The sequence below is a fragment of the Saccharicrinis aurantiacus genome, from assembly GCF_001660705.2.
In the GTDB taxonomy this organism is placed as follows: domain Bacteria; phylum Bacteroidota; class Bacteroidia; order Bacteroidales; family Marinilabiliaceae; genus Saccharicrinis; species Saccharicrinis aurantiacus.
The window spans coordinates 288,358-341,999 of the sequence record NZ_LYBV02000026.1; the positions used below are offsets into that span (position 1 = coordinate 288,358).

Consider the following 53,642-nt stretch of genomic DNA (forward strand, 5'->3'; position numbering starts at 1 on the left):
ATCAGAAATGACTTTTCGGGGATATTTAATGTTGAAAATCGTTATCACTACACCCATCTTGATGAGTGTGAAATGACTGCACAGTGGGTTACTTTTAACGGGCCCCATGGATCAAGCAAAGTAAACGTATTGAGTGATAGTAAAGTGCAATTGCCAAAACTTGAGCCAGGAGCAAAAGGTGTTTTTAATGTTGAGAAACCTAGTAATTGGAAAAATGCTGACGCTTTGTATTTAAAGGCAACAGATATACATGGAAAGGAGATTTTCACATGGTCTTATCCTGTTAAAACAGCCCAACAAATCAATAGCGATAAAATCACTTATGGTAAGGATGGAAAAATTAATGCAACTACATCAAATGAGTTGATTATTGTAAATGCTGGCGATGTTGAATTTAAGTTTTCAGAGAAAACCGGACTGCTTAAATCAGTCACTAAAAATGGTGTTTTAATACCTTTAAAAGATGGCCCTATTCTGTTGGGAAATAAAACAGACCTAAAGGATGTAAAAGTAAATACCTTAAATGATAAAGTGGAAATCACTGGATTTTTTAAGGAAAGAAAAAAATACTGGGATTGGAAAGAGAATAACGAAATGACTCAGGATTTCTTTAAGTGGACAGTATATCCAAATGGGATAGTAGATTTAAATGTTGAGCTTAGAAATAACAAAATAGTAGAAGGTTTTATGGGTATAACTTTCTCTTTTCCTGAGGAAGAAGTTAAAGGTATGAAATGGTTGGGCGATGGGCCTTACCGTGTGTGGCGAAATCGTATGAAAGGTACACAGTTTAATATTTGGGAGAATGATTATAACAATACCATAACTGGAGAATCGGGTTTTGTATATCCTGAGTTTAAAGGTTTTTTCTCAAGCTTAAATTGGGCCAAAGTAAATGGAAACAACAACAATGGTTTTACGGTTTATTGCCATTCAGATCTTACCTTTTTAAGAATGCTCACACCCGATCAACCTGAAGATCCTGGCAAGGGAGCAACTGTAACTGAATTTCCTAAGGGAGACATTTCTTTTGTGAAAAATATTCCAGGAATTGGAACCAAGTTTATGAAATCAGAAGACTCAGGGCCTCAAGGAAGCGATAAAAACTATTTCGGAAATGTAGACGAGCCTATATTAATTGATTTAACATTTGAATTTTAATCCTGATTAAAGGATAGGTGACTAAAAAAATAATCATGAAAAGAGTTATTCAAATATTTCTGTTTTTGTCAATCTCATTGTGCGTTTCTGCCAAAGAATATCATGTCGATTGCAATTCATCCTTAAAAGGAGATGGTTCATTGTCTAAGCCTTTTAAAACAATAAGCGACGCTTCAGAGGTTTTGCAAAAGGGCGATATCTGTTATATACACGCAGGAACATATCGCGAAACCATAAATCCTAAAATTTCAGGTACAGCATCCAACCCAATCGTTTTTACAAGATACAAAGAGGATGTGGTAATTATTTCGGCTGTAGAACCTGTTCAGGCATGGCAGAAACATTCAGGAAATATATATAAAGCAAAAGTAAACATGCCTTTGGGCGATGCAAATAACGTGTATTTCAATCATAATAAAATGCAAATTGCCCGATGGCCAAATAAATCAGATGACGATCAATATGCCTTAGATGCTAAATATATTGATATGACCAAGGGTAGTTATTCTATGTCGTTTATTAGCAATAAAGAAATACCAAATATTGATTGGACAGGAGGCATTATTCATTATTTAGGAGCGCATAGTGGTTGTAGCTGGGAACGTTCTATTACAGGTTACGACGATGAGTTAAAGCGTATCATTTTTGACACATTGCCTGATAAATGGCCTTTCGGAAAAACACATAGTCCTATGCGTTATGAAAATGGACATCGAGGAATTTTCTTTCTTATGAACAAGCTAGAAGCTCTTGATGTGCCAAATGAATGGTATTACGATGAGCATAAAAAGACACTATATTTTTATGCACCTAATGGAGAAAATCCTAGCCACGCACAAGTAGAAGTAGCCATCCGAAAAATTACAGCACAACTCAATAAGGATCATATTCATATCAAAGGGCTTAATTTCTTTGGAGGTATGATTTCGATAAAAGGGAATTATAATCAGGTAACTAATTGCATGGTAAAGCATGGTGCAGAGCGCCTTGTTAATAATTTAAAAGGTGCAGCTGTAAGCGATGCGTCAATTCAATTGCTTAGGGGAAAATACAACCTAATCAGAAATTGCGTTTTGGAGCATGGTTCTGTTAATGGTATACTTTTAGCTAAAGATGCCACGCATAACACAGTTGAAAATTGTATTGTGCAATATTTTAACACAGTAGGTATACATGCTTATTTAATTGGCAGTAGAGGATCTGATAATAAATTTATTAAGAATTCTTTATATGGATCAGCAAGAGATGGTGTAAGTATATCAGGCAATAATAGCGAGTTTGCTTATAATCATGTTCAAAAATGTTTAATTACAGGTGCCGATGGTGGTTTGTTTTATGTTACAGGCAATAGCATACCTCGTAACATCGAAGTACATCATAATTGGTTTCATGATGCCTACGCAGCCAAACATGCAGGTAAAAAAGCCACTGGCGTCTACTTAGATAATAATGCTGCGGGATACACCGTGCATCACAATGTTGTTTGGGATGTTGAATGGGGTGGTTTACATTTTAATTGGGATGCGCTTGAAAACAACATTTACAATAATACCTTTTGGAATACTGGTCCTATGGATCAGGCTCTCATAGATTGTTGGGTACCTGAGAGAAATGGCGTTCAAACCAATGTAAGAAATAATACATTGTATAACAATTTGTCTGATGTACGCCCTTGGTGGAACTCAGGCAATGGGACAAAATATAGAGTAGATGATAAGGAATATTTAGGCCCTGAGGCTGATAATATTTTTAAAAATAACCACCAGTTTAAGAATGTGCCTTTTTCTACCGAAGTAGGTAACGAGTTTATGCTTAATGAAAATTCACCAGCCATAGGTGAAGGAAGAAAAATAAAGGGAATTACAGATAACTACAAAGGAGATGCACCTGATTTGGGAGCTTATGAATTTGGGGGAGAATATTGGAAACCAGGTGCTGATTGGAAGCCTGAAGGTTTTGCTTGGACACCAGGAACAGATTATTTAAATGTCAGCGCCTCTTTTAATAAAACTACAAACTAAAATAAACTAAAAAATGAAACAACTAACGTATTACATTCTACTTAGTATTGTATTTATATCGTGCCAACAGCAGAGTGCCGATGTAAAGACTAAAGAAGATACAAATGAGGAATTCCCATTTTTTATACCCGATGAGAAACCTAATCGTCCATTAAGTGCTGCCGTTGAGCGTAATTATGAGGCTTACGAGCACATTCGTCCAGAGGCTTCTGAACTATATACTCAATTTAAGTATACCAAGCTTGAAGGATTTGATTATAATGGGGGTGATGGAACAATAACGCGTCGGGATCCATCAAAAGTAATTTTTGAGAACGGTAAATACTATGTGTACTACACAGGTCGTAAGTCTCCTGTTAAACCAGTTGGGATGTCACGCGCTAAAGAAGCTACAGATGTTATTCCTTCTGCCGATTGGGATTTATCAGATATCTGGTATGCAACTTCCGAAGATGGTTTTACATGGGAAGAACAAGGTATTGCAGTGCCTCGTCCGCCAAAACCACAACCAGGCTGGCGTTCAGTAACCACCACCGATATCTTAAAATTCAATGGAAAATTTTATTTGTATTTTCAGGCATTTATGGAAGCTAGTGGTTTACGTGGCGATTTCTGCCCGGTTTCAGTAGCTTGGGCCGATTCGCCTGACGGACCATGGCATCACACAGGAAAAATTGTTATTCCTAATGGGCCAGAAGGTTCATGGGATCAATATTCTATTCACGATCCTTATCCATTGGTGCACGATGGCAAAATTTACTTGTATTATAAAGGAGATTTCGATAAGCGAGAAGAGTTTAAGCCTTCAAAAATTCGTATGCAAGGTTTAGCCATTGCTGAAGATCCATTGGGCCCTTTTGTAAAGCACCCATTAAATCCGGTTATTAATTCAGGGCACGAAACTACCTTATTTCCATTTAAAGAGGGTGTTGCAGCAATTATACAGCGCGATGGACAAGAGCACAATACCATTCAGTATGCCAAAGATTGGGTGAATTTTGAAATTGCCTCTATCACCGAAATGTTACCAGTGGCTGCAGGTCCATTTGTGCCAGATGCATTTACTGATACAAAAGACGGTAGAGGTATCACTTGGGGAATATCCCATGTTATTAATGCTGGCGGAAATTGGAGACATACCATATTAGTACGTTTCGATTGTGATTTAAGTCAAGATGTAGATGATCAGGATATGAAAGATCACTATTACAATTATACTCCAGAATACCTTTATAAGCACCGTTTAAACGGAAAGCAAAAAAAACGTATTCAACAGCAAACCAGGGAGCTTAAAAATCAGAAATAATGAAATATAAAATAAAGTCTTATATAAGTTATATAATGAGCTTACTGGCAGTGTTATTGATTTTCCAGCCTACTTTAGCTCAAAAGGATAAAGATATAGCCAACGATTATTTTAGGCAAGATGAGCAGTCAGATTATGGTACACAGAACGATAATCCATTGACTTATGACCTTAGTGGTCACCTTTGGAAAATTCAAGGTGCTTTACCGGGTAGAGGTCTCGAAGAAAAATTCCCTGAAATTAGTTACGATCATATGGGTGATGCCTTAAATTGGGCACCTGCTCATGTGCCAGGAGATGTATTTACCGACCTATGGCGAATAGGACGCATTGATGATCCTCATTTCGGAAGAAATAGTACAAGAGCCAAATGGGTAAACGAATACGAATGGTGGTACCTGCGAACTTTTAATGTACCCAAAGAAATGAAGGGTAAAAAAGTTGAGATTACTATAGAAGGTGTTGACTATGCATACGATGTATTCCTCAACGGTGAACTTTTAGGATCGCATGAGGGAATGTTTACTTCTGCGTCTTTCGATATTACGCACTTAATTAGCTTTGAGCATAAGCGTAGAGGTAGAAATGTACTGACCATTCGTTTACATCCTGCTCCGCGCAGATATAGTCAGGTGGCCGGAAGAAAACCTGCATGGCATGGTGATTATTGGGTTGATTTAGTTCCCACAGGTATTTGGAAGCCGGTTAAATTAGAAGCTTACGAAGATGCAAAAGTAAAAGACATTTACGTTCAAACTAAGTTAGGAAAAAAGAGTTCTGCTGATTTAGATATTCAACTTGAAGTTGAAAATCCTGGTAAAACAGAAAAAATAGTTGATATAGAAATTGATATCCAAGGGGAGAATTTCAAGTCGAAATCATACACAGCTACAATTAAGCAAAAACTCGCTCCTGGTATAAATGAAATTAAAACAAGTATACGTGTGCCTGATGCGAAGCTTTGGTATCCATGGGATTTGGGAGATCAAAATTTATACTTAGCTAAGGTTTCTTTAAAAGGAAGTAAAGACAAAATTTTGCATGCCGATTCAAAATTATTTGGTATTCGTGAAATTGAAATGACTATGAATCCTGGTTATACTAAGGATGAAGTTGAAAATCCTTGGACAGTGATGATTAATGGTAAACGTCACTTTATGCGTTCTGGTACATGGGGTGGACCTCCGGATATATTTTTCGGACGTGCATCAAACGAGAAGTACGAAGAGTTTGTTCGCTTAGCTAAAGCAGGTAACATGAATAACCTCCGAATTTTCGGATGGCATCCTACTGAAATTCCTTATTTCTATGAGTTGTGTAATCGCGAGGGTATTACCGTTTGGCAAGATATTCTGCCTATTGCAAGTTTATCTTTACCAAAATCAGAAGAGTTTAAAGAGGCTATTTTCTCTGAGGCTATCTCTGTAGTAAAAGACCTGCGTAACAACCCTTGTATGGTGATTTTAGAAGGAGGCGAAGAAATTTTAATGACAGCTTCAGATCCAGTACATAACCTTAATTTAATGAAAGAGTTGGGCGAAGTAGTTAGGCCATACTCAAATTTACATTATGTGCCAGTTTCACCCTTAAGTGATCATATTGGTAAAAAATTAGGTTTCAAATCTAAAGAGAGTATTCATGCCAACGGTTTGTTTTATAGCGAAGGTAGAAGAAATACAGAGCAATTTTTTAATGGACAAGATTATGCGGCCGTGGCTGAATTAGCCATTTCATCATGCCCAAATGTTGAGAGTATTAAGAAGTTTATTCCTGAAGATGAGCTATGGCCTCCCGGACCAAGTTGGGGACATCACTGGACGGATTTCGATACATTCCGTACTCTTAATTTCGAAATAGTAGGTTCACAAGCAACGGGCAGTATGCAAGAGTTTGTGGATGCCACTCAAATAGCGCAAGGAGTTATTTTTCAGTACGGTATTGAGTATTACCGAAGAAGAAAGCCAAAGTCGAGTGCCATTTGTATTTGTCACTACATCACTTTTGCACCAGATATGAAATGGGGTATTGTTGATTACTATCAACAACCTAAAATTTCGTACAACTATGTAAAGAATGCTTTCCAACCTTTATTGGTTTCGCTTCAGCACGATAGAAGAAGATGGTTGCCAGGAGAGCAATTCGAAGGTAAAATTTGGGTTGTGAATGATTTCTACAAAGAAGTTAAAGGATGTACCGTTGATGTGGTGTTCTTAGATGATAAGAAGAAAGAAGTAAGTAGAGAAAGCATTAAGCTTGGAAATATTGGCCCAGATAGCTCTAAAGATTATGCTACGGTTAACTGCAAAGTTCCAGGGAATTTAGGAGACCAATTTCATGTAGAGTTAGAGATGCGTGATAAATCAGGAGAGGTAGTTTCTGTAAACGACTACTTGTTGTTAGTTGGCGATGAGAAAGTTGATTTACCTCGATTAAGAGAGATAGGACAAGAGGCGATTGATAAGAAAGAGAAATATGGCCCGCACAATTATTTCAGATACTTTGAAGGTTTAAACGGAAGCAGGGGTGTAAAGCAGGCAGAAGAGTTAATGCCAAGAGTGAAAGAGTTTGTAAAATAAAACAAAAGCTCCGGAGTGATTGCGCAAATCACTTTGGGGCAATAAAGTATATTATGAAACGATCAAATTATTTAATATTCGCACTTTTTATCATTGTCGCTTCAGCTTGTACGCAAGCCGATAAGGTAGGTGAAAAAAAGGTAAAGCACTTTGAACCAACTTGGGAATCTCTGCAACAGTACGAGTGTCCAACATGGTTTCAAGATGCTAAATTCGGTATTTATACCCATTGGGGTGTTTATTCTGTGCCTAAGGCTGAGGGTCATAGCGATTGGTATGGTCGTAACATGTACAACAGCTGGCATAAAAATTATAAGTTCCATAAAAAAAACTATGGTTCTGCTGAAGAGTTTGGATACGAGGATTTTGTTCCGATGTTCAAAGCAGAAAAGTTTAATGCTGATGAATGGGCCGATTTATTTGTAGAGGCTGGTGCGCAGTTTGCTGGCCCTGCAGGTGAGCATGCCGATGGATTTTCAATGTGGGATTCTAAAGTTAATCCTTGGAATTCTGTTGATATGGGTCCAAAGCGTGATGTGGTGGCTGAGATGGCAAAAGCAATCCGTAAGCGAGGAATGAAATATGTAGTGAGTATGCACCACTCTTGGTTATGGGGCTGGTTCCCAACTTGGATGGAAGGAACAGATTGTTATAATGCAGAAGAAGGCTCTCTTTACGGAGAAAAACTACCCGAATCGGCATGGAGAGTTAAAGGTGTCAAAGGTTATTATACTGTAGATCCAAGACCTAGTGATAATTTTGAACGTGTTTGGCTCCAAAAAGTAAAAGAGGTAGTGGATGGCTACTCGCCAGATTTATTATGGTTCGATAACCGTATTCAAATACTTTCAGAAGGAGTGCGCCAAGAGATGATGGCTTATGCTTATAATCATGCTGCAAAAAACGATCAGGAATTTGTATTAACCTATAAGCGCCCCGATTTTCCTTTGGGTACAGGAACTGTTGATTTGGAACGTTCACGTATGCCAGATATTTATCCAGAGCCTTGGCTTACTGATAATTCAATATCAAGAGATTCGTGGAGTTTTACTTCTGACTTAGAGTGTTACACAACCGATCGATTAATTCATGATTTAGTAGATATTGTAAGTAAAAATGGTTGTTTGCTTCTTAATGTGGCACCGCATCCTGATGGTTTCATTCCAGAAGAACAGCAACAACGTTTACGCGAAATGGGTAAATGGCTTAAACTAAATGGTGAAGCTATTTACGAAAGTAGGCCTTGGACCATATATGGCGAGGGACCTACCGAGACTAAAACGGGTCATTTAGCCGATCAAAAATTTGATGGGTTTTCTGATCAAGATATTCGCTTTACTACTCGCGATGGACAATTATATGCTATTGCATTAGGCTGGCCAGAGTCAGGTATTTTACCTATTAAAGCCCTAGGTGCAGCTTCTTTTAGTGATGAAATAAAGAAGATTGAGTTAATCGGTCATAAAGGCGAAATCAAGTTTGAACGCAAGCAACTCTCTTTAGAGATTCACTTACCAGATACGAAGCCATGCGAAAATGCTTATGTGTTTAGAATAAATTAAATAGTTAATTAACCTTCAATAATACACACGCTGAAATTAGCTTGCTTTCAGTTTAATAGATTCTAATTTTTTGGATATGAAAAAAACAACAGATATAAAAATTGTCTTTTTATTTGTAGTATTTCTTTTAATTATTGAAGGTATATCTGCACAAGAAAAACCAAATATTGTTTGGATAACCACCGAAGATAATTCAGCTCGATGGTTACGTTTGTACGATGCTGAAAATGGCGTGCCGATGCCCAATGTTGAGAAGTTGGCTGATCATGGATTGGTTTTTAACAATGCCTTTTCAAACGGAGCTGTTTGTTCGGTGGCGCGTAGTACTTTGTTAACGGGTTGCTATGGGCCAAGGGTTGGCAGCCAGTTTCACCGCCATGCCTTTGCAGTTCCTATGCCTAATGGATTAAGAACTTATCCTGAGTATTTTAAAGAGGCCGGTTACTACACCGCTAACTGTGCCAAAACCGATTACAATTTTGATGTTGATGTGCATGGCATTTGGGATGCCTGTTCAAAACAAGCATCGTTTAGAAATAGAAAACCAGGACAGCCATTTTTGCAGGTGTGGAGCTTACAGGATACGCACGAAAGTAGAATGCACAAACTCCTAGATAATAGGGATGAATCTACACTTATTACACGCCCTAACTCTGTAAAAATATATCCTTACCACCCAAATACGCCAGCATTCCGTAAATCGTATGCACATTATTACGATAAGCATCGTGATGATGACAAGCGTATTGGAGCTTTAATTCAGCAGTTAGAAGAAGATGACTTAATGGATAATACCATCATATTTTATTATGGAGATCATGGTGGTACTTTGCCGCGTTCAAAGGGATATATCTACGAAAGTGGTTTGCAAGTTCCTTTTGTGGTTTATATCCCCGAAAAATGGAAACATCTTTTTCCTGCTCAAGCAGGAGAGAGAATTGATGGTTTTGTGAGTTTTGTTGATTTTGCGCCAACAATTTTAAATTTAGCGGGTATAGAGGTACCAAAACAGATGGATGGAATTCCATTTTTAGGCGAAGGAGTGAAGCTAAGTAAACTCAATAAAAGAGAAGAAACTTACGGTCATGCCGATAGGTTTGATGAAAAGTACGATTTGGTGCGTAGCTATCGCAAAGGAAAGTATAAGTATATGCGCAGTTATCAGCCATTTAATATTGATGGTTTGTATAACGATTATAGATACCAACAAGTGGGTTATAAAGAATGGAGATCGTTATATGATGCCAATAAACTAAATGCCATCCAATCGGCATTTTTCGAGAAGCGTGCTCCTGAAGCTTTGTACGATATAGAAGCTGATCCGCACGAAACTGTAAACTTAGCAGCAGACCCAGCTTATGCTAAAACCTTAGCAAAAATGAGAAAGGGTTTAAGCCAGCAGTTTTTATCCATAAATGATTTGAGTTTTTATCCTGAGGCTTATTTAGAGAAAGCAGCTTTGGAAAATCCAGTTCAATTCGGACTAGATCATCATAAAGAAATTGCGGAATTAATGGCTATTGCCGATTTAGAGTTGAAGCCTTTTAATGAGGTAAAATCAGATATAAAAAAGGCCTTGGTTTCAACTAATCCGTGGAAACGTTATTGGGCTTTAATTGTATGTAGCTCTTTTGGCGATGAAGCAAAAGAATTTATACCTGAAGCAATACAAATCGTGAAAAACGATTCTGAAGTTTTAGTAAAACTAAGGGCTGCCGAATACCTTGCTTTAATAGGAGAGAAAAACCCTGTTAAAATTTTCGAGACTCTTTTAAGTAATAATCAAAATCCACTTGAAATTTTATTGATACTCAATTCAGCTACTTTATTAAAAACATTGGATTCAGACTTAGAATTTGTGTTAAATGCTGAGGCCTTGCTGAAAACAGGAGGTGGCGATAAGAATAAAGAAAAGTGGATACAGAGACGAATCGAATTTCTTAGTATGTAAGTGTAGTCTATATCTTAAGAATTTATAAAGCATCACGATTAAGTTTTAAATACACAAGGCAATGATTAACTAAGGTTTGTAAATCAGTCTTGTGTCTTGAATCTTGAAACTAATATTGAAAATATGAAAATTAAAACAATAATTTCATCTGCTGCGGTACTGTTTCTATCATATGCATGTACAACTAGCAATACAAATTCAGCATCGGATGAGGTAAAAGAGTATCAGCCAACATTTGAGTCTTTGAGCCAGCATGAGGCAGCTCCTGAATGGTTTCAGGATGCTAAATTAGGAATGTATTTTCATTGGGGACCGTATAGCGTTCCTGCATACGGATCGGCATGGTACCCTGCCAATATGTACTTAAAAGGAAGTAAGGTAAATCAATTTCACGAGAAGAATTTTGGGCCAATAGAAGAGTTTGGTTACGAAGATTTTATCCCAATGTTTAAGGGCGAGCATTTTGATGCTGAAGAGTGGGCTAATTTATTTAAAATGACAGGTGCTAAATTTGCAGGACCTATTGCACAACACCACGATGGTTTTGCTATGTGGGATAGTGATGTTAACCCATGGAACTGTGTAGATATGGGACCAAAACGAGATATTACTGGCGAGTTATTTGCTGCTCTTCGAAAACGTGAAATAAAAACAATCGCCACCTTGCATCATGCCCGTAACGGACAGCGTAATGCAAATACGCCAGAATATTGGCTAAAAAATGGTTTTAATAGTCATTACCCTTATCATCCTGATTTACCAACAGCAACAACCGATCCCAAGCTTCGTAAGCTGTTCGGAAATTGGGAAAATATAGAAGATTTTAACCAATATTGGTTAGATCAGGTTGTGGAAGTGGTTGATAAATACCAACCAGATATTCTTTGGTACGACTCGTGGTTGAACATGATTCCTGAAGAAAAAATTAACGAAATGGTAGCTTATCATTTCAATAGTGGATTAAAAAATAAGCAAGAAGTTGTGGTTTGTAGCAAGCATCAAGATATTCCGTGGGAGTATGGTGTTGACGATATGGAGCAAGGTGGACGTAGAGATATTTATCCATTGCCATGGATGACTGACGTAACGCTTTCGAACAAGCGATGGATGTATGTAGAAGGAGAGCCTTATAAAGAAGCTGCCCTTGTGGTGCGTAACATGATTGATGTGTGGAGTAAAAACGGAACAGTATTGTTAAACATTTCGCCTCGTGCCGATGGTGTAATAAATCAGGAGCAACGCGATATTTTAAAAGATATTGGTGACTGGATGAATGTGCATGGTGAGGCAGTCTATGGCACGCGTCCGTTTCATATCTTTGGTTACGGTACAGCCAATGCTTCAGATGCCTCTCACGACGGTCAGTCGGCTAAAATTAAGTATACAGCAAACGATGTTCGTTATACCGTTGCCAAAGATAAAAAGTCGATGTATGTATTTTTTCTTGGTGTGCCCGAAGGTGGAAAACGTATTAATATGAGAGCAATAGGAGGATTTCACCGTAACCAGCCTCCTTCACCAATTAAGGATATTAAGCTGATTGGATCAAATGTTCAAGTAAAATGGAAATTAACACCACAAACCCTACAAATTAATATGCCCGATGTGGAATACAACCCAATTGCCACAGTATTAAAATTAGAGTTAGAATAGAGTTCAGACGATAGATAATTAGATAATAGATAATTGACCTGAAGTTTGGCTTCATGTAAATTAAGTCTTTTATCACTTGTCTAATAGTCTAATATCGAAAAAAAGGAATTATGAAAAATATAAACAAATCAGAAATAGCAAAACCCAATTATCCTGTTAAAGTATTGCAGTTTGGCGAGGGGAATTTTTTACGAGCCTTTGTTGATTGGATGATAAACAAAGCCAATCACTCAAATAATCTAAATATGGGTGTGGTACTTGTTCAGCCATTGGCAAACGGAATGGTTCCGATGCTAAAAGCACAAGATAATTTGTACCACGTGGTACTTGAGGGAATCAAAGAGGGTAAGCCGGTTCGCGAAATTGATTGTGTAGATTGTATTGTAGATGCAGTTAATCCTTACAACGAATACGAACATTATAAAAACTACTTTTTAAGCGAGGATTTAGAGTTTGTAATTTCCAATACCACCGAAGCCGGTATCAGTAGAGTTCAGAACGAGGATATTTATGCTACGCCTCCACAATCGTTCCCGGGTAAAGTATGTGCTTTATTGCTTGAGCGTTTTAAAAAGTACAATGGCGACACAGCCAAAGGACTAACTTTTATTTGTTGCGAGTTGATTGAAAACAATGCTACTACACTTAAGGAGATAGTGTTGGAGTTGGCAGTGCAAAATAATTTAGATGCAGCGTTTGTATCATGGATTAATAATGCCTGTCATTTCTGCAATTCTTTAGTCGATCGTATTGTAACCGGTTTCCCTAAAGATACCATTAAGGAGCTACAGGCCGAGATTGGTTTTGAAGATAATATGTTGGTAACTGCCGAGTATTATCACCTTTGGGCTATTGATGCCAATCCAACGGTAATGGAGAAATTTCCATTACATAAAGCAGGCTTGCATGTGGAGTGGGTCAGCGATATGAAAACCTTTAGAGACAAAAAAGTACGTGTGCTTAATGGCGCACATACTGCATTGGTTCCTGTGGGTTTATTAGCAGGGCACGAAACCGTAAAAGAGGCTTTCGCCGATGCGGATGTTGAGTCTTTTATACGTGGTATGGTTGACGCTGAAGTTTTACCAAACATTGAAGGTGATACAGAGGAGCTAAAAGCTTTTGCCGCTGAAATATTAGATCGCTTTTTCAACCCCTATATCAAACATTATTTAAAGGATATTTCGCTGAATTCTTTATCAAAATGGGTAACACGTGATTTACCTTCGTTAAAGGATTATCAGTCTAAAACTACGGAGTTACCTGAGCGCCTATCCTTATCACTAGCAGCTTTATTAGCTTTGTATCATCCCGAAAATAAAATCGGTTTTAAAGCAAACGATACGCCTGAATTGCTTACGCAGATAAATCAAGTTTGGACTTCGGATACATCAATAGCAGAGCAGGTAAAAAGCATTTTGTCCAATACTGAAATTTGGGGCGAGGACTTAAACCAAATAGGCGGATTATCGGATAAAGTGGCAACATTTTTTACGCTAATTACAGAAAAAGGAATGCAGCACGTATTGCAAAGTTTGTAGTTATTCAGTCGTCTGTTTGTGCCACGGTGAACGGCCTAAAAACCAAATTAATTATTAACAATTAATGTAACTATTTAGTATGAAGTATTATGAATACAAGGGCTTTAACGGTTGATTAATATTAGTATAACTAATAAGCGAATAATACCTAAGCGCCTCGTCATGGCGAGGTACGTGGCCATCTCAAGGGAGATGCAAAAGGTAAATGCCCTAAGATTGCTTCGTTCCTAGTAATGACGCCATGCCGTAAAAATCATCCTGAATAGTTACTCATTAAAAATTAATCAAGTGTCAGAGATATTAAAAATACAGTCAAAAGATAATGTTGTAGTGGCACTAAAGGCCATGAACAGTGGCGATGTAATTGAAGTAAATAACACTAAAATTACCATTGCCGAAACCATTCCTTTCGGACATAAAATAGCAACGGAAGCTATTGCCAAAGGTGGTTTAGTAAGCAAGTATGGCGCTCCAATCGGAGGGGCATCAAAAGCAATAAAACAAGGCGAGCATGTGCATTCGCATAACCTAAGTACGCTTTTATCGGATAACCTGACTTACGTATATGAGCCCCTTGAATTTAAAGCAGAAGCTAAAAAAGCAAACGCTACGTTTATGGGATATCAACGTAAGTTAGGTAAGGTTGGAATTCGTAACGAGTTTTGGATTGTTCCTACCGTAGGTTGTGTTAATGGTCAGGCTAAGCAAATTATTGAGATGCTAAAGGCCGATATGGATACTTCGTTTATGGATGATTTACTGGTGCTAAACCACCAGTATGGTTGTTCGCAGCTAGGGGGCGATCATGAAAATACGCGTAAAGCTTTGGCGGCTGCCATCAAACATCCCAACGCCGGAGGAGTGTTAGTGATGGGCTTGGGTTGCGAAAATAATCAGATTAGTGCCTTAAAAGAAGCCATGGGTGAGTTTGACGAAGACCGTGTGAAGTTTTTAGTGGCTCAGGAAGTTGAAGATGAAGTTGAGGCGGGTTTTGAATTAGCCAAGGAGCTTTGTTTGAACATGAGAAACGATAGTAGAGTAGAGGTGCCCATGTCGCAACTTAGCATTGGTTTAAAATGTGGTGGTAGCGATGCCTTTTCGGGTATTACAGCTAATCCGTTATTGGGTGCTTTTTCAGATTGGTTGGTACAGCAAGGCGGTAGCACGGTTTTAACCGAAGTGCCCGAAATGTTTGGTGCCGAAACCACACTGATGAATAGAGCCAAAAATAGTTCGGTTTTTGAGAAAACAGTTGGTTTAATAAACGGTTTTAAAGATTATTTCAGAAGCAACAATCAGGTGATTTACGAAAATCCATCTCCCGGAAATAAAGATGGTGGTATTACTACTCTTGAAGAAAAATCTTTGGGAAATGTACAAAAGGGTGGTTCATCTTTAGTGGTGGATGTGTTAGATTATGGCGAGCAAATAAAAGAACATGGTTTAAACTTGTTATGGTCGCCAGGCAACGACTTGGTATCGAGTTCTGCTTTAGGTATGGCTTCGTGCCAGATGGTATTGTTTACCACAGGGCGAGGCACACCGTTTGGTAGTTTTGTGCCTACCATGAAAATTGCCAGTAACTCTGCCTTGTATAATAGAAAAACCAACTGGATGGATTTTGATGCCGGTCAGTTAATTGATAGCACTTCAAAGGATGCTTTGTTAAGCGAGTTTATTGATTTTATTACAGAAATAGCCAATGGCAAAAAGCTAAAACATGAATTGACTCACTCAAAGGAGTTGGCTATTTTTAAAAGTGGTGTTACCCTTTAATCTTACAGCATATAAGAGTTTTAAATAACTTCAAAAAAAAATCAAGGCTTTCCCCGAAAGACTTGACTATATGAATCCCCACAGCAGGTATGCCCCCTGCGTGGGGATTTTTTTATCCGATTAATAATACCTTAGATTCAGTTGTTTATATAAAAAACAATACTTAAGTAGTTGGGTGCTATTTCTGTCGTTGTATGTTAATCCACCATTATGGCCGGCTCCATGGGTACGGTACATTACGTATTGTGATTTAGGCGAACCCTTTTCTTGAAGAGTAGCTAAAAATTTGTAGGAGTGTAATGGAGGAACCCTATCATCAGAGTCGCCCGTAATAAGCAACACATTTGGGTAAACAGTATCTTCTTTAATTTGATGCAATGGTGAGTAGTTTGACAGAGCTTTATACTCTAATGAATCAGTTACATTTCCAAATTCAATTAAATTAGTACTCGCCTGTCCTACGGTAAATTTAGAACAGCGCAACATATCATAAGGGCCAGCCTCTGCTACCACAGCTTTAAATAAATCGGGGCGTTGTGTAAATGCAGCTGCAACCAGCAAGCCTCCATGTGATTTACCATTAATTGCTATTTTGCTAGCATTAGTATATCCCTCAGAACTTAAATACTCAGCAGAAGCAATAAAGTCGTCTATTGTATTTTGTTTGTTTACCCCACGTCCTTGCAGTGCCCAATCAGAACCTAATGCACCACCACCTCTAATGTTTGGTACAGCAAGAATACCTCCATTTATAATCCAAGCAGTTTTCCAGGCATCATACCTAGGAGAAATAGTGGTACCGTATCCGCCATAACCATATATCAGAGTTGGATTCTTACCATTTAATTTTGTTTTTTTTAAACAGGTAATATACATTGGTATCTCAGTACCATCTTTTGACTTATAAAGTACATATCGCGTTTCAATTCGGTTAACGTTATACGGTAAAAACAGTGTTTCTTCTGCCTCTGTTTTAAGCATTTCTAACGATATCTTAAATGTAAGAGGAGGATGATAAAATGAACTTACTATGTATTTAGCATATTTAGGATTTTCTTCATCTTCATTAGATATAAAGTTTACTGTTCTACCCACAGGAAAATCCATCTTTTTCAGGAGTTGACCACTTAAATCAAATATCATTACAAATGACTCTGCATTTTTTATATAGGTGCAAGCTAGCCTATTACTTTTTAGATAATTTACATTCTTTAGGGTAACATCGTATTCAGGTATAATTTCTTTAACATCGTTGAGTGTATTAATATTGGCTTTCATAATGCGCCAGTTAGGAGCTTCAATATTTGTTTTAAGTAAAACAGTATCACCAATTACTTCTTCTATACTTACCAGTGTATTATTTTTATTTGGAAATATAATGAAATCCTTTATCGAAAAGTTCTCAATGCTGTCATTGGCAAAGGCATAGCTTTGAAAAATTTTATTGTTTACATATTGGTATCGTTTAATAAATAGTCTATCACCAATACCTGAGAAAGAAAAATTATTTTGGTCATTTTTATCAGGATTAATAAATAGTACTGGGTCACTAGATTGCGAAGTACCCATTGTGTGGTGAAATAGCTTTTGCCCAGTTGCTAAGTCAAGATGCTCTTGTCCTTCTTTTGGCTTATTAAAGGCATCATAATATAATCCTGAGTTGCCCCAATATAGGGTAGATCCCGACCTCAAGTGGTGTAGTTCGTCAGCTAAGCGTTTACCCGTTTTTAAGTCGAAAAAGTATACCGTTACCCAGTCATCGCCATTTATACTAGTGGTTATGGCAACAATTGTATTGGCTTTATTAACTAGCATATCACGGTACAATATATTGTCATCTTTGTTGCTAACATAGTCTTTGCCGCGCATTAGGGTTTTGTAGGTTCCCATATCGCCTTTTTTGTACCTCAGATTCGGAGATTTATTTAATTGTATAGTTTCAAGTGTAAATTGATAAGTGGTATCCTTTTTACTTTTTTTATTCTTCTCAATAGTTTGACCATCAAATAGAATAGATTGTATTTGTCTATCGAGGTACCTTGCGTTAGTTTGTTGACTTTGGACTTTTTTTGCTAGTTTATCTTGCTCTTCAAGCCAAGCATTAATATGTAAATCATTGGGGTTTTCCATCCATTGATACGGATCTGCCACTTCATCACCAAAATAGGTATTTACTGCCGAGCTATCCTTAAAAGCTTTAGGATATTGATAGGTTTTTTGGGCATTGATATTAGCGCATAGGCTTAATGTAATTAGGCAATTGGTAAGTAATTTCATGTAAAATAGGATCTTAGATTAATCAAGAACTAAGATAGTAAAAATACAAAACTAGAAAAAATTTATGTTAGAGTAAAGTGTTATTTAAATGTTAAATAGCAGCCAATTTAAACTGTGTTCGTATTTGAATTTCGTTGTTGTTTGCATTCCTATTTACTAAATGGTCTAAAATGAATTTGAAACAATTCGCCCATGAGCAATCTGGCATAACATCACCCTAACAACTCCATCTCAAAGCAAGTTGTAAATTACATTAACAATTTATAATTAACCATTAATAATTATCCCTCCCTTCTCTTGTTCAGTAAAAAACTAGACAATACCAATATCACTGTTACATTGCTTTCAATTACACACCCTTTTTAATAAATCAGTGCCCCTAGGCATACATTCACTTCGTATATATTAGCATAATCAAAACGGTTATTAATTTATAAATCAACTATAATTTAAATACAGTTACTATGCAAATATTACTTCATCAAATTAACTTTAGCAAACGCATATTAATTATGCTATCGTTTATTATAACATGCGGTTTCATTCAAGGTCAGGAGCCGCAGAAACCCAATGTTGTATTTGTTTTGCTCGACGATTTAGGCTTTTCACAAACAGGCTATATGAGTCAGGGCATCACCGAGGCAGATTTAGATCCGCTTTTTGTTGAGTATACCGCCGAACGCTATAAAACAAAAAACAGCTATACACCACAGCAAGCCATTGAGTTTGCGCGTAGGGCCACACCAACCATCGATAAAATGGCTAGCGAGGGCGTTATTTTCAGCAATGCCTATGCAGCATCTAACCTATGTGCGCCATCGCGTATTGCCATTGCAACCGGAACTATGCCCAATAAACTAGGCATTTATACCAATACCGATTGCGAAGCACGTGGCCCCAATAAAGGCGCCTTACTTGTACAAAACCTAAAAGATAGTGGTTATGCCACAGCCCATATTGGTAAATGGCATGTAGGCCGTCAAGATCCAAACTACCGCAAACAATATCGCGGATCTACCCATAAAAACGATCATCCCTATCAACACGGTTTCGATTACTATTATGGATATAACATGTACGATAGTCCCTTTTATAACGCTGATAATGTTTGGGAAGGATACCAAAAGTTAGAGAAAAACCCCAAGTATAACACCGACCTGTTTACCGATAAGGCACTCGAATTTATGCAGCAAAGCATAGAGGGCGATAAACCATTTTATGTGCAACTGCACCTACACGCCGTGCATGCTCCCCTAAACCCCAAGGCACCCGATAATTATTTTAAGCAGTTCAACTCCGATTCCTACCTACTCAATAACTTTTATGCCCACATCTATGGTGTCGATCAGAATATAAAGCGCGTAAAAACCTTTCTTCAACAGCATAATATCGATGAAAATACCATCATTATTTTCACATCCGATAATGGTGGTTCAGTAGGTTGGGATTCTCCACTGCCAGGCAATGCGCCCTACCGCGGTCACAAAGGAATGTATCTATTGGGCGGTATCCGCGTGCCTATGTTTATCTCGTGGCCCAAGGGCATCCCCAAGGCTCACGAAGAGAAAAATTTGGTATCCACCATTGATATCATACCCACTGTATTGTCAGCCGCTGGAGTCGATATTCCAGAAGGTATCGACGGAAAGGATTTGACCCCTTATTTATCAGGAACCTCAAAAAAACCAGTCCGCAATCATTACGTATGCTCCGGTATCCATTCTTGGGCCTGGGGTTTTATGTGCAGTCATAGCTTCCACCAATTTAACGAAACCCGCAAGCGCGCTACCTTTGCCTCTGTGGTAATTAAGGAAGGGTATTTGTGGCGTTACGTAGGCGAAACTGTTGATCATCTCTATAAAGAATACCCCGATGGACGACCTGCTTATTACGAAATGTACAATATTAAAAACGACCCCCAGGAGCGCGATAACAAAATTGAATCAGAGAAAAAGAAAGCCAAGCAATTAAAAAGTATCTGGAAACAAGAGTCGTCTACCTTTCCGCCACCACAACACGGCAAAAAAGACCTATGGAACGATATCATCAATAACTAATACCAAATGCATTATCAATTATTTGATGATGTTTTTGATATAACCAACTTAAACGCAACAAGGTTTGGTTTAGGAGAATTTAAGTAGCCATAATTTGGGCGCCTTAACCTGCTATCCATTCTAGCCTTTATTGTTTTACTTAAGTAGGACTATTGGCTTCGTGTGCTTCCTGCGGTCGCATCCGTGCCATAAGTCCCACTAAAGCAAACCAACAAAGGGCTGCCATTACTATCAGGGGCGCATTGGCATAAACAACGAGGTTTATCTCCCCCCAAATAGTGAGTAAAAAAAAATCCGGATTCAGCATTGCCAAATCCGGATGATTATTAGTTGTATTTGCTATACACGCATTAAATCGTATGCCTCACCGGTACACTATCCAATTCGCTTGCACTTTTATCACTTAGTACATAATTAATTCTATCAATCGAAGCCTGTTTGTCCTTCGGTAACTGCGAATCAAAACTAACCGTATTAATAACATGAATCCCCATGTAATAAGTATCTACCTCAACCAATTCAATTAATTTTTTTTGCTCCTCAAGCACCTCGCGTTCAGTAGCCATTTCAAAGCTACCCTTATTCACATCAGCCTCAAGCTGCGTTCCCTCATTAACATTTAACGAAGTAGGCACAATACCAATAGGCTTATACTTATTAATTAATCGGGCATTTGCTTCAGCATTTTCAATACCTCTACCTTTACCGGCAGCACCAAACATAAAGCCATAAAAGAAACTAATCCCAGCCTTATTCAACCGGCCCAATTGCGCTTCGGTATCAGCCAATGAAGCGCCTTTATTTAAATAATCCAACGCATCACCTAAGCCCGTTTCTGCGCCAATCCATAAATCGCCAATCCCAAGTTCCTTAAGCTCGGCCAATTCCTCGTCCGATTTTCCCATTATATTATTAATGGAAGCATACATGGTAATAATTTTAACCTCTGGCAGATACTTGTGTATCATCTCAGCAATGTTTTTTAAGCGTCTTCCCGATAAAACAAAGGCATCACCATTCACTAAAAACACACGCTGCACATTAGGATATAGCTTTTGAGCTTCCTGCAAATCTTGCTCTATTTGCTCGGTTTTAGCCACAGAAAACCTAACATCGCGATACATGGTGCAGAATGTACATTCGTTATGTGCACAACCCACTGTTACTTCTAATAATAAGGTGTTAGCCTCGTAGGGTGGTCTGTAAACTGGTCCTGTGTAGTTCATTTCTTTATGTTTTAAATTTAAATATTCAAAAACCTATTGTAATCATCATCTTCATGATTTAATTACAATACAAAGATACAGTACAAGTCATTTATGGGTGTTGTAGTCTTATTGGTAAGTATTGTATAAATAGTGGTTAAATGTAGTGTAGTTATCGGTATTTGAGGCTTCGTAAAGGTTTTGTGGTGTTTTTGGACTGTTTTATGGTATTTAAAACCTTTATTTTTACAATTATATGGAGTGCTAATAATTTGTTAATATTTTTGGTATTACATTTTTAACCACTGGCTACTAACTACTGGCTTTTATTTAACAAACTATTGATTTATGAAAAAAAACATGATGCGATTACAATAAAAGCATTTCAAATTGATTAGGTTTACCTTCGTTTTATTAAGCCTAAAATAAACCTATATGATTACTAAAAACTTCGCCCTTGTAAGAATTGTCATTCTTTTATTAATTGCTACTTCTTCCTCAAGTTGTCTTTATATTGTTACTAAGAGTCGGGCGTTACTAAAACAGCAGAATAATGCACAGTTAGATTATGTAGCTAGATATGCATTTAATTTAAGGGATAAAGGAAAGGTTGCAGATTGGCCTTTAGTAATAATAGATGGCAGAGGCTACGCCCTACATTATTATATAAATAAGCATGTTGCCTTGTCAAAACCTGAAGTTAAACATATTGATTTTCTACCGAAAAATAGTGAGACTGCATTAAAAATCTATGGAGAATCAGGAAGGGGAGGAGTAATACTTGTTACTACAAGCTATGCAAAAACAAGGGCGCCTCTTAAAATAAAAAAGGCTGAGTCTGTAAATGGGAGTAAAGTAATTTATGTAGTAGACGGTAAGGTGGATGAAAAAGAAAACGTTCAGAATATCAGTAAGATGAAATAGCAACAATGGATATTCTGAAACAGAAGGAGGCCATTAAAGTATATACACAGGAGGATTGTGAAGGTGTGATACTAATTACCTTAAAAAAGTGAATTGAGCTATCAAGCATCCTCGCATGACTGTACGAGGATACTTGGATGATGTTCTGGGTATTAATTACCAATATATTTTACATAGGAGTAATAGGCTCCAAAAGTATTATCTCCTTCAATAAAATCATTTTTTAATATTGTATGTCCTTTTTTAAGGTGCACTTTAAAAATAATGGCTTCTTCGTTGCCCTTAATTGCTTTAGTAAACTCTCGATTTTGTATTTTAATACGCGCCTCAGTTGGTTTAATAACCGTATAATCGTAATGGTTTTTATTTACTGCAGGCACACTCCAAATAGCACCAGGGCATTCTTTGGGCCAACGGCATAAGCTGATTTCATATAAGCCGTCTTTTTCAATTCCAATGGTGTGCTTGTTGTTTTTATTTGTGAGTCCTTCAGCAACTTGCTCACACTTCCAAATGCCTCTGTCGTCGCCAATGGCATGTTGTACCGTTAGTTTTATCTCCTCTTGCGCCGCATTGCCCACAATGTTAACCGGTAGTTCTTGATATTCAATTCTAAGTTTTGCCTTTTCAATAAACTTTTTATTTTGCTGCAATAGCGACGTAATTAATTCAGGATGTTGAGCTGCCACGTTGTTTCTTTGGCTCGGATCTTTTTCAATATCATACAGCTCTTTACCATTAATCAGTCGCCAGCTATCTTTCATAATGCAAGTTTGATTTACAGCTTCAGGAGCGCGCCAATCTTGTCGGTGGTGTACAAATACACTCCTATTATTGGGCTTGTTCTTTTTACCTCTTAGTAAATCAGAAACATCAATACCATCTAAATCCATATTTTGTGCTAGCTCAATATTACAAAGAGCAGCAAGTGTAGGCAGTATATCAACATGGGCACTTAGCTGCGAAATATCTTTTCCACCAACAATGTTACCCTCAGGCCAGCGAATGTAAAAAGGTACGCGATGTCCGCCCTCTAACTTAGAGCCTTTAATTCCTCTAAAGTTTTTATTGTAGCCTAGTTTGCCATCATTACTATATCCATAACGACTTCCGTTATCACTCATGAAAATTACAATGGTATTATCGGCTAAATTGTTGTCAATTAAAAACTGGTTGAGTTGGCCCATGTTTTCATCAATATTGGCAATCATGCCCATTTGCTTGGCACTTACCACTTCTTTTCCTTCAAGGTGTTGGTATGGTTTTTCATATTTCTCAGCCACAATAAGTGGGTCGTGCGGCGCATTGGTTGGTAGGTATATGAAAAATGGTTTGTCCTTTTTTTGTTCAATGTATTTTTGCGTTTCGCTAAACCAAACATCGGTACAATATCCAGTAAACTGTTGGGCTTCGTTATTTACGTAATACACATCATCAAAATATGTATTTCCCCAATGGTCTGATAATTCACCAACACCGCCAGCCAAATGCTGAATTACAGTTTCAAAGCCAGAATCTGTTGGTCGGCTAGGGTAATTATCGCCCAAATGCCATTTGCCAAACATAGCAGTATGGTAGCCATTGTCTTTAAATATATCCGCCATGGTAATTGCCTTTTCATTTAAAGCATCACGCCCTTTAAAAGTAGCCCAAACTCCATTGTTAACCGGATATTGCCCTGTCATGATGGCACCGCGCGTAGGGGCACAAAGCGGACTTACATGAAAATCACTTAGGCGTACAGATTCGTTATAAAAGGCATCAATATTTGGGGTTTTAATCCACGGGTTTCCCTCGCAAGCTAAGTCACCAATGCCTAAATCATCGGTTAAAATAAGTATTACATTGGGTTTTTGCTGAGTTTTTGCATTCATGTTAATGCCTGCAAATAAAAGGCAGATTAGATGGATGAGCGTTAAGCTATTTTTCATGTGATTGTTTAATCTATTGTTTCCCGAAAAATAATTCAATTTGACAAAAGCTAGCGGTTACCTTTAGTAAAATAATAGGGGAGGTATTCTCCTTCTTAAAAAAGAATGCTCTATTTATGGTAAAACGAGTGTTATTATTCTTTTATAAATCTTCCATATAACATGTCACTATCGGTTTTTATCACCACCAAGTGTAAACCTTGATTTAAAGAAGATATATCAATAGCTTCATTGGCATCATTAACTTTTTTATTGATTACCACTTCACCTAATGTATTGTAAACGTTCAAGTGTGCTTCAGTAGCAAGTCTTTCGTTACTAGATACAAATATGTGATTGCTACTAGGGTTGGGATAAATGTTTAAACTTTGTGTTTTAAGTTGATTTACCGAAGCACTTTCGTCATCAACCTTAAGAACAATGCTATGGCTGATGTTGGTATTAACCAAAGTGGCTGTTATTGTGGTAGTACCTTTTTTTAGAGCAGCTACTCTGCCTAAGGCGTCTATGCTTGCTATTGTAGGATCATCAATTTGCCAATTTACAGTTTGAAACGATGCATTTGAAGGACTCACAATAACTTGTAACTGTTGTTCTTCATCCTCTTTTAAGATTAAAGTTTGCGGATTTATAAGAATACCGGTGGCTTCAACTATGGGGTTTGAGTTTGGGTCGGTTGCAGTGTACCATCCACTACCAAAAGTAGAAGCGTAAAATTTACCCGGTGTATAATTATCAATGGCAATATCATTAACTCTATCTGACTGGCCGTTGCCGGTATTGATCTTTTCCCATGTAACACTTGCATCTTTAGAAAGGTAGACTCCTGCATTGCGCCCATCTATTTTAGCATTGGATAAGGTTGAAACTAAAATGATATTCGGATCATAAGATGCGGTTTCAATTCGGTTAGTCCACGGAAAATCGAATATTTTGGTCCAACTAACCATGCGATCTTCACTTACCCAAAGGCCACCATCGTTACTATTGGCGTAACTAGCCCCTGCGGTAATGTATATTTTGCCATCTTTTGCAAAATGAATATCGTTAATACCATAATTGCCAGATATGGCCTGAGTAGATTCTACTTCAAGCCAATTACCGCCATAGTCCGTTGATTTAAATAGTCCACCGTTGGAGTTTTGTATGCTTACGTACAAAGTGCTGTTGTTATTCGGGTCAATGGCAACCATGGTGGCATCTAATGATTCGGGCAAGCCATTATTTGAGTCAGTCCAATTGGCACCACCATCGCTCGATTTATGAAAGCCCCAATGTGTAATGGAATTGCCAACATATTCCATGTTCCTCGATTTTTGAGGTACTACAAAATACATGTTATCAGGCTGTGCTGGATCAATAGTTAGGTGTATTTGATGCACCGATTGATCGCCCGAATGCCCTGTTATATCCCAATAAGGAACCGCCTCTCCATGCTCATGAAAAGTTGCGCCATTATCAGTTGATCGCATTAGTTTCCCTTTTTTAGCCTGACGGAAAAATAATGCGTAATGAATATTAGTATTATTAGGGTGAATAGCATACCAACTTAATGAGTTCTCGTCGTCTAATAGCTTATAGAAGTTAGCTGCTTGGGCACCTTCTCTCACATTATCACCATCTAAGTTGGTTACCCATAAACTATTTTCTCCAGCATGGCAAAACACTTTATTAGGGATAAGTGGGTGCTGAAAAAATCCATGACCAGGAACATTGCTATTGCCTGCGCCAACATAACTTTCCTCCTCTGGTTCTCCCGTATATTCGTCGTCAATATCAACCCAAGTTTCGCCTTTGTCGTAACTCATTAAGGATATTTTGGCAAGCTGTGTATGTAGCACAGAACCATCTGCATTGAATTTTACAAAGTTACAGCCCTTGCGCTCGTAGAAGTCACGGTTAACCCATTCCTTTTTATATTTTAAACTGATGTTAGTTTCCATTGGGTTGTTTCGTTGCGCCCAATAGCTTGCATCTGTAGAGCCCGATTCCCAAGCTTTTCCATTACGTAGGCATACGTGCCAATTTTCTCCACCATCGGTACTACGCCAAACACCACCTGGTTTAAAGTTATTGCGCGAGGCATTTGAATATTCGTTATTGAGGTAGATGTTGTTTACATCGTTCGGATCAATCTCAATGGTATTATACCTGATCGTAATCTTGCTTGGCATATCGGGATATGCAGCCAAGAAAGCATCATCATCCATGTCAAAAATATAGGCAGCACAGTGCGAGTAGCTTTTTTTAATGTCGGCATTATTCTGAAAGTGACTCATATCTATGGCCAGGTTGCCACTGATTTTTTGCCATGTTTCACCACGGTCTGTACTTTTAAATAAACCACCCTTTTCGTCTGTTATAGTAGTTCCATCGGCCTTCCAAATAGGGTTGATGATTACTATGATGGTAAGCAAATCATCGTCTGCATTGTAATGATAATCCATGGCACGGAGCATGTCGTAATCCATACCACTATCCTTTTTCACCCAAAGGTCGCCACCATTGGTGCTTTTGTAAAAGCCTGTACTTGTAGACGCATATACAATATCAGAATTAGCTGGATCTACCAATAGCGTTTCAATACCTGTTTCCGCTTCAAGTCCGCTGTTAATTAAAGTCCACGAGGTTCCTTTGTTTGTGCTTTTCCATATTTTATTTAAACTAGGCGAATGGGCTAGTGTACCCTTGGGCTGAGAGTGCGGGTAAAGGTTACTCCCTAAGTTGCGTAATCTGCCACCTCCAGCATACCAAATATTATCATTTTTAGGGTCAACAGCTACTGCATCTACATAAATGCCATCAAAAGTAGTAACAGGCATTCTGGTCCAGGTATGTCCCAAATCTTCGGTATAAAATATACCATTGTTTCTCTCGTCGGTACTCATACCAAAGTTGGTATTGCCACGTGCAAAGTCAACACAAGTTAGCTCTATGGGGCCACGATATCCCTTTTTATAATCTGTTTCATCTACATTCAGAATGGTGTTGTATGTGTAACCGGCATCCCATGTTCCGTATGAGTTGCCCATATTAGGACTAATAAATAGTACATCAGGCTCGGTAGGATGCCAAAATGCCGATTTGCAGTTTCCACTCATCCCTGGGCCAAACTGTTGCCAAACAATATCGGGGTTAGAGCTTACATTCTTTGTTTTTAAATCATTAAAAAAGCTTTCTTCCTCTTCAATCCATTCAATTTTAAAATCGTCGAAGTATATCTCCGAGTTACCTGCATTGTTTGGTCTAAAGCTAAACAGTATATAGGCGTTGGCATCCGTTTGCGTTGCTCTATAGCTTGTTTTGTATTGTGTCCATTCTGTTTTATCAAAATTGCTAAGGTTTATTTGATGAAGTTTAGTTCCATCTTCTGCAAATATTTTGATATTGGTGGTAGAGTTATCATTGGGGTTATTCACAAATTTATACCAAAATGTTATTTCATAGTTTTCTCCCTCTTTCAGTAAAAAGGAGCTTGTAGTTAAATTGCCTTTCTGCGATGGTGAATTAAAAATCATATTTAAACCGTAAGCATCGTTTCTTTTCGAAATGGTGTTTCGTTCAAATAAGGGCATGCCTGTACTTAGTGTGCTTGACCATTCTGTAGAAAATTCTTTTTCAAAGCCGCTATAAAAAACAGATTCGTTGGCATAAAATATATTGGGGATAATTAGGAGTATGGAAATTATAAAGTTTTTCATTGCCTGATTTTAATTGTAGATTATTTTAGATTCTTCTTCATGCAATATTCAATAATACTTGGAATAACAAATATGGAATCCCTTTCATGTAAAAAGACCTAATAAACGGTGTAAAAGTAGGGGGTAAAAACGTATCGGTTTTATTAGCTGTTCTTGTTTTTTTGAAAGTAATAATTGCCGTTGTATGATTAAACTATAAGTGTTTTGTTTTGCAGGTAAAATTATGAAAATTTGACATTTAGTCAGGTCAATTTTATTAGTAACGTTTTTTAAGGATAAGAATTGCCTAGTGTTTTGTAGAATAAAACTAATACTGATGTAAATGAATCTTGTGTTTTATAAATAGTTTTAGACATGTGTTATAATTTGTTTTTACCCGCTATCTTCCTATTTTCACACTCTATAAAGAGATTTGAATATTGCACTAATCGTGCTAACGTTATTATATTTCAATACTGAAAGTTATGCTAAAAAAAATATCATTATTACTGTTTTTCGTTTGTTTTTCGTTTGGTGTATGGAGTTCTAGTTTTAAAAACTTGACCACATTAGATGGCTTATCTCAAAACGATGTAAACTGTATCTTTCAGGATAGTAGAGGGTTTATTTGGATTGGTACACACGATGGCTTAAATAGATACGATGGATATACGTTTAAAGTGTATCGTATGGAACCACGACAAAAAGATGGTTTGGTTAGTAATATTGTTTTTACCATTACAGAGGATGCTGAAGGACACCTTTGGATGGGCTCTAGTGATAATGGAATTTGTAAATTTGATGTGGACAATAATGTGTTCACGCATTTTTCAAATTCAACTGAAACCCCCAATGTATTAACCTCTAATCGAATCATTCAAATTAAGGCTGATAGTTACGGTAATGTTTGGTCTGTTACTGATAAGGGAGTTGATGTAATTATTACTGCTACCAATGAGGTTATTCATTTAACTCTTGCTGATTTAGGGGCAACAAAAGGGAGTTTTCAAGGGAATTTTGGCCGTTCAATACTTGAAGATTCGGAAGGTAATATATGGATAGGTACCTATAAAGGCTTGGCAAAAATGGACCCAGTAAAGCACAAAGTGTCCTATATTTATACACCAAGTGCTAAGCCCTCATTGGTAACAAATATTCAAGAGTACGGAGATTATCTAGTTGTATGTAATGGCGCTACAGTACGTATTTTTGATAAAAAAACGAAAGAATATCATAAAAGTTTAAAACTATTGAGATCCACAAGAATGCTTATTGACGATTCTGGTAAATTGTGGGTAGGTAGTGCAAACGGCTTGCTTTTGTGCGAGCTTGAGGAGCATGCACCATTACGTTTTAAGAAGAAAAAACTATTTACAGCAAGTACTAAATCTGATGGCTTAACCACAAACTATATTACCGCCTTGTTTAAAGATAAATCTGGATTAATATGGATAGGTACAAATGGTGGAGGTGTTAATATTTATAATCCAAAATACAAGCCTTTCAAACAATATAATATCCAACAAGATCAAACAACAACATCTTACAATAAGGTGCGTAGTGTATTTTCTGATAAAAGAAATAATTTGTGGGTTGGTACAGCCGAAGGTTTAAGTTTTATTTCAAAGAGTATCCTTGAAGAACAATCTGACAACAAGAATATTGATCAACAAAAGTTAAAGGGTAATTTAGTTTATTGTATAGATGAAGATGAGAAGAATGACCTGCTTTGGATGGGAGCTATTTATCCTAGTGAGGTATATGTTTATAATACTAAGAATAATCAAAATATTGATCCTTACAAACTTGGAGTACCTAAAACAAAATCGGTATTCTCAATATTAGTAGATAGTAAAAGTAATGTTTGGCTAGGTACCTATGGTGATGGTTTGTGGCGCTTAAAAAGGAAAAAAGATGGTACTTATTATCGCAGACAATTTGTGATGGAAGATAAGAGCTACTCTTTGTCATCAAACATTATTAGAAGTTTAATGGAGGATAAACATGGTAATATTTGGGTTGGGACATCAAATGGTCTTAACAAAATCTCCTATAAAGAAAGCCATACCAGGAACCCTAGATTTTTCGTTCATAAAAACATTAGGGATAACGAAAAAACCTTAAGTCACAATTATATACTTCCAATATATGAGTCTAAATCAGGCGATATTTGGGTTGGCACTATGGGTGGAGGACTGAATAAATATGTTATATCAGATATAGGTGTAGAGTCTTTTGAGTCCATCACAACTAAGGATGGTTTACCAAATAATGTAATAAAGGGAATCCAAGAGGATGAAAACCAAAACTTATGGCTCTCATCAAACAAAGGATTAACTTGTTATAATCCTATCACAAAAGAAATTAGAAACTATGATGTGGCTGATGGATTGCAGGATAATGAGTTTTCTGAGTTAGCGAGTTGTAAGAATAAAAAAGGGGAGTTAATCTTTGGAGGGGTAAACGGGCTAAGTGTTTTTAAGCCTTCGGATATAGCTGAAGATACTACGGTTGCTGAACTCGCTTTTACACGACTTGATATTCTAAATCAACCAATTGAAGTTGGGGAAGAAGTAAGGGGCAGAGTGCCATTACAAAAAGATATTAATGCAACTGAACAGATTTCTTTAAAATACGAAGAGAATAGTTTTACCATGTACTTTGCAGGATTACATTTTGTAGCACCGCATAAAAATAAGTATAAATATATTCTAGAGGGTTTTGATTCAGAATGGGTTTACACTAATTCGGATGCTCGTTTTGCCAAGTATACTAACCTTAAACCAGGTAATTACACTTTAAAAGTAATGGCGACCAATAACGATGGTTTATGGAGTAATGAAGCCCGTACTATTAGTATAACAGTTATTGCACCTTGGTGGATGTCTACATCTGCTATGGTTGCATATCTAGTCGTTTTTGTGCTATTACTTTGGTTCTTCCGACGTTTTTCTCTTATTGGTGTGCAGCAAAAAAGTCAATTATTAATGGAGCGCTTCGAGAAAGAAAAAGTACAGGAGCTTTCGCAGATGAAGCTTAAGTTTTTTACGAATATCTCTCATGAGTTTCGGACCCCTTTAACCTTAATATTAGGACCTATAGAAAAACTTATTAAAGAGAAAAACACATTGCCCGAAGAGAAGGTTGATAAAATTCATCATACAATTTATAGAAATACTAACGTTTTGTTACGCTTAATTAATCAATTGATGGATTTTAGGAAGTATGAACAAGGTAAAATGAAAATTGAGGCAAACGAAGCAAATATTGTATTGTTTGTTAAAGATGTTTCAAAAGCCTTTGAAATGGTTGCTGATGAAAAGAATATTCAATTTAAATTTAATACTACGTCTGAGTCAATTAATCTTTGGTTTGACCCTGATAAACTTGAAAAAATTATTTACAACCTTCTTTCCAATGCTTTTAAGTATACTGATAATGGAGGGGAGATAATTATCAATATAAAAGAAGAAGATAAGACAATATCCATTGAAGTTAATGATACCGGTATTGGTATGTCAAATAATGTATTAAAACATGTTTTTGATAGATTTTATAATGCAGGGAAGATAAGTACTAATAAGCAAGGGAGTACTGGTATTGGTTTGTCCTATTCTAAGAGTTTGGTTGAAATGCACCATGGAACTATCTCCGCTAAAAGTACGGAGGGTGAGGGCACTAGTTTTGTTGTTGAATTATTAAAAGGGAAACAACATCTTAAAAAGGAAGAGTTACGTGGCACCTCAACCTACAAGATTCAAGAAGATGTAATTCTCTCCGGAATAATACATGGTGAACAAAAGAAAGCTGTAGTTGCAGTATCTTCAGACAACAAAATCAAACTACTAGTAGTTGAAGATAATTTTGAACTGCGAGAGTATGTAGTTGACAACCTAGAAAGTAAATATGAAGTGCTTCAAGCTAAAAATGGTAAGGAGGGACTAGAAATTTGTAAGGAATACAATCCTGATCTTATTATAAGTGATGTTATGATGCCAATAATGGATGGCTTTGAAATGTGTGAGGCTATAAAAGCAGATGAAAGCATAAGCCATATTCCGATTATATTATTAACAGCTAAAAATTTAAGTGAGCATAAAGTTAAAGGGTATAGTTTAGGTGCTGATGCATACGTATCAAAGCCATTTGATATGGATGTTTTACTGGCTCAGATAGATGCGATTATAGAAAAGCGGAGTTTAATCATAAATATGTTTGATAAGAAGATAGAAGTCACGCCAACTGACATTGCATCAACTTCAATGGATGAAAAATTCTTAGCAAAGATAATTTCTATTATTGAATCAAAAATAGATGAACCTTTATTTACAGTAGAAGAACTAGCTTCAGAATATGGTATTTCAAAGGTAATAATGAATAGAAAGCTGAAAGCTCTCACTGGTAAAACAGCAAAAATATTTATCAGAACAATACGCTTAAAACGTGCCGCGCAACTTCTTTCATTAGGTCGTTATACTGTAGCTGAAGTAACATATGAAGTAGGTTTTTCAGATTTAAAATACTTTAGAACTTGTTTTAAAACAGAATTCTCTCTTTCTCCCTCAGAATATAAAAAGAAGTTCTCAGAGCAACTCATCTCGGATTCTGATGATTTAGAAGACGAAGAATAAACCTTATTTTATATCATAAATATTGCCCTGAGTAAATACTAATTATTTACTCAGGGTTTTTTGTTTATTCTCGATAGAAGGAAATAATGAATTTTATTAAATGTTAAAAAGAGTAAAGGTGTAAAATGCTCTTGCGTAATTAATTTGTTCGCTGTTCTCCATATGTAATCAATGATTTAAAAGGCTGTTCAGGATATTCTTATTTTGCACTAAGGGTTATTTTAGGCTCTAAATCCTTCTATTTTAGGGAAAATTAACAATTATTACCCACTTTTTAGACTTGCTTATACCCACATAAATTTAGCCTCTTCATCTAATTTTACCTGTAATAAATGATGAATGAAAGAAAACAAAATTACATCTATGAAACGACACAATTTTAATCAATTGCTAAAACGGGGGATTTTTCTATTACTCGTACTTATGATGCAGGTTGGTATTGCAAATGCGCAATCTGTAAAGATTAGCGGAACTGTTACCGATGGAGAAACTGGCGAGCCTTTACCCGGGGTTGCCATTGTCTTTAAAGGAACATCTAATGGTACAATTACCGATTTTTCTGGTAATTATTCAATTAAAGGGCCTCAAACCGGAATCCTTCAGTACTCTTTTATAGGTTTCGATTTAAAAGAAATACCTGTTGAGGGGAAATTGAAAATTAATGCCAAACTTAAACCTAGTAGTATCGATATCGATGAAGTAGTTGCCATCGGTTATGGTACACAAAAAAAGAAAGAATTATCAGGAGCCGTTGTTCAGGTTAAATCTGAGGATATTCAAAAAATATCTACATCTGATTTAGGTACTGCTTTACAAGGGTCTATTGCCGGGGTAAGTGTTCAGCTAAGCTCAGGGCAACCTGGTGCCAATTCGAATATTCAAATTCGAGGTGTAAATTCGATCTCAGGAGATAATGCTCCGCTTTTTGTTGTAGATGGTATTCCGCAAGAGTCAGATCCACAGTTAAGTAATAGCGAAATAGAGAGTGTGGATGTGCTTAAAGATGCTGCCTCAGCAGCTATTTATGGAGTGCGTGGTTCTGGTGGTGTTATTTTAATTACCACTAAAACGGGTAAAGCTGGAGAAATGAAAATTACAGCTGATGGATACTATGGAATTCAAAAAATCACTTCGGGTATTGATCTATTGAATTTTGAAGATTATTGGTATGCACAGTTTATTTTTCAAGGACACCTAGACGCAAATGCTACCTCTGATAATACTTGGACTGCTATGGAGAATACTCCATCAAACTTTACCAATAACACCAGTATAATGGATGTTATTGAACAAGATAATGCGAAAATTCAAAATTATAGTGTTAATATATCAGGAGGTACAAAAGATTTGACTTACAATATTGTAGGGTCTTTATTCTCTCAAGATGGTACTCTTATTAATACAGGTTATGAGCGATTTAATGTAAGAGCTAATTCTTCATACAAAAAAGGACGATGGACGGTTCGATCTAGTTTAGGTTTTAAGGTTGATGAGCAGGAGTATGCAGCAGGTAATTTATTATATGAAGCCTATAAATACAAACCATTTCAAAAAGACTTAGATCCAAGCGCATCAGTAGTAAGTGATGATGGTACGGGGAATGATAAGCTCCAAACAGGAAATGTTATGGCCAAATTAAAGCAAACAGATGTTCGTAATGGTGAAACCTTTAATGGGAATCTGAGTGTTGGATTTGAAGTGATGAAGGGTTTAACCTTTAATGGAAGAGCTGGTGTTATATATGGAAATAATACAAGAGTAAAGATAAATCCACTTTTTGAGGTTTATGATAACGATGGAGAACTGGTTGTTAATACAAATACCCGTTCTGGCGTTAAAAACACCAGCGATAGAAACACAAAAACAACCTTCGAAGGAGGATTAAATTATGTGAAAAAGATTGGTAAGCATCAATTAAAGCTTTTAGCTGTGGCCACAAGTGAAGAGTTTAAATACTCAACATTTTATGCGCAGGGTAAAGATATCACAAGTAATGCTGTTCCTGTGTTAGAGCAAACAACACTTGAGCCATCAGTAGGTTCTGGCAAAGATTATAACAGAACACTTATTGGTTTGTTAGGTCGTGTGCAATATAGTTATAAAGGCGGACGTTACAACTTAAGTGTGAGTGCCCGTCGTGATGCTTCGTCTAAATTTTCTGCAGAACATAGGTGGGAGACATTTCCTTCAGTTTCTGCGAGTTGGAATGTTGCTGATGAAAAATTTTGGCAAGGAATGTCATCTGTTGTTAATGCCTTTAAGTTGAGGGCATCTCATGGACAAGTGGGTAATAACAGTATTCCTGATTACGCTTATGGTGCCACAATCAGTTCTGGTTATGATTATCCTTTTGGAGTTGAAGGTAATCCTTACCTTACTTTAGGTCAAACTCAAACAGCTTATGCAAATCCACAAGTTCATTGGGAAACATCACAACAAACCAATCTTGGTCTTGATTTTGGCTTCTTTAAGAATAAGTTGACATTTAATATGGATATATATAATACAGATAAAAAAGATTTACTATTTCCATTATTGGTCCCTTCGGCAGCAGGAATTGGTCAAAACCAAAAGGTATATCTTAATATAGGTGATATGAATAATAGGGGTATCGAGTTAGCTACTAATTATCGTCATCATGGTAAATTTAGTTGGAGTGTAGGAGGAACTTTTACTAAAAATGTAAACGAAATTAAGAAGATGAATGGGTCTAACCCAATCTCTTATTTCTCAAATGGTAATCCTATTTCGGTGAGTGGCAATAAAGATAAGATAACGGTAATTACAGAAGGGTATGAAGCAGGTGCTTTCATGGTTATGGAGACTAATGGCCTTGCTAATACCAAAGAAAAATTAGCGGAATATCAGAAAATTGATCCAGGGGCTAGAATGGGAGATCTAATTTATGTCGATCAGAATGGAGATAATGTAATCGATGAATCGGATAGAGTTTATGGTGGTAGTGGAACTCCTGAGTTCGAGCTGGGTTTAAGCTTGAACTGCGATTATAAAGGCTTTGACTTTTCTATGCAATGGTTTGGAGCATTTGGGCAAGAAGTAATCAATGGATCTAGAATTTATGCTCATACAACAGGTACGCACCAAGATCAACTATATCAGTGGTCAACTGACAATCCGCTAGGAGTTATGCCAGCTAATAGAAAAGGAGATCATATGAACTATAGGTCTTGGTCTGATATATGGATAGAAGATGGATCTTTCGTTCGTTTAAGAAATGTAACTATAGGATATACATTACCTAAAAAAATGTTAACTAAGATAGGTCTCTCTAAGTTACGTTTTTATGTGGCAACAGATAATCCACTAACTTTTACGAAGTACACAGGTTACGATCCTGAAGTAGGTGGTGATGGATTATCAACACGTGGTTTGGATAAAGGAAATTATCCTATAAGTTCACAGTATAGAGGTGGTGTACAATTGAGTTTCTAATAGTTAAATTGGTAGAAATGAAAACAAATAAAATAATAAAATTTATAGTAGCTTCTTTAATAGTGATAACTATTAGTAGTTGCGAAGATTTCCTAACACAGGTAAATCCTAATGAGATAACTACAGATAGCTACTGGACGAAACTGACAGATACTAACAGTGGTTTAACAGCAGTGTACAATGCCTTTAGAGATATGGATGTGATGGGAACAAAATACGAGATTCCTCGTAGTGATGCTTCTTATCCAGGATATGGGCGACCAAATACTACAAATGTGTATTACCTGCAAATGTTTAATGCATCTTCAGATGGAAGTAATAAAAAGTGGGAGAAACTATATATAGGCATTTTTAGAGCCAACCAAGTTATTTTTGGACTTGAAGGGATTAAAGAAAACATGGTATCTGAAGAGGAATTATTAGATTGGCAGTACCAAATGGGACAGGCTCGTTTTTTTAGGGGTATGTTCTATCATTACTTACATTCTTCATATAATAACGGAAGTGTAATCTTATATGATTTTCTTCCTGAAACTGAGGCTGATTTTAATCAACCAGTAACTTCTGCAGAAGATATCAAAGCGTTTCTGAGGGAAGATTTAACTTACGCCCTTGAGAATTTACCAGATACATGGACAGATTATGCAGGGCCTGGTGAAGGAGTATCAGAAGGAACACCAGTTAATAATAGTAATTTGGGTAGAGTTACAGCAGGAGCTGCTGCTGCCTTACTAGGTAAAAGTTATTTATTCGAAGGCGACTATACAACTGCAGCCATGTATTTTAAAGCTATTATAGATAGTGGTTTATATAGACTGATGGATAATATTAACGATAATTTTACTGCAAATAATGAGTTTAATCAAGAATCGATATTAGAAATTGGATATGACCTTAGTTTAAAGGTTGATGAAGGAGGTAGTTCAAATCAAGGAACTACGAATACTTACGCAAATATGTTTAGTAACGTGGGGGGGTATAGATCATTATATCCTGCTAACTGGTTAATTTTGGCTTACAGAAACGATACTCCAGATCCAGTTGATTCAAGAAATCATGTTGGAGTTGATGATTTGGGTGATCCTATTGTGAGAAAATTTTCATTAAGAACATCATATTCAATTGTATTAATTGATGATGAAGATTGTGAACCTTATTATGGAAATGAAATAATAGCAGACATTGGTGCATTTAAAAATGGAGAATCTGCTTATTGGAAGAAGTTGACAAACTGGGAAACTGTTACCAGTGAAGATGATATCTTCGATAAGTCAGGTATTAATTATCGAGTTATTCGATATGCGGATATATTATTAATGTATGCTGAGTGCCTAATTGAAGGAGGTAAAAATGAAGGAGGAGTGCAAGGTGCTCTTAATTATATTAACCAAGTTCGTCATAGAGCTGCTCTAATTTTATTAGGGGGAAGTGCGAATGGTGCATACGCTAGTTCAACATATGATGAACTAGTTTATACTGCAGAGAGTTTAATGGAGCATTTAATGCATAAGGAACGACCTATGGAGTTATCAGGTGAGGGTTATTCAATTCGTCAACTTGACTTAAGAAGGTGGGGTATTACTAAAACACGTTTTGAAGAATTGGCCTCTAAGGATTATTATCTAGCTCAGTATGAGTGGATAAACGGTGAAGGAGAGTCTAAAAAGAAACGAGGTATTATGACCGAAGGTGTTGATGAGGATTATGGTACAGATTTATCAGAGTTTACGCAAGCGGCTATTAACTATAGAGAAGATGCTCATGCTTATTGGCCAATTCCAGTCAGTGAAACTACAGCTAATTCAAAGATTAATTAAAAAAAACAATCACGATGAAAAATATAAAATTATTATTCATATTCACAATCCTTTCAGCCTTTATGGCATGTGAGCCTGAATATGAGCCATTAAATGATTATTCGGCTATTGATTGGTTTACAACAGCATTTGGTAACGAAGCAAAAGTTTCCATTGATAAGTATATGTCCTATTCTGATTTGTCACAGAATGAACTAAGTCATACATGGTCATTTTCTGATACAAGTGGATGTGTGTTTTTAAAAGGTCCAATATCGGCTCAAGATAAAATATTTGATGAGTTTATTGATGAAGATGCAGGTAATGAATCGACAGATAAAACAGTACATGTATTATTTACTAAAGGAGGAAGACAAGCACTTCGTTTATACAATACATTCAGTGAAGAAGTTACTTTTTATGGTAACGATACCCTTTATTCTAATTATACTGATGGAGAGTGGGTTATTGATACTACATTTATTATAGATGTATATGACTCAATACAACCAGCGTTTAAAGTATATAAAGAAGATGTAGAAATTATAAGTGTACCTTATGATTCAATACCTTTGCAGTCTGAGAAGGATTTGTGGACTGTTGTGGAAGTGACATTTGGTAATTCTTTAATGTTTGTTGATTTAACAGAAAAAGGCCGACCAGATACATATAGTTGGGAATTTACAGGAGCTACGCCTGAAATTAGTGAAGATTCAGTATCAATGATTGCCTTCAATTCAATCGGAACTTTTACAGGGAAATATAAGGCATCTCGATCTGACGAAGATTTAACAGCTTCAAAAACAAAGATTATACCTCTAAAAATAAAAGTAATTGCTTCAAACGAAGAACTAGTATTTAAAGAAGCCAATAAATCAAGTTCAAATATTATTGGTTTGCAGATTTCAGGAGGTATAGCTCCTTTTACAGGGCAAGAGGCTACATTCACGGTTCATGCAACTAATGAAAATGGATTTGATGAAGATATAACAGTTAGTGAGGCTAAAGTTAATGAGTTAGATGCAACAATTATTGATTTAGTTTTAGCAGATGAGGTTTATAACAACGATGTTATTACCGTAACTTATACCGGTAATAAAATAGAATCATTAGATGAACGTATTTTAAGTAAATTTAGCGATGAATTGGTTAAAGTATTTGTAGGTAATATTCTTGATGAGGAAATGGCTAGTTTCGAAGATGCAGATGTACTAATAAATAGTGATTATTGGAAGTCTGAAGTTAAAGGAACAGGAACTGCTGAATATTCAACTGAGCAAGCGGCAAGCGGAAATCAGAGTATAAAAGGCGAGAATCCTGGTACTTCAGGTAATCAAATGCGATTTACAAGTAGTTTAGGTGGATTGTTGAATATTGAAGCTGGCGTAACTTATACTGTTAGATATAAGCGATTCGTAACTGATGGTTCAGATTCAGCAGGTGGTGATAAGTTTTATATTGGTGGTTTAAATGAGACTCAAATTAACAAAGCAGAAAATTTATTAGATCCAGGTAAGAATTGTCATGAATTCGTAGGAACACCACTTGGAGTTTGGTATGAAATGGAATTTGATTGGACTGCAGATAAAGATTATGTTGATGCATTTTTTACTTTACAGGTGAATCCTAAGGTAGGAACATTCTACTATGATGATTTCTTTATTGCTGCTAAATTAGATAGACCTGAATAATTCAATAAATTGCTCTGCTAATTAATTAGTAGAGCAAACATTAAAAATACTAAAGATGAAAAACTATTTTAAAATAATATGTGTTGTATTATTAGCTGTATTGTATTCGTGTGAGCCGGATGAATATGCAACACCAAATATTGAGTTGGTTCCTATTTACCGTTTAACAGATACTGAAAATGATACTTATGCAATAATTGATATATATAAAGAAAAAAGCTTATTGTTAATCGAGAATAAAGATTTTGCTGTTACTTCATTTATAACAACAGAATATGTTGATACATCTACAGTAGATAATTATTATATTTCGTTTGAGGTGTTAACAGAGTCTGTAGATACAGTAATAAATAATATTAGTTCCTCAGTTAGGGAGGAAATTATTACCAAAACAAATACTGTCGAAAATTACGATTTAGGAGGACAATTGGAAACTGGTTTAGCAGATCTTAATATCGAAGTTAATAAAGAACTAAGTTCAGTTACTACGATCGTAACTATTCATGAAGATGGTTCGGAAATAGTTGAAGTGGGAGATCCTGTTGAGGAGTCTATTCAAGAGTTTGTTTTAATAAATGGAATACTAACGGAAATAGAGGTGTATAACTAGTAAATATATATCTATAATAGAAAAGGGAGGTGTTAGCCTCCCTTTTTTGTTTTACCCCTATATTGCTTCGATTTTATCCACTATAAAACTCTCTTACCAACCTTACTTTTAGGGACGTAAAAAATATGAATTAACATTAGTTAATAAGATTCAGAGAAAGAAAATTAATACATAACATAAAATAGAGAGAGATGAAAACAATGAAGAATTTAGTGTTAGGTTTAGTGCTATTGTTATCAACAAGCACATTTGCTCAAGAATTAAATAACTGGCAAAAGCAGAAGTTAGAGAAAGAGCTAAGTGAAATGACAGAAGTGTTAGAATTGAATGAAAAGGAAATAAAAAAAGTCACCAAAATTAAAACAGAGCAAGCTATTGATGCGGATAAAATTATGAAGTCCGTAACAAAAGGAACGCCTGAGGCAAAGAAAGCCTGGCAGGATCATGGTAGAGAATTTAATGGAGAACTTAAAAATGTATTAGGAGAGGCTAAGTGGAATAAATGGTTAGCCTACAAAAAGAATGGAAAAAAAGCACAAAGCCCGAAAGAATCTTCAAATGATGAAGGTTTAACAGCAGCGGCTTTAAAACTTTTGAACAGTACGGATTTAAATAATTGGCAAAAAAATAAAGTTGAAGAAGAAGTTTCAGAAATGAATAAGGTGATGACGTTAACACCAGATCAGCAAAAAAAGGTTATTGATGTTAAAGCATACCAGTATAAAACTTCTGAAAATATTATGAGAACAACAAAAAAAGGTTCTCAGGAGCAAAAAGATGCTTGGAAGAAATTAGGTCCAGATGTTAGTGAAAAATTATTAGCTGCAACATCTAAGAAGCAAATGCAAAAGTGGTGGGCGTATAACAATAATAAAAAGAAATAATTAATTATTAGATTAATGCTGAAAATTAAAACTATGAAGAATCTCGTAATTGCGTTAATGCTTGTGTTGTCAACTAGTGCATTTGCACAGGAGTTAAACAATTGGCAAAAACAGAAACTAGAGAAAGAGTTAACTCAAATGACAGAAATTATGGAGTTAAATGAGAAGCAGGTGAAAAAAATAACAAAAATTAAAACAGCACAAGCTATCGATTCTGACAAAATAATGAAATCTGTTGAGAAGGGAACTCCTGAAGCAAAAAAAGCATGGCAAGATCATGGTAGAGAGTTCAATGGTCAGTTAAAGAAAGTAGTATCAGAAGAGCAATGGAAAGCTTGGATTAATAGTCAAAATAAAAGCAAGTCTGCAAATAATAAAAGCAAAGCAAATACAGTAGAGGGTTTAAGCGAAAAAACAAGCGCATATATTCAATCTAAAGGGCTAACCTCTTATCAACTTGGTAAAGTAAATAAAGAAGTCGCCGAAATGACAAAAGTAATGGCTCTTACTCAAGAACAGCAAATTAAAGTGGTTGATGTTAAAGCTGTGCAGAGTAAGAAGTCTGTTAAAATTATGAAAGATTACCCAAAGGGTTCTGCAGAGCAAAAAGAAGCCTATAATAAACTGTCAAAAGATACATCAGAAGGTTTGCTTGAAGCAACATCAAAAAAACAAATGAATATGTGGTGGACTTATAGAAAGGAAAAGAAGAATTAGTATAACGATTATATGAGGTCACTGAAAAATATTCCATTTTTTTTAGTGTAGTTTAAAAATATAAGGATGTAATATTGAGCTAAATGCTCATACGTTACATCCTTTTTTTTTGTGATAATTGATAAACTAAGATCTTCAAATAGAAATAAATAAATGTTGTCTAGGCTTCGAAGTGCTTACGAGTCAGATATTGTGATGGCTGCCTGTGATCGTTTTTGTATCCTTTTCAGATTTATAGCAAATATTGTTAAGGTAGTTTGCGTCTGTATACTTTAGTTCATATGAAATGACATATTCAAAGTTAGGAATATTTTTAAATTCACCGTTTTTTGCTTCTATATTATAGCGATACTTTGCCCTATCTTTCAAGTAATCCGAGTTTTGAATTTCAATTTATTCTTCATTAAGAGTATTTTTCAGTGCTCTACTTAAAATTAGTTATTCTCTTTTATAATTTTCCTTTGCTTTAATAGTTCAATGAGAAGTTCAATTGTTGTATTTATAAATTAATAAAGGGATTTATTCAGAAGGCTAATTAAAAGGGAATAATAAAGAATCATATGCTTATCAGGTATTGAGTAGTTAAAAGTCGGCACACAGAATATAAAAAAAGGCTTATACGAAATTTATGTTTTTAATAAGTTTCACCATTGCAAAGGCTTCTTATTTGATACGCTGTAAATATTACAAAACTCTTTTTGAGATATCTCAACTTATGCCTTATTTCTTACAATAGTATAACTTTCCATTGACTAGTTACTATTGTCCAAAATGTTTACTAATAGTATTCACCCGTTATGAGGATCATAATACGAACAAATATTTATCTGATCATGTAAGTTGATTAAGTCGGGCAGAGAAATGTGCCTTCCATTTTATACCAAAGTTAAGTGATGATAGCAGATTTAATAATTGCCATTGAAAATGATCAGCAAGTAGAGTGCTATGTAGTTATCTTATAATTTTTTGTATCTAAGTACAGAAGCTTAAAAGTATTACTGCATAAGTGTAGTTTGGTTACTGCTAACTTATAATTGTTTCGTTACGTAATTAAAATATTAATTAGGTCAGATATAATTAAAACTTTATGGTTTTAATCTTCCGGATGTGTTTGATATGTTGGTAAATATGTTTGTATATCGCTATTGTTTAGTTATATTTGTAGTGCATATTTTTAACCTAATAAAGCAGGGAGAGAGCTTTGGTTAAAAATAACCTAAACTATTATGAAAAATATTTACATAATTCTATTGTTGGGATTTTTGTGCTTGCCTGTACACGCCCAAGTGGATGATTATTTTAATGGATATAAAATAAATGGTAATTTTAGTTTTGAACTAGAACAGCAACTACTGCAGAAGAATCATTTTCTAGATATCATACCTTTTTCATCCGATACCATTGTGGCTATTCGTCAACAATCCTACTATCTTACTTATAAGTTTGGTTTGCAGAGAGAACTTGAGATTAATGAATCTAGTATTAATCACTTAATAAGCGGCATTGACGACACCAACCAAACGATTGTAGGTAATTGTATTTTGTATCTCCAAAGTTTTTCTCCGTCAGAATTTAGTATACCAGCATTACAGCGTATTGATAGTTTATTGCAATCAGATAACCAATATCATTTTAGAGAATTATATAAGTTAGCTGCTTATTTAGGTGTTGGGTTAGAGACTATACAGAGACAGTTATTGCAGAAAGATAAATACAATAATAATCAGCGTTGGGTAATGCATTTAGCTTTAGCAAGGTTAGGACATGCTAAAAGTATTCAATATTGTTTACAGGTGGCGGAGCAAATTGCTGAAGGGAATGATCAAGTAGCCTACCTAGTGCCTGATTTAATTTATACACGTCAACGAGAGTTGATTAATTACTGTTTGGAGATTTTGAATAGTAATGAAGAAAACTGTTCCTCGCCAAACCCAGATATTGACACCAAAATTCTTTGCGCTTATAGAGTTCTTGAATTATTAGCCCCAATTATTCGAAATTTCCCTTATAAGCATAGTCCCTCAGGATATTTACAAGTTGAAGATTATCAAAAAGCACTATATGGTGCACGCGAGTGGTTTTTTAATAATCCTGATTACCAAATTAATTCAGATACCTTTTAAATTATGCCTAAATCAAAATTACTAAGGAAGAGTTTTCTGACTCTTTTAATAATGTTGTTTGCCATAATAACAGCACATGCACAGAATACACAAGAGGAATTGGAGCAACTATTATTGAATAGTTCTCAGTTCTCAACAGAGGGTAAAAGAAAAATAGAGGCAGCCTTTAGTGCCATGGATGCGGTAAAAAAAGCAGGTGCATATATCGAGTCGTTACAAGAATTGTTTGAAGATGGCATAGTTACTTTACCAGTTGGTATACAAAAAGGAGAATATGAGTTAATCATTCAGCGAATTAAATTGGATGAAGAAACGGGTAAAACAAAAATATATGCTACTTGCGCTTTCTGTTTTAAAGATAATGCACAGCCAATTGCCTTTGATGGTTGGGCTACTTTAGAGGGAAAAAAGGGGCTAGGTACTAATGGGAGTCTTGAGATAATTGAACCCATACGCCGAGGATTAGGAGATAAGGTGACATTAGTATTTAATAAAGGAACAAAAGTAAATTTTGGTTGCGATGGAATCGATTCTTTTTTTGCAAATCTGTGTGTTGCCTTTACATCAGATAAAATTAAACCAGTTGATGCCACAGGGAAACCAGCAGGGCAGTATCTAGCTACTAGTGTTCAAACATCATTTGCTAATTTTGATCAGTACACAGTATCCTTATCTTTCGATAAGTATTTTATGTTTGATGGCGCAAAGGATCTAATATTTAGTTTGCAAGGAGGAACTTTAGATCAAAGTGATACTGAAACACCAGCAATGGTTACTTTTCCCTCGGGTTATTTTAGTGGTGAGAATGAAGAGGCTCGTGCCCTTTGGAAAGGTCTCTCATTCAGTTCTGCATCCGTTTCCTTACCGGCTATTTTTAAAAAGCCATCAGAACAAGAGCAAACAGATACTACCGATATAGTAGGTGTTGAGGATAGGATAACTATTGGTGTAAAAGATTTTATAGCTGATAATAATGGACTAAGCGGAGAAATAAAAGCAGAAGAGATTATAAGTGCTTCGCAACTTGATAAAAAGAAGTGGGCCATAAGTATAGCAGATTTTTCGTGCGAATTACTAAAAAATGAAGTAACAGGTATTGGGTTTGGTGGAGATATGAACTTACCACCCTTAGGCAGTAATTCATTACTACCATATCATGCTTCGTATAATCATAGTGAAGATGCCTATCAGTTTGAGGTTGGCATAAAGGGGAAATATGATTTTCCGGTATTATCAAGTACGCTAAGTTTAAATGAAACTTCGTTTGTAGAGGTAGTAATTAAAGACAACGATTTTTACCCAACAATTAATGCAACAGGAGTTATAAGTGTGCATGCGCCAATAAGTAAGGAGGATACTACAAGTAAGTTTAATCTTCCTGATATTTCTTTTCAAGAGATGTGTATCAGTAGAGACGAACCTTATTTTAGTGTTGGGGCACTAGGTTTGTCGGGTGGAATTGCAGCGCCAGAAATTGCCGGCTTTCAATTATACATTGATAGTATTACACCATTTACCAACGATTATGGTAATGGCTTAGCCTTCCGAACAGGCGTTAAGTTGAGTGAAATGTTTGGTGGCTCAGCTGGTTTGCAACTTTATGGTGATTATAGCAAATGGCAGTTTGATAATTTAAACCTAGAGCGTGTAGATGTAAATTTTAAATCAGGGGCCTACGCTGTAAAGGGAGGTGTTTGGTTTAAAAAGGGTGATCCTATATATGGCAAAGGGTTTAGGGGCGATGTGAAATTTACCATTATTGATAAGTTCAAATTAGATGCTGTTGCTGTATTTGGTAAAAAGGATAACTACCGATATTTCTTAACAGATGTATTTACTGAGTTATCTCCCTCTTCGGGTTTACCTTTTCCTCCTGCACTATCTTTCTATGGTTTCGGAGGAGGATTGTACCAGCGTATGCAACAATCAAGTAACAATAGTGCGGATAGTGATTTTGGGAAGTCTTTATCAGGTGTAAATTACGTGCCCGATAATAACGTAGGTATGGGTTTTATGGCCTCAACAAAATTTGGACTTGTGGGGTCTTCTGCATTGTTTAATGCTAAAGTAGGTTTCGAAATGCAATTTAATAATAGTGGAGGGCTAAATTTTATTCAGTTGAGGGGTGATGCAGCCTTAATGAATAGTCCTGATTCATGGGGTACGTTAGCTGATAACATAAACGATGCTGTTAAAAAGGTTGAAGATTCAGGTGGGAAAATAAAAATGGCAGCCAAATCTGATTTATCAGTACCAGCAAACAAAAGTGGAGGCTTTTTAACGGCTTCCTTAAACATTAAATATGATATAGCTAACCAGGTTTTTTCAGCTGATTTGGCTACATACTTAAATGCGGGCTTTATTAAAGGTGTAGGACAAAATGATAAGATGGGTTGGGCCTCGGCCTATTTTTCACCCGATAAATGGTATACTTACATTGGTACACCTGAAGATAGGTTAGGCGTAGAGATACTTAATTTAGCCAGATCTGACGGGTACTTTATGGTGGGAGATGAGATTCCAGAATTGCCATTACCACCCAAAGAGGTATTGCAAAACTTTAGCCAAAGTAAAAGGGCACAGCTTGCACAACGCGATAATAGTTACCTAACGGCAGGAAGCGGTTTGGCCTTCGGGAGTTCTTTCGGAGTTAAATTTAATGCTACGTTACCTCCATTTTATGCTCGTTTTGGCGTTGGTTTAGGTGCCGAGTTTATGCTTAAAAATTATGGTGCCAATGCTTATTGTGCAGGTGGTAGTACTACCTTGGGTATAAATGGATGGTATGCACGGGCTCAGGCATGGGCTTGGGTTGAGGCTGGTATAGGTATGGAGGCCAAATTATTTGGGAATACCAAACGCTTTGAGATAATAGATTTATCTGCCAGTGCTTTATTAGCAGGTGCAGGACCAAATCCTTTTTACTTTACCGGAGCTGTAGGAGGTAGATTTAATGTAATGGGTGGGCTAATATCAGGCAATTGCGATTTTGATTTTGAAATTGGTGAAGAATGTAAGGTGATGGGGGGTAGTCCGTTTGGAGAAGAGGTAATAGCTCAAATAACCCCAAGTACTGGCGAAAAAGAAGTAAACGTATTTGCTGCGCCACAGGCAGTATTTAATATCCCTGTAGGTCTTGAAATGGAGATAGAGGAAGACGATGGCAAATTTGCATGGTATAAAGTTACTCTCGAAGAATTCTCGATTACATATACCGATACCAAACAAAAGGTTGCTGGTTATACTGATTTGAGCGAGGATGGTAAAATTTACTTGCTCGACCCCAATGATCCTTTTGAAAGTAATAAAGACATGTTGGTTTATGCAAAAGTTGGTTTTAAGCGAAAATTAAATGGTACTTGGGATTATGTAAAAGGTGCTGACGGAAACCCAGTTTATGAGAGTAAAGAAGCTTCATTTACTTCGGGCGAACGTCCAAAGTATATTTTGCCAGAAGATGTGGTGCATAGCTATCCCTTAAGCAGGCAATACAATTATTACCCTAATGAACATTCTGAAGGTTACGTTAAGGTTGCTAACAATTATGAGTACTTATTTACCACAAATAAGCCTGATGGTTGCGATCAAAAGCTACGATTTGTTGATAGTAATGGTCAGCAGCAAAATATTGCATTTACCTATAAAACCTATGGAGCTGGTAATAAAATTCGTTTTGAATTACTTTATAACACAGCCAGTGTAAGTTTTATTAACAATGAAATTTACCAATTGGCATTGGTTAATGTGCCACAAAGTATCGCTGGTATTACAGATAATATTACAAGTACCTCTACCAGCCTTAGCGATGATAATGATTTAAAAGTAAATAAACAGCAAGCAGAAGGAACCTTAGCATTGCTCGACGAAAAAACTATATATGATATTCAGTTCAGAACGAGTACTTATAATACGTTCGTAAGTAAAATGAATGCAATAAATATTGATAAGGGTATGACATGGCCCGAATACTTAGGTGTAAACCGATTAGTAGCTGGCCTTTCTGAAAGCGCGCAAAGTGGATCTGCTGAGATTTTTGATGGTTTTGAAAGTAGAGTATTAAATCGAGAGCTAAATTTAATGCACTTTAAACCAGTATATGAAGATACCAAATGGTATACCAAAGAAATTGCCCCCCTAATGTACGAAAATGAAGACCTATTAGAGGCTGTTAATAAAAAAGACTTAAGTCCAGGGGATGATGCTAACATCATATTTATGAATTTAATATCAGATGAAAATACGCTTAGTGATGAAGCTATTGAAGGGCTTAGTGAATGGATTTCACCAGGAGGATCAATTCAATATAGAGTTCCATCCTATGTAGATAAAGATTTTATGGACTTACAAACAGATATTGCCAATGCAGTTGTAAGCAACAAAAATAGCAGTAAGGGTATAAGTAAATTTTTGGCTACTGATTTAACTCCTAAATTAATAAATGGAGATTATGAAATAGAGGTGAGCTATACCTTACCTGGTACCGATATAGTTACATCAACAGTGCGCAGAACCCTAAAGCTTAACGAGTAGGATTTAGGCGATTAAATACAAAAAAAAGTAACACTGCCTAGCAGTGCCAAAATTAAATATAAATAACCGCATGTTTTTTTTGCGGTAGATAAAAGCTTAGTTACATCTTATAACTAACTATTAAAATACTAACACCGTAGTGTCGCAATATGTGACTCAGGGGGCGAAGCCGTACTAAAACAGCAAAAAAACAAAGTAGTATATAAATTAAATAAGATGTGTAAATAAGTTAGTAATTAGTGCATTATGTCTCGAATTGTATTTTAAACAACTTCTTTATAAGGTCTCTTATTTCGTTTCTATTATCTAAAAAAACCTAACACAAACTACCATATAAATTCTATGAAAAAAGCATTATACATTCTCCTCTTGTTACTTCTTAGCTTTACCACTAAAGCTCAAAGTAACTACCCCATATATGTAACGCCCACTTTAACTCCACCATACTCGCTAAAGCTAAGCGACTATAGTGCCATAGGTTCGCAAAACCTGGTGGTACAGGTAATAGTTAACGATTTAAATATTGTAGACTTGCCCATTAAGCTCCGTATAAAAATGGAGACCGCCGGAGTTACCATCGAAAATCCACCTACTTATACCACCACACCTATATTTTTAAATGGAGGAGTAACTACCATTCTGTTTGGCGAAGATTTGGTAGATAATTTTAATGTAAACAACCTCATATTTAAGGGTTATAGTAAAGATGCCTATTTAAAAACGGGTCAGTTGCCCGGCGGCTTTTATAAATTTACAGTAGAAGTACTGCATTTTAATACCAACCGATTAATATCAAATAGCGGCAGCACCAGTGCATGGATAGAATTAGGTAAGCCTCCATTGTTGCAGGCTCCCCTTCATGAAGCTGAGGCCGGACAGATTGTGGGCATGCCAATTACCTTTTCGTGGTTAGAGAGTAATGTTGGTTCGCCAGGGGCAAAGGGCAGTATACAATACTTATTCGAGATGTGGGAAATGCGCGTACAGGGCATTAACCCTAATACCATAGCACAAAGCATGCCTGTGTTTCATGAGTATACCACCTTTAATCATTTGTATCCTTTATACCCAAGCACTTTACTAATGGAGCCTGGCATGCAATATGCTTGGCGTGTAACGGCAAGCGATGTATCAGGATTGGTACCTTTTGAACAGGATGGACACAGCGAAATACGTACCTTTATATACAAAGCCAAGTGTGATAATGCCACCAATATAGCATCTGAAGTAAAAGGCAAAAACGGTACATTTACATGGGATGCCAGCGAAAACCACACCTCCTTTAATATTGAGGTGCAACAGCCACAAACATCGTGGTTTTTAAATAGCGAAACCTTTGATGCCAAAGCTTCTTATTTCGATTTAGAGCCAGGGCAAACCTACCAAATTAGGGTGCAAGGTGTATGTAATGGCGATCCTCAGCAAGTAAGCGATTATAGTGCATGGCACAGTTTAACCGTACCTGAGCCCAAACCCTTAATCGATTCTGAGGAGTGCCCAACTTGTGGCTGCGACGATGATATACCCGAAGTTGAACTTACCAACTTTGAACTAAAAACAGTTGAGGTAGGCGATACCATAGTAAATAAAAATGGTACAACCAGGTTTATAGTGCGCAGTGTAAAGGATGATGGAGCTAATACCTATAGTGGCGTTTTCTTATTCTGGGCCGAGATTTGGAGCGCTAAAATAGTTTGTAATTACGAAAGCTTACAAGTAAATACCGATAATGTTATTGTAAACATGAAGTTTGAAAGTGTTTACGACCCACAATATTTAGCAAACGTAGATGTAATTGAAGAGTACATAAATAATTTGGCTGATGATGTAGCAGAACTTACTACAAGTACCACTGTTAAGGACTCCATAACTATAGATAAACCCTTTGATCAAATTTATGTAAAGGGCGATTCAGTAATGGCCGTTACAGTTAACGATGATGGAAGTATTAGCGAAGCCTTTGTTTCTACAACCGATAATTTAGACAAAACATTAATTACAGGCTCTAATGGTGAGCAGGTGGTTATTACTGGCGATGGCAAAGCCATGGGCCTTGAGGAGTTTAAAAACACCGGAGGAAACAGCCGTTTGGTAAGTAATAACAACAGTAAAAAGGAAGAAGACTTACCCACTGATAATAGCATGGTAAGCTTTAGCCCATCCTCCAATCAGCAATATGGTTTTGATGCTTATAGCGATATTAAGCAGCTTATACAACATAACTACCCGGCCTTAAATAATGGCTACCGGCCAGCCTTTAAAAGTGTAGCAGCTTTTGGTACCGATAAAATTACAGCCAGCAGCACACAAGGGCTTAGCTTTAGAGACCAAATGGGCATACCCGCCATTGGTAACAGCAGCGAGCTAAACATACGTGGTAGCTTTGGTGGTGCTCAGGTACCATTATATGCCTACCGTATGCAGGCCGATAGTACCGAGCAAGTAGTAGGTAAGCTACAAATGCTAAGCTATACACCGCAAAGTAAAAAGCTATACATAGTGCAAGTAAATGGGGCCAGTATGCCCAACGAAAGTGCATTGCAAAGCACCCTAAATAATATATACGCACAAGCACTTACCACGTGGCAGGTGCAAAATTTAAATACAAACCTAAGCGTAAATTTTGCCAATGGTAAAATGACTCACGGTGGCTCAAGTGCCTTTACCACCTACAATACCGACCAAAAGGCCATTTTATCTGCTTTTGAACTTGCGGGCCATACCTTTGAGCGCGATGCCTCTTACCTCTTTTTTATTGATAATGTACAAGATAAAGATAAAAGTATAGCAGGCTACATGCCACTGCAACGCCAAGCAGGGTTTATTTACGATAACCCTAACCTTAACATTATTGCACACGAGCTAGCGCATGGGGCGTTTAACCTGTACCACACCTTTAGTGATAACTTAAAAATTGCCAATGAGGGAGAAACCCAAAACCTTATGGACTATAAAGGAGGTACTGAGCTTTGGAAGCATCAGTGGGACTTAATTCACGACCCTAGTAATGTTATGTTTGCATGGGGACAGGATGAGAAAGAGGGGGAGAAGGTACTTATAGGTAATGATGAAAAGTTAATAGGCTTAATTGAAAAATTAAGATGTTCATTTAAGACACAAGTACCATTTAGCTATAAAAAACCATTAGGCTTCGTTAATAATGTAAAAGTCTTTGATAATATAAAGCTGTATGATAGTTATTTATATGATGAAATAACTTTGGTTATAGCTGACGATATAGAGAATTATCTACCAACAGAAGCCTCTGTTAGAAATGTACAAGGCAAGTTTGCAATTGAACTTAATGGTTTTTCATTTTATGTAAAAGATGAGGAAGCAGCAAATAATCTTAAGAAATATATTTTTAATACTACTGATGCCGATTGGATAACTCATCAGGCTAAGCTCTTGGCTCAATTGACCAATGCAATTAATAGTTCAGATGATGAAGACTTAATTATAAATACGCTTTATACCCTCTCACCCTGTTCATATTCAGAAATGACTAATTCAGCAAGGCACAAAAGTCTTGAGGTAATGGCTGGTCAATGGCTTTTACCAGGTTGGAATGAGAAGATTGTAGTTGACTTAGTTGCATCTGCTTTAGATAATTCTAATAATGCAAGATCACTATATGATTATTTTAAACAGAATCCAGAGATACTATATAATTTATATAGTGGAAGTGATGAATACAGAAGTCACTTTGTAGAATTGTGTTCTGCATTGATGGCAATGAACTGGACAAATGATGAATTATACAGTATCGCATTTAATCGTTACTATATTATAAAGTCTAAACAATTGTTTGTTCGTTCTAGTTTTGATAAGGCCAATGGAATTGATATTTGGTCTAAGTGGAACGACACTTATGAAATGATTACTGAGGTTAAAGGATTATTTGCACTTGAACCTATTGGATTAGCATTAGAATGTGATAATTGTTCGGAATCAAATATTAACTATGTACCCGCTATTTTCTTACAAAGCCTCGTTGATAAATCAGATGAAGAATCGATAGAGCTATTAATAAATGGGGCGCTTACTTTTGCAGGTGGTTATGGATCTATTAACCTAATAGCAAATGGCTCTCGAATTGGTAAAATAATAGGTGCTATAGAATTACTTAACTTAACAGCCGATGGTATAGTTACAAGTCCTCTGGTTCGTAATCAATTGATGTTAACAAATGGAGGTAAGGAGTTTTTAGAATATTGGCCTTATATTAAAATGACAGTTGATTTAGCAACTGTAAGTACTGATATTTTAACTACTTTTGCAACTAACGGTAGAAAAGTTGGGAATACTTTATCAACTCTTCCTGATGCTGAAGCACAGAAAATTCTGTCTCGAATTGACGATGCAGAAGATGTTCTGAAGAGAAGAGGGGTGTTGGTTAATGTGGGGGGAGATTTTGCTCACTTCTTAGATGATGGTTTTGTACTGACTAAGAGAGCAGAAGTTATTGCAGATGGATTGCCTTCTCAATTTCCAAATTTATCGATAGATGAAATAACAGCAATAAAAGTTTATACAAGTGATGAAGTTAGGAATGGTGTAAAAATATATAGAGAATTAAACGCACAACTAAGAGTTGGAAGTAACTTAGACGGATATTATAGAGGATTAAATAAACTATTGAATGATGGTTTGGGTAAAATGACTCCGCACAACGGTAGTTTAGTTTATAGAGGTTGTGGTCAAGCAGAATCCCAATTGGCTAAAAATTGGAAAGTTGGAGATGAAATTACATTTAAAGATTTTAAGTCTTCAAGTGTTAAAGAGAATGTAGCCTTAAAATTTATGAATGATCAAGACGGAGATGTTATATATGAGATATCAAATCCTAAGGGATATAATATTTGTGAAATTTCTTGCCTTTCAAATGAAGCAGAGATATTTTTTAAATCAGGCTCAAAATTTAATGTTGATGAGCTTACATTTCAACCTAGGTTTACAGAAAGTGATCCTATAGTTAAAGTGATTAAATTAACTTATATACCATAGAATGAATAATATTTTAAAACAGTTGCAAAGTCTAAAGAATAGAATAGAATCTATAAATTTAGAGGATAAATCAAATTATGATGAAGATTATAAAAAGCATTTATCAATAGAAAAATCTGTTTACAAGCGATTGGTTGACAATATTGAATATCAGATTTTATCTGCCGACGAGAAACAATGTCAAAGAATCTTAAATCTTGCAAAATCTAGGGCGCAGGGTAAAGGTGTTGCAAATCAGTTACATGAAGTCAATTTGTACTCAAAAATAAGAGAGGTCATCCCATATATAATGGCAATTAGCTATAAAATAAATATGGAAGAAAAGCACCTAACGGAGGATTTATTGAGCTTTTGTGAGGATCAATTAGAGATTATAGATGCATCTCCTAATAAATTAAAGATCATTTTTCCTACTAAATTGGAAGTTGAAAATGCTTTTAAGAGTTATACAGAAAGAATAAAACGAAATAAGATATCCAGTCTTAAAGTTTATTATCAACCTGAAGTTAATGAGAAAATAGAAGAACTATATCATATGTTTTTGAGTATTGCTATTTAATTAAAGTGTTCGTCCCCCCC

Annotated in this window: 26 protein-coding genes (1 of these 26 running past the window's edge); 22 read left to right on the forward strand and 4 right to left on the reverse strand. The window is 36.2% G+C overall.

Annotated elements, in window-relative coordinates:
* The 9 genes from A8B35_RS11330 to A8B35_RS11370 form a co-directional block, all read left to right on the forward strand.
* A protein-coding gene (locus A8B35_RS11330) for a glycoside hydrolase family 2 protein (RefSeq protein ID WP_068472992.1) crosses the window boundary here: on the forward strand, positions 1-1,161 show its final stretch. It extends 1,674 nt beyond the left edge of the window; only the last 1,161 of its 2,835 coding nucleotides appear in the window; the start codon falls outside the window, past its left edge; the stop codon is at positions 1,159-1,161.
* A gap of 35 nt (positions 1,162-1,196) precedes the next feature.
* On the forward strand, positions 1,197-3,182 hold the full coding sequence (locus A8B35_RS11335; protein ID WP_068472995.1) for a right-handed parallel beta-helix repeat-containing protein: 1,986 nt from the start codon (positions 1,197-1,199) through the stop codon (positions 3,180-3,182).
* 13 nt (positions 3,183-3,195) lie between these two features.
* Positions 3,196-4,488, forward strand: coding sequence for a glycoside hydrolase family 117 protein (locus tag A8B35_RS11340; protein WP_068472998.1), 1,293 nt, complete (start codon positions 3,196-3,198; stop codon positions 4,486-4,488).
* A complete protein-coding gene (locus tag A8B35_RS11345; protein ID WP_068473001.1) occupies positions 4,488-7,064 on the forward strand; it encodes a glycoside hydrolase family 2 protein in 2,577 nt (858 codons plus the stop codon). The genes A8B35_RS11340 and A8B35_RS11345 overlap by 1 nt, the downstream gene beginning before the upstream one ends.
* 53 nt (positions 7,065-7,117) lie before the next feature.
* Positions 7,118-8,626, forward strand: coding sequence for an alpha-L-fucosidase (locus A8B35_RS11350; protein WP_068473004.1), 1,509 nt, complete (start codon positions 7,118-7,120; stop codon positions 8,624-8,626).
* A 76-nt stretch (positions 8,627-8,702) separates the two neighbouring features.
* The gene (locus A8B35_RS11355; RefSeq protein WP_068473006.1) at positions 8,703-10,577 is read left to right on the forward strand and encodes a sulfatase family protein; all 1,875 of its coding nucleotides are present in this window, start codon (positions 8,703-8,705) and stop codon (positions 10,575-10,577) included.
* 123 nt (positions 10,578-10,700) lie between these two features.
* On the forward strand, positions 10,701-12,230 hold the full coding sequence (locus tag A8B35_RS11360; protein WP_068473009.1) for an alpha-L-fucosidase: 1,530 nt from the start codon (positions 10,701-10,703) through the stop codon (positions 12,228-12,230).
* 110 nt (positions 12,231-12,340) lie between these two features.
* Entirely contained in the window at positions 12,341-13,771 is a 1,431-nt protein-coding gene (locus tag A8B35_RS11365) for a tagaturonate reductase (RefSeq protein ID WP_068473012.1), read from the forward strand.
* Between the two features lie 288 nt (positions 13,772-14,059).
* Positions 14,060-15,547: a UxaA family hydrolase gene (locus A8B35_RS11370; RefSeq protein ID WP_071792533.1), complete on the forward strand. Its 1,488-nt coding sequence runs from the start codon at positions 14,060-14,062 to the stop codon at positions 15,545-15,547.
* 120 nt (positions 15,548-15,667) lie between these two features.
* On the opposite strand, the gene A8B35_RS11375 is transcribed toward A8B35_RS11370, so the two are convergent.
* Entirely contained in the window at positions 15,668-17,824 is a 2,157-nt protein-coding gene (locus A8B35_RS11375) for a prolyl oligopeptidase family serine peptidase (RefSeq protein WP_068473015.1), read from the reverse strand.
* 464 nt (positions 17,825-18,288) lie between these two features.
* On the opposite strand from A8B35_RS11375, the gene A8B35_RS11380 reads away from it, so the two are divergent.
* On the forward strand, positions 18,289-19,881 hold the full coding sequence (locus tag A8B35_RS11380; protein ID WP_068473018.1) for a sulfatase-like hydrolase/transferase: 1,593 nt from the start codon (positions 18,289-18,291) through the stop codon (positions 19,879-19,881).
* Between the two features lie 350 nt (positions 19,882-20,231).
* Here the strand turns inward: A8B35_RS11380 and A8B35_RS11385 are convergent, their stop codons facing one another.
* Positions 20,232-21,107, reverse strand: a complete 876-nt coding sequence (locus A8B35_RS11385; protein ID WP_068473021.1) for a radical SAM protein — start codon at positions 21,105-21,107, stop codon at positions 20,232-20,234.
* Between the two features lie 414 nt (positions 21,108-21,521).
* On the opposite strand from A8B35_RS11385, the gene A8B35_RS11390 reads away from it, so the two are divergent.
* On the forward strand, positions 21,522-22,010 hold the full coding sequence (locus tag A8B35_RS11390; protein ID WP_068473024.1) for a hypothetical protein: 489 nt from the start codon (positions 21,522-21,524) through the stop codon (positions 22,008-22,010).
* Between the two features lie 152 nt (positions 22,011-22,162).
* Here the strand turns inward: A8B35_RS11390 and A8B35_RS11395 are convergent, their stop codons facing one another.
* Together A8B35_RS11395 and A8B35_RS11400 are read right to left on the reverse strand one after the other, a co-directional pair.
* A complete protein-coding gene (locus A8B35_RS11395; protein ID WP_068473026.1) occupies positions 22,163-23,941 on the reverse strand; it encodes an arylsulfatase in 1,779 nt (592 codons plus the stop codon).
* Between the two features lie 134 nt (positions 23,942-24,075).
* On the reverse strand, positions 24,076-27,642 hold the full coding sequence (locus A8B35_RS11400; protein WP_068473029.1) for a VPS10 domain-containing protein: 3,567 nt from the start codon (positions 27,640-27,642) through the stop codon (positions 24,076-24,078).
* A gap of 464 nt (positions 27,643-28,106) precedes the next feature.
* Between A8B35_RS11400 and A8B35_RS11405 the strand changes: the two genes are divergently transcribed.
* From A8B35_RS11405 to A8B35_RS11455, 11 genes are all read left to right on the forward strand, one after another.
* The gene (locus A8B35_RS11405) at positions 28,107-32,252 is read left to right on the forward strand and encodes a hybrid sensor histidine kinase/response regulator transcription factor (protein WP_068473032.1); all 4,146 of its coding nucleotides are present in this window, start codon (positions 28,107-28,109) and stop codon (positions 32,250-32,252) included.
* Between the two features lie 363 nt (positions 32,253-32,615).
* Positions 32,616-35,705 carry a SusC/RagA family TonB-linked outer membrane protein gene (locus A8B35_RS11410; protein ID WP_068473090.1) on the forward strand — a complete coding sequence of 1,030 codons (3,090 nt, stop codon included), beginning with the start codon at positions 32,616-32,618 and terminating at the stop codon, positions 35,703-35,705.
* A 17-nt stretch (positions 35,706-35,722) separates the two neighbouring features.
* The gene (locus A8B35_RS11415) at positions 35,723-37,522 is read left to right on the forward strand and encodes a RagB/SusD family nutrient uptake outer membrane protein (RefSeq protein WP_068473035.1); all 1,800 of its coding nucleotides are present in this window, start codon (positions 35,723-35,725) and stop codon (positions 37,520-37,522) included.
* Between the two features lie 14 nt (positions 37,523-37,536).
* A complete protein-coding gene (locus A8B35_RS11420; protein ID WP_068473038.1) occupies positions 37,537-39,192 on the forward strand; it encodes a hypothetical protein in 1,656 nt (551 codons plus the stop codon).
* Between the two features lie 55 nt (positions 39,193-39,247).
* Positions 39,248-39,802: a hypothetical protein gene (locus A8B35_RS11425; RefSeq protein ID WP_068473041.1), complete on the forward strand. Its 555-nt coding sequence runs from the start codon at positions 39,248-39,250 to the stop codon at positions 39,800-39,802.
* Positions 39,803-39,993: 191 nt separating this feature from the next.
* A complete protein-coding gene (locus tag A8B35_RS11430) occupies positions 39,994-40,686 on the forward strand; it encodes a hypothetical protein (protein WP_068473043.1) in 693 nt (230 codons plus the stop codon).
* A 33-nt stretch (positions 40,687-40,719) separates the two neighbouring features.
* The gene (locus A8B35_RS11435; RefSeq protein ID WP_139314871.1) at positions 40,720-41,403 is read left to right on the forward strand and encodes a hypothetical protein; all 684 of its coding nucleotides are present in this window, start codon (positions 40,720-40,722) and stop codon (positions 41,401-41,403) included.
* Between the two features lie 1,226 nt (positions 41,404-42,629).
* Positions 42,630-43,526, forward strand: coding sequence for a hypothetical protein (locus A8B35_RS11440; RefSeq protein ID WP_068473048.1), 897 nt, complete (start codon positions 42,630-42,632; stop codon positions 43,524-43,526).
* A gap of 3 nt (positions 43,527-43,529) precedes the next feature.
* Positions 43,530-48,056, forward strand: a complete 4,527-nt coding sequence (locus A8B35_RS11445; protein ID WP_139314872.1) for a hypothetical protein — start codon at positions 43,530-43,532, stop codon at positions 48,054-48,056.
* Positions 48,057-48,398: 342 nt separating this feature from the next.
* Positions 48,399-53,063, forward strand: coding sequence for an ADP-ribosyltransferase domain-containing protein (locus A8B35_RS11450; protein WP_068473054.1), 4,665 nt, complete (start codon positions 48,399-48,401; stop codon positions 53,061-53,063).
* Position 53,064: 1 nt separating this feature from the next.
* Positions 53,065-53,622, forward strand: coding sequence for a hypothetical protein (locus A8B35_RS11455; protein ID WP_068473057.1), 558 nt, complete (start codon positions 53,065-53,067; stop codon positions 53,620-53,622).
* The last annotated feature ends 20 nt before the right edge of the window (positions 53,623-53,642 follow it).

What these genes read in the sequence shown, in the direction of transcription:
- A8B35_RS11415 (WP_068473035.1), top strand. Translation starts at nt 35,723, where the DNA reads ATGAAAACAAATAAAATAATAAAATTTATAGTAGCTTCTTTAATAGTG.
- A8B35_RS11400 (WP_068473029.1), bottom strand. Translation starts at nt 27,642, where the DNA reads ATGAAAAACTTTATAATTTCCATACTCCTAATTATCCCCAATATATTT.
- A8B35_RS11435 (WP_139314871.1), top strand. Translation starts at nt 40,720, where the DNA reads ATGAAGAATCTCGTAATTGCGTTAATGCTTGTGTTGTCAACTAGTGCA.
- A8B35_RS11445 (WP_139314872.1), top strand. Translation starts at nt 43,530, where the DNA reads ATGCCTAAATCAAAATTACTAAGGAAGAGTTTTCTGACTCTTTTAATA.
- A8B35_RS11410 (WP_068473090.1), top strand. Translation starts at nt 32,616, where the DNA reads ATGAAACGACACAATTTTAATCAATTGCTAAAACGGGGGATTTTTCTA.
- A8B35_RS11350 (WP_068473004.1), top strand. Translation starts at nt 7,118, where the DNA reads ATGAAACGATCAAATTATTTAATATTCGCACTTTTTATCATTGTCGCT.
- A8B35_RS11440 (WP_068473048.1), top strand. Translation starts at nt 42,630, where the DNA reads ATGAAAAATATTTACATAATTCTATTGTTGGGATTTTTGTGCTTGCCT.
- A8B35_RS11455 (WP_068473057.1), top strand. Translation starts at nt 53,065, where the DNA reads ATGAATAATATTTTAAAACAGTTGCAAAGTCTAAAGAATAGAATAGAA.
- A8B35_RS11365 (WP_068473012.1), top strand. Translation starts at nt 12,341, where the DNA reads ATGAAAAATATAAACAAATCAGAAATAGCAAAACCCAATTATCCTGTT.
- A8B35_RS11390 (WP_068473024.1), top strand. Translation starts at nt 21,522, where the DNA reads ATGATTACTAAAAACTTCGCCCTTGTAAGAATTGTCATTCTTTTATTA.
- A8B35_RS11425 (WP_068473041.1), top strand. Translation starts at nt 39,248, where the DNA reads ATGAAAAACTATTTTAAAATAATATGTGTTGTATTATTAGCTGTATTG.
- A8B35_RS11340 (WP_068472998.1), top strand. Translation starts at nt 3,196, where the DNA reads ATGAAACAACTAACGTATTACATTCTACTTAGTATTGTATTTATATCG.
- A8B35_RS11360 (WP_068473009.1), top strand. Translation starts at nt 10,701, where the DNA reads ATGAAAATTAAAACAATAATTTCATCTGCTGCGGTACTGTTTCTATCA.
- A8B35_RS11355 (WP_068473006.1), top strand. Translation starts at nt 8,703, where the DNA reads ATGAAAAAAACAACAGATATAAAAATTGTCTTTTTATTTGTAGTATTT.
- A8B35_RS11380 (WP_068473018.1), top strand. Translation starts at nt 18,289, where the DNA reads ATGCAAATATTACTTCATCAAATTAACTTTAGCAAACGCATATTAATT.
- A8B35_RS11395 (WP_068473026.1), bottom strand. Translation starts at nt 23,941, where the DNA reads ATGAAAAATAGCTTAACGCTCATCCATCTAATCTGCCTTTTATTTGCA.
- A8B35_RS11345 (WP_068473001.1), top strand. Translation starts at nt 4,488, where the DNA reads ATGAAATATAAAATAAAGTCTTATATAAGTTATATAATGAGCTTACTG.
- A8B35_RS11430 (WP_068473043.1), top strand. Translation starts at nt 39,994, where the DNA reads ATGAAAACAATGAAGAATTTAGTGTTAGGTTTAGTGCTATTGTTATCA.
- A8B35_RS11385 (WP_068473021.1), bottom strand. Translation starts at nt 21,107, where the DNA reads ATGAACTACACAGGACCAGTTTACAGACCACCCTACGAGGCTAACACC.
- A8B35_RS11420 (WP_068473038.1), top strand. Translation starts at nt 37,537, where the DNA reads ATGAAAAATATAAAATTATTATTCATATTCACAATCCTTTCAGCCTTT.
- A8B35_RS11405 (WP_068473032.1), top strand. Translation starts at nt 28,107, where the DNA reads ATGCTAAAAAAAATATCATTATTACTGTTTTTCGTTTGTTTTTCGTTT.
- A8B35_RS11375 (WP_068473015.1), bottom strand. Translation starts at nt 17,824, where the DNA reads ATGAAATTACTTACCAATTGCCTAATTACATTAAGCCTATGCGCTAAT.
- A8B35_RS11335 (WP_068472995.1), top strand. Translation starts at nt 1,197, where the DNA reads ATGAAAAGAGTTATTCAAATATTTCTGTTTTTGTCAATCTCATTGTGC.
- A8B35_RS11450 (WP_068473054.1), top strand. Translation starts at nt 48,399, where the DNA reads ATGAAAAAAGCATTATACATTCTCCTCTTGTTACTTCTTAGCTTTACC.